50 protein-coding genes and 1 other RNA gene (2 of these 51 only partly in view) are annotated in these 57,545 nt (G+C 61.0%); 31 read left to right on the top strand and 20 right to left on the bottom strand.

The window, feature by feature from the left end; genetic code table 11:
• Together BFC21_RS01545 and BFC21_RS01540 are read left to right on the top strand one after the other, a co-directional pair.
• A protein-coding gene (locus BFC21_RS01545) for a metal ABC transporter permease (protein ID WP_086796244.1) crosses the window boundary here: on the top strand, positions 1–180 show its 3' portion. 720 nt of this gene lie to the left of the window's left edge; only the last 180 of its 900 coding nucleotides appear in the window; its start codon lies beyond the left edge, outside the window; the stop codon is at positions 178–180.
• Positions 181–1,068, top strand: a complete 888-nt coding sequence (locus BFC21_RS01540) for a metal ABC transporter solute-binding protein, Zn/Mn family (RefSeq protein ID WP_088377012.1) — start codon at positions 181–183, stop codon at positions 1,066–1,068.
• 114 nt (positions 1,069–1,182) lie between these two features.
• On the opposite strand, the gene lipA is transcribed toward BFC21_RS01540, so the two are convergent.
• The 7 genes from lipA to BFC21_RS01495 all read right to left on the bottom strand — a co-directional run bounded on the left by lipA (position 1,183) and on the right by BFC21_RS01495 (position 9,609).
• Positions 1,183–2,160: a lipoyl synthase gene (lipA, locus tag BFC21_RS01530; protein ID WP_088377011.1), complete on the bottom strand. Its 978-nt coding sequence runs from the start codon at positions 2,158–2,160 to the stop codon at positions 1,183–1,185.
• 25 nt (positions 2,161–2,185) lie between these two features.
• The gene (gene glyA, locus BFC21_RS01525) at positions 2,186–3,439 is read right to left on the bottom strand and encodes a serine hydroxymethyltransferase (RefSeq protein ID WP_088377010.1); all 1,254 of its coding nucleotides are present in this window, start codon (positions 3,437–3,439) and stop codon (positions 2,186–2,188) included.
• 48 nt (positions 3,440–3,487) lie between these two features.
• Complete coding sequence (gene gcvH / locus BFC21_RS01520; protein ID WP_088377009.1) at positions 3,488–3,865, bottom strand: glycine cleavage system protein GcvH; 378 nt, start codon at positions 3,863–3,865, stop codon at positions 3,488–3,490.
• A gap of 321 nt (positions 3,866–4,186) precedes the next feature.
• Positions 4,187–5,716, bottom strand: a complete 1,530-nt coding sequence (locus BFC21_RS01515; protein ID WP_088377008.1) for a sigma-54-dependent transcriptional regulator — start codon at positions 5,714–5,716, stop codon at positions 4,187–4,189.
• An 84-nt stretch (positions 5,717–5,800) separates the two neighbouring features.
• Positions 5,801–7,210 (bottom strand): D-serine/D-alanine/glycine transporter, encoded by a 1,410-nt coding sequence (cycA, locus tag BFC21_RS01510; RefSeq protein ID WP_016780330.1) that lies wholly within the window; start codon positions 7,208–7,210, stop codon positions 5,801–5,803.
• A gap of 393 nt (positions 7,211–7,603) precedes the next feature.
• A complete protein-coding gene (locus BFC21_RS01500; RefSeq protein WP_095004088.1) occupies positions 7,604–8,929 on the bottom strand; it encodes an ATP-binding protein in 1,326 nt (441 codons plus the stop codon).
• Positions 8,929–9,609, bottom strand: a complete 681-nt coding sequence (locus BFC21_RS01495) for a response regulator (RefSeq protein ID WP_086796237.1) — start codon at positions 9,607–9,609, stop codon at positions 8,929–8,931. Before BFC21_RS01495 ends, BFC21_RS01500 begins: the two co-directional genes overlap by 1 nt.
• Positions 9,610–10,007: 398 nt before the next feature.
• Here BFC21_RS01495 and dsbD point away from each other — a divergent pair, with 398 nt between their 5' ends.
• The 4 genes from dsbD to BFC21_RS01475 all read left to right on the top strand — a co-directional run bounded on the left by dsbD (position 10,008) and on the right by BFC21_RS01475 (position 14,128).
• Positions 10,008–11,750 carry a protein-disulfide reductase DsbD gene (gene dsbD / locus BFC21_RS01490; RefSeq protein WP_088377006.1) on the top strand — a complete coding sequence of 581 codons (1,743 nt, stop codon included), beginning with the start codon at positions 10,008–10,010 and terminating at the stop codon, positions 11,748–11,750.
• Complete coding sequence (locus BFC21_RS01485) at positions 11,751–12,623, top strand: TlpA disulfide reductase family protein (RefSeq protein ID WP_095004091.1); 873 nt, start codon at positions 11,751–11,753, stop codon at positions 12,621–12,623. It abuts the gene before it with no gap.
• Entirely contained in the window at positions 12,602–13,375 is a 774-nt protein-coding gene (gene dsbG / locus BFC21_RS01480) for a thiol:disulfide interchange protein DsbG (RefSeq protein ID WP_088377004.1), read from the top strand. The genes BFC21_RS01485 and dsbG overlap by 22 nt, the downstream gene beginning before the upstream one ends.
• A gap of 204 nt (positions 13,376–13,579) precedes the next feature.
• Complete coding sequence (locus BFC21_RS01475) at positions 13,580–14,128, top strand: RNA polymerase factor sigma-70 (RefSeq protein WP_016780323.1); 549 nt, start codon at positions 13,580–13,582, stop codon at positions 14,126–14,128.
• Between the two features lie 86 nt (positions 14,129–14,214).
• On the opposite strand, the gene BFC21_RS01470 is transcribed toward BFC21_RS01475, so the two are convergent.
• Entirely contained in the window at positions 14,215–15,006 is a 792-nt protein-coding gene (locus tag BFC21_RS01470) for an ABC transporter substrate-binding protein (protein ID WP_088377003.1), read from the bottom strand.
• A 188-nt stretch (positions 15,007–15,194) separates the two neighbouring features.
• On the opposite strand from BFC21_RS01470, the gene BFC21_RS01465 reads away from it, so the two are divergent.
• Both BFC21_RS01465 and BFC21_RS01460 read left to right on the top strand, forming a co-directional pair.
• Positions 15,195–15,737 (top strand): exonuclease domain-containing protein, encoded by a 543-nt coding sequence (locus BFC21_RS01465; protein ID WP_088377002.1) that lies wholly within the window; start codon positions 15,195–15,197, stop codon positions 15,735–15,737.
• 78 nt (positions 15,738–15,815) lie between these two features.
• Positions 15,816–16,097 carry a pyrimidine/purine nucleoside phosphorylase gene (locus BFC21_RS01460; protein ID WP_016780320.1) on the top strand — a complete coding sequence of 94 codons (282 nt, stop codon included), beginning with the start codon at positions 15,816–15,818 and terminating at the stop codon, positions 16,095–16,097.
• A 98-nt stretch (positions 16,098–16,195) separates the two neighbouring features.
• On the opposite strand, the gene BFC21_RS01455 is transcribed toward BFC21_RS01460, so the two are convergent.
• Entirely contained in the window at positions 16,196–17,959 is a 1,764-nt protein-coding gene (locus BFC21_RS01455; RefSeq protein WP_162939376.1) for an ABC transporter transmembrane domain-containing protein, read from the bottom strand.
• Between the two features lie 245 nt (positions 17,960–18,204).
• Between BFC21_RS01455 and BFC21_RS27090 the strand changes: the two genes are divergently transcribed.
• The gene (locus BFC21_RS27090) at positions 18,205–18,381 is read left to right on the top strand and encodes a PA1571 family protein (protein ID WP_016780318.1); all 177 of its coding nucleotides are present in this window, start codon (positions 18,205–18,207) and stop codon (positions 18,379–18,381) included.
• A 73-nt stretch (positions 18,382–18,454) separates the two neighbouring features.
• Here the strand turns inward: BFC21_RS27090 and pdxB are convergent, their stop codons facing one another.
• Complete coding sequence (gene pdxB / locus BFC21_RS01450) at positions 18,455–19,597, bottom strand: 4-phosphoerythronate dehydrogenase PdxB (protein WP_088377000.1); 1,143 nt, start codon at positions 19,595–19,597, stop codon at positions 18,455–18,457.
• Between the two features lie 174 nt (positions 19,598–19,771).
• Here pdxB and BFC21_RS01445 point away from each other — a divergent pair, with 174 nt between their 5' ends.
• Positions 19,772–21,172, top strand: coding sequence for an MATE family efflux transporter (locus BFC21_RS01445; RefSeq protein WP_088376999.1), 1,401 nt, complete (start codon positions 19,772–19,774; stop codon positions 21,170–21,172).
• Positions 21,173–21,520: 348 nt separating this feature from the next.
• Here BFC21_RS01445 and tusA read toward each other — a convergent pair whose 3' ends face one another.
• Together tusA and rlmM are read right to left on the bottom strand one after the other, a co-directional pair.
• Positions 21,521–21,769, bottom strand: a complete 249-nt coding sequence (gene tusA / locus BFC21_RS01435) for a sulfurtransferase TusA (protein WP_088376998.1) — start codon at positions 21,767–21,769, stop codon at positions 21,521–21,523.
• A gap of 14 nt (positions 21,770–21,783) precedes the next feature.
• Positions 21,784–22,863: a 23S rRNA (cytidine(2498)-2'-O)-methyltransferase RlmM gene (rlmM, locus tag BFC21_RS01430; RefSeq protein ID WP_120265538.1), complete on the bottom strand. Its 1,080-nt coding sequence runs from the start codon at positions 22,861–22,863 to the stop codon at positions 21,784–21,786.
• Between the two features lie 204 nt (positions 22,864–23,067).
• On the opposite strand from rlmM, the gene acnA reads away from it, so the two are divergent.
• The 3 genes from acnA (at position 23,068) to BFC21_RS01415 (ending at position 29,003) form a co-directional block, all read left to right on the top strand.
• Complete coding sequence (acnA, locus tag BFC21_RS01425) at positions 23,068–25,812, top strand: aconitate hydratase AcnA (RefSeq protein ID WP_120265537.1); 2,745 nt, start codon at positions 23,068–23,070, stop codon at positions 25,810–25,812.
• Positions 25,813–26,565: 753 nt separating this feature from the next.
• Positions 26,566–27,357: a CPBP family intramembrane glutamic endopeptidase gene (locus tag BFC21_RS01420; protein ID WP_088376996.1), complete on the top strand. Its 792-nt coding sequence runs from the start codon at positions 26,566–26,568 to the stop codon at positions 27,355–27,357.
• Positions 27,358–27,437: 80 nt separating this feature from the next.
• Entirely contained in the window at positions 27,438–29,003 is a 1,566-nt protein-coding gene (locus BFC21_RS01415) for a PAS domain-containing methyl-accepting chemotaxis protein (protein ID WP_016780312.1), read from the top strand.
• Between the two features lie 154 nt (positions 29,004–29,157).
• On the opposite strand, the gene BFC21_RS01410 is transcribed toward BFC21_RS01415, so the two are convergent.
• On the bottom strand, positions 29,158–29,844 hold the full coding sequence (locus BFC21_RS01410; protein ID WP_120265536.1) for an alpha/beta family hydrolase: 687 nt from the start codon (positions 29,842–29,844) through the stop codon (positions 29,158–29,160).
• A gap of 73 nt (positions 29,845–29,917) precedes the next feature.
• On the opposite strand from BFC21_RS01410, the gene ccoN (BFC21_RS01405) reads away from it, so the two are divergent.
• From ccoN (BFC21_RS01405) to BFC21_RS01320, 18 genes are all read left to right on the top strand, one after another.
• A complete protein-coding gene (ccoN, locus tag BFC21_RS01405) occupies positions 29,918–31,342 on the top strand; it encodes a cytochrome-c oxidase, cbb3-type subunit I (protein ID WP_120265535.1) in 1,425 nt (474 codons plus the stop codon).
• Between the two features lie 10 nt (positions 31,343–31,352).
• Positions 31,353–31,961 carry a cytochrome-c oxidase, cbb3-type subunit II gene (gene ccoO, locus BFC21_RS01400; protein ID WP_083369456.1) on the top strand — a complete coding sequence of 203 codons (609 nt, stop codon included), beginning with the start codon at positions 31,353–31,355 and terminating at the stop codon, positions 31,959–31,961.
• Between the two features lie 15 nt (positions 31,962–31,976).
• Entirely contained in the window at positions 31,977–32,168 is a 192-nt protein-coding gene (locus tag BFC21_RS01395) for a cbb3-type cytochrome c oxidase subunit 3 (RefSeq protein ID WP_029611342.1), read from the top strand.
• Positions 32,165–33,103 carry a cytochrome-c oxidase, cbb3-type subunit III gene (ccoP, locus tag BFC21_RS01390; RefSeq protein ID WP_095004101.1) on the top strand — a complete coding sequence of 313 codons (939 nt, stop codon included), beginning with the start codon at positions 32,165–32,167 and terminating at the stop codon, positions 33,101–33,103. The genes BFC21_RS01395 and ccoP (BFC21_RS01390) overlap by 4 nt, the downstream gene beginning before the upstream one ends.
• Before the next feature lie 468 nt (positions 33,104–33,571).
• The gene (gene ccoN / locus BFC21_RS01385; RefSeq protein WP_016780306.1) at positions 33,572–35,014 is read left to right on the top strand and encodes a cytochrome-c oxidase, cbb3-type subunit I; all 1,443 of its coding nucleotides are present in this window, start codon (positions 33,572–33,574) and stop codon (positions 35,012–35,014) included.
• Entirely contained in the window at positions 35,014–35,625 is a 612-nt protein-coding gene (gene ccoO, locus BFC21_RS01380; protein WP_016780305.1) for a cytochrome-c oxidase, cbb3-type subunit II, read from the top strand. The genes ccoN (BFC21_RS01385) and ccoO (BFC21_RS01380) overlap by 1 nt, the downstream gene beginning before the upstream one ends.
• Positions 35,626–35,630: 5 nt before the next feature.
• On the top strand, positions 35,631–35,822 hold the full coding sequence (locus BFC21_RS01375; protein WP_003447209.1) for a CcoQ/FixQ family Cbb3-type cytochrome c oxidase assembly chaperone: 192 nt from the start codon (positions 35,631–35,633) through the stop codon (positions 35,820–35,822).
• A complete protein-coding gene (ccoP, locus tag BFC21_RS01370; protein ID WP_016780303.1) occupies positions 35,819–36,796 on the top strand; it encodes a cytochrome-c oxidase, cbb3-type subunit III in 978 nt (325 codons plus the stop codon). Before BFC21_RS01375 ends, ccoP (BFC21_RS01370) begins: the two co-directional genes overlap by 4 nt.
• Before the next feature lie 144 nt (positions 36,797–36,940).
• Entirely contained in the window at positions 36,941–37,192 is a 252-nt protein-coding gene (locus BFC21_RS01365) for a type II toxin-antitoxin system Phd/YefM family antitoxin (RefSeq protein ID WP_016780302.1), read from the top strand.
• Positions 37,192–37,635: a type II toxin-antitoxin system VapC family toxin gene (locus BFC21_RS01360; RefSeq protein WP_095004104.1), complete on the top strand. Its 444-nt coding sequence runs from the start codon at positions 37,192–37,194 to the stop codon at positions 37,633–37,635. The genes BFC21_RS01365 and BFC21_RS01360 overlap by 1 nt, the downstream gene beginning before the upstream one ends.
• A 182-nt stretch (positions 37,636–37,817) precedes the next feature.
• Positions 37,818–39,233, top strand: a complete 1,416-nt coding sequence (gene ccoG / locus BFC21_RS01355; protein WP_016780300.1) for a cytochrome c oxidase accessory protein CcoG — start codon at positions 37,818–37,820, stop codon at positions 39,231–39,233.
• A gap of 11 nt (positions 39,234–39,244) precedes the next feature.
• A complete protein-coding gene (locus BFC21_RS01350) occupies positions 39,245–39,787 on the top strand; it encodes a FixH family protein (protein ID WP_083369455.1) in 543 nt (180 codons plus the stop codon).
• A gap of 106 nt (positions 39,788–39,893) precedes the next feature.
• The gene (locus BFC21_RS01345) at positions 39,894–42,344 is read left to right on the top strand and encodes a heavy metal translocating P-type ATPase (protein ID WP_120265534.1); all 2,451 of its coding nucleotides are present in this window, start codon (positions 39,894–39,896) and stop codon (positions 42,342–42,344) included.
• Positions 42,345–42,364: 20 nt separating this feature from the next.
• Positions 42,365–42,595, top strand: a complete 231-nt coding sequence (gene ccoS, locus BFC21_RS01340; protein ID WP_088379458.1) for a cbb3-type cytochrome oxidase assembly protein CcoS — start codon at positions 42,365–42,367, stop codon at positions 42,593–42,595.
• Positions 42,588–43,271: a sulfite exporter TauE/SafE family protein gene (locus tag BFC21_RS01335; RefSeq protein ID WP_016780296.1), complete on the top strand. Its 684-nt coding sequence runs from the start codon at positions 42,588–42,590 to the stop codon at positions 43,269–43,271. Before ccoS ends, BFC21_RS01335 begins: the two co-directional genes overlap by 8 nt.
• Positions 43,272–43,466: 195 nt before the next feature.
• Positions 43,467–44,849, top strand: coding sequence for an oxygen-independent coproporphyrinogen III oxidase (gene hemN / locus BFC21_RS01330; RefSeq protein ID WP_120265533.1), 1,383 nt, complete (start codon positions 43,467–43,469; stop codon positions 44,847–44,849).
• Between the two features lie 120 nt (positions 44,850–44,969).
• The gene (fnr, locus tag BFC21_RS01325) at positions 44,970–45,704 is read left to right on the top strand and encodes a fumarate/nitrate reduction transcriptional regulator Fnr (protein ID WP_088379456.1); all 735 of its coding nucleotides are present in this window, start codon (positions 44,970–44,972) and stop codon (positions 45,702–45,704) included.
• A gap of 53 nt (positions 45,705–45,757) precedes the next feature.
• Positions 45,758–46,303, top strand: coding sequence for an adenine phosphoribosyltransferase (locus BFC21_RS01320; protein ID WP_016780293.1), 546 nt, complete (start codon positions 45,758–45,760; stop codon positions 46,301–46,303).
• Between the two features lie 1,307 nt (positions 46,304–47,610).
• On the opposite strand, the gene recR is transcribed toward BFC21_RS01320, so the two are convergent.
• From recR to smc, 7 genes are all read right to left on the bottom strand, one after another.
• Positions 47,611–48,213 (bottom strand): recombination mediator RecR, encoded by a 603-nt coding sequence (gene recR, locus BFC21_RS01300; protein WP_016780292.1) that lies wholly within the window; start codon positions 48,211–48,213, stop codon positions 47,611–47,613.
• A gap of 117 nt (positions 48,214–48,330) precedes the next feature.
• A complete protein-coding gene (locus BFC21_RS01295; RefSeq protein ID WP_016780291.1) occupies positions 48,331–48,669 on the bottom strand; it encodes a YbaB/EbfC family nucleoid-associated protein in 339 nt (112 codons plus the stop codon).
• A gap of 77 nt (positions 48,670–48,746) precedes the next feature.
• Positions 48,747–50,798, bottom strand: coding sequence for a DNA polymerase III subunit gamma/tau (gene dnaX, locus BFC21_RS01290; RefSeq protein ID WP_088379455.1), 2,052 nt, complete (start codon positions 50,796–50,798; stop codon positions 48,747–48,749).
• 225 nt (positions 50,799–51,023) lie between these two features.
• Positions 51,024–51,120: signal recognition particle sRNA small type (gene ffs, locus BFC21_RS01285), an RNA gene on the bottom strand.
• Between the two features lie 245 nt (positions 51,121–51,365).
• The gene (gene ligA, locus BFC21_RS01280) at positions 51,366–53,726 is read right to left on the bottom strand and encodes an NAD-dependent DNA ligase LigA (RefSeq protein ID WP_088379454.1); all 2,361 of its coding nucleotides are present in this window, start codon (positions 53,724–53,726) and stop codon (positions 51,366–51,368) included.
• A gap of 96 nt (positions 53,727–53,822) precedes the next feature.
• A complete protein-coding gene (zipA, locus tag BFC21_RS01275; protein ID WP_088379453.1) occupies positions 53,823–54,707 on the bottom strand; it encodes a cell division protein ZipA in 885 nt (294 codons plus the stop codon).
• A gap of 258 nt (positions 54,708–54,965) precedes the next feature.
• Positions 54,966–57,545 carry the 3' portion of a chromosome segregation protein SMC gene (gene smc, locus BFC21_RS01270; RefSeq protein ID WP_120265531.1) on the bottom strand. 909 nt of this gene lie beyond the right edge of the window, so only the last 2,580 of its 3,489 coding nucleotides appear in the window; its start codon lies off the right edge, out of view; it ends in the stop codon at positions 54,966–54,968.

The following is a 57,545-nucleotide window of genomic DNA, read 5'->3' as shown; positions in this document are numbered from 1 at the left end:
TTTTTCTGGATCTCAGTGCTGATCGCCACCGTCAGCACCCTGTGCGGCATCCTGCTGCCCATCGTGTTTGACCTGCCGATCCCGTCCGGTGCCGCGATCATTCTGATGGCCGGCATCGCCTTCGCCCTCGCCGCCATCGCCCGGGGCGTGGTGCCCAGCCTGAAAGGGAATATTGGATAAATGTTCACTCTGCGCAAATTGACCCTCGCCCTGGCCCTCACCGGCCTGTTGAGCACTCCTGTACTGGCCGAAACCACCGTACTGGCCAGCCTGCCGATTACCTTTGGCTTGAGCGAACTGCTGCTCAAGGACAGCGGCGTGAAACTGCAACGGGCAGCCCCGGCCAACCTGCCGGGCAGCCGCCAAAGCGCCTACTTCAGCGGCCGCGGCGCCCCGGCCCTGCACACGCTGGCCACCGGGGCCGACGCGGTGATCGGCCTGCGCTCGCTGTGGAGCGACGACCCGCTGTACCCGATGGCACGGCGCAGCAACATCCGCATTGTAGAAGTGGACGCGGCGCGCCCGGTGGACGGCAGCCTGCCGGGCATTGCCGTGCAGCCGGGTGCCCACGGCGATGCCCTGAACAGCCAGCCGTGGCTGACCAGCAACAATATGGGGCGCATGGCGGATGTGATCGCGGCTGACCTGGTGCGGTTGGCACCGGATGCCAAACCCCGAATCGAAGCCAACCTGGCGAGCCTCAAACAGCGTTTGCTCAAGCTCAGCGCCGACAGCGAAGCGCAACTGGCCAAGGCAGACAACTTGACTGTGGTGAGCTTGTCCGACCGGCTCGATTACCTGATTGGCGGCTTGAATCTGGAACGGGTTGAGGTGGACCACAAAGGCGACGAGGCCTGGACGCCTGAGGCGTTGCAAGCGCTGAGCCAAACCTTGAAAGACCAGGGTGTGGCGCTGGTGCTGGACCACCGCGAGCCTTCAGCCGAGGTGAAAAAAGCTATTGCCGAGGGCGGCAGCGCGCTGGTGGTGATCGGTGCCGATGGCACCGACCCCGTGGCCGAGTTGCAGGGCAATATGGCTGAGATCATCAAGGCACTGGGTCAAAAGTAAACCCTGTACCTGTGGGAGCGGGCTTGCCCGCGATGGCAGCACCGCGGTGTGACTGGCTGACCGCGCCGTCTGCATCGCGAGCAAGCCCGCTCCCACAGGGATTGTGGCGCCCCGTTAAGCCGATATGCCCCCTTGCACCTGCTTGTCCGCATGATAGGACGAGCGCACCAACGGCCCCGCCGCGACGTTTTTAAAGCCCATGCGCAACCCTTCTTCGGCAAGCCAGGCAAAGCTGTCCGGGTGCACAAACCGTTGCACCGCCAGGTGGCTGCGCGAGGGTTGCAGGTACTGCCCCAGCGTCAGCATGTCGACCTCATGCTCGCGCAGGCGCCGCATGACTTCGAGCACCTCTTCATCCGTCTCACCCAACCCCAGCATCAACCCCGACTTGGTCGGCACATGGGGCACCCGGTGCTTGAAGTGTTGCAGCAAGTCCAATGACCACTCGAAATCCGATCCCGGCCGCGCGGCTTTATACAGCCGGGGCACGGTTTCCAGGTTGTGGTTGAACACATCGGGTGGCTCCTGCGCGGTGATCGCCAGGGCCACGTCCATACGCCCGCGATAATCAGGCACCAGGGTTTCCAGTTGCACACCGGGCGATAGCTTGCGGATTTCGCGCAGGCAGTCGACAAAGTGCTGCGCGCCACCGTCGCGCAAGTCATCACGGTCCACCGAAGTGATCACCACATACTTGAGGCCCAGGTCGGCAATGGCGATGGCGAGGTTTTTCGGTTCGTCCATATCCAGCGGTTTCGGCCGCCCGTGCCCCACGTCGCAGAACGGGCAACGCCGGGTGCAGATATCGCCCATGATCATAAAGGTCGCAGTACCGCCCGAAAAACACTCGCCCAGGTTCGGGCAGGCCGCTTCCTCGCACACGCTGTGCAGCTTGTGTTTGCGCAGCAGCGCCTTGACCCGTGCCACCTCGGGTGAGGTGGCAAGGGGCACGCGGATCCACTCGGGTTTGCGCGGGATATCTTCGGTGGGCAGGATCTTCACCGGGATACGCGCCACCTTCTCGGCACCGCGCAATTTGACCCCGGCCTGCAGGGGCTGCGGGCGGCTGGCTACGGGCTGTTGTGCATTCATGGCGTGGCTCCACACAGGTCTGCAATCAAGCCGAATACACCGGAAACAGGGCGCACAGCTCGCCGACCTGGCGGGCAACCCGGGCCTCAATGGCGGCATCGCCAGGGTGGTCCAGGATGTCGCAGATCCAGGTGGCCAGCGCACGGCACTCGGGGATCTGCAAGCCGCGAGTGGTCACCGCCGGGGTGCCGATACGCAGGCCCGAGGTCACGAACGGCGACTGCGGGTCATTGGGCACGGCGTTCTTGTTGACGGTGATATGGGCACGACCCAACGCTGCGTCGGCGTCCTTGCCGGTAATGCCCTGGCGGATCAGGCTGACCAGAAACAGGTGGTTGTCGGTTCCACCCGAAACCACGTCATAGCCACGCTGCTTGAACACTTCGGCCATCGCCTGGGCGTTCTTGATCACCTGGAACTGGTAGTCCTTGAAGCCCGGCTCCAGCGCTTCCTTGAAGCACACCGCCTTGGCCGCGATCACATGCATCAGCGGCCCGCCCTGCCCACCGGGGAACACCGCAGAGTTGAGCTTTTTTTCCAGGTCGGGGTCGGCCTTGGCCAATATCAGCCCACCCCGAGGGCCGCGCAGGGTCTTGTGGGTAGTGGTGGTGACGACATCGGCGTAAGGCAGCGGGTTGGGATACAAGCCAACCGCCACCAGCCCGGCGACATGGGCCATGTCCACAAACAGATAGGCCCCGACCTTGTCGGCAATGGCACGAAAACGCGGGAAATCCAGGGTCTTGGAGTAGGCCGAGAACCCGGCCACGATCATTTTTGGCCGGTGCTCCAGGGCCAGGCGCTCGACCTCGTCATAGTCGATCAGGCCATTGGCATCGATGCCGTATTGCACCGCGTTGTACAGCTTGCCCGAGGAGCTGACCCTGGCGCCGTGGGTCAGGTGGCCGCCGTGGGCCAGGCTCATGCCCAGAAGGGTGTCGCCCGCTTGCAGCAATGCCAGATACACCGCAGCGTTGGCCTGTGAACCGGAGTGCGGCTGAACGTTGGCATAGCCTGCGCCGAACAGCTCCTTGGCGCGATCGATGGCCAGTTGCTCGACCACATCAACATGCTCGCAGCCACCGTAATAGCGCTTGCCCGGGTAGCCTTCGGCGTACTTGTTGGTCAGCTGGGTGCCCTGGGCCTGCATCACTTGCGGGCTGGTGTAGTTCTCCGAGGCGATCAGCTCGATATGCTCTTCCTGGCGTTGCGCCTCGCGGGTGATGGCATCGAACAGGGCCGGGTCGAAATCGGACAGGGTCAGGCTTTTATGGAACATGGGGGTTTCCTTTTTATTAGAGGTTCAAGCAATGCCTGCGGGGCGATATCAGCTGTTTGCGGCGACGAAAGCGTCATAGGCCTGCGGGTCCAGCAGGTCGTTGAAAGCCGACATGTCTTCGATGCGAATACGGAAAAACCAGCCTTCGCCCAGCGGCGAGGCATTGACCCGTGCGGGGTCATCGAGCAGCGCCGCGTTAACGGCCACCACCTCGCCGGTCAGGGGCATGGCGATCGTGCTGGCTGCCTTTACGGACTCCACGACCGCCACTTCATGACCGGCGTTGAAAGCCCCCAAGTCGGGTAGCTGCACAAACACCACATCGCCCAATGCCTGCTGGGCAAAGTCAGTAATACCGACCGTCAACTCGCCAGACGCCTCCAGGCGCAGCCATTCGTGTTCAGGGGTAAAGCGCAGAGTGCTCATGGACGTTTCTCTTGTTATCAGTGTGTCCTGATGCAGGACGGACAGGCGCAACTGACAGGACAAGAGCAAGGGCAATGCCAACTTTTAAAAATCTCTTAATATCAATTACTTAAACAAAAAAGAAACCCTTGTAATGAAGGCAGTGGAGCGAAACTGCTCCAGCCCTGGAGAAGATCTGGCAGGTTGATCCCGCCAGGGCGGGGTCAGGGCGGGCACGGAGCGAAATCATTCCGCTGGAGCAGAATCACACCACTGGAACCAGCGCAAACTACCCGAACTGAATGTAGCCGCTGCCCAGCGGCTACAGTTCAGCAGTGCGGGTTACGAGCGCGAGGCGATCCCGTACTTGCGCAACCGCTGGCCTATAGCGGTATGCGACGTCTGCAAGCGCGAGGCCAACTGCCGGGTCGACGGATAGGCCGTGTAGTAACGCTCCAGCAAGGCTTTTTCAAACCCCTGCATCGCCTCCTCCAGGCTGGTCACTTCTGCGCTGGCGGACTTGTGCGCAGTCAGCTCGGTGCCCGCCAGTTCCAGATCACCGCAATCAATCACGTTGCCCTCGCTGGTGGCTGCCGCGCGGAAGATCACGTTCTGCAGTTGCCGCACATTGCCCGCCCAGCGATTGCCCAGCAGCAGCGGATGGGTCGCCACAGCCAGTTGACAGGGTGAGCGGTGGATCTGCTCGCAGGCCTGGCGCAAAAAGTGCTCGGCCAGCAGCAGGATATCCATGCCACGCTCGCGCAAAGGCGGCACCAGCAGGTTGAGGACGTTGAGGCGGTAATACAGATCCTCGCGGAAGGTGCCTTCGCGCACCATGCGTTCCAGGTCGCGGTGGGTCGCGCAGAGCACCCGTACATTGACCCGCACTTCGCGTTCGCCGCCAATCCGCCGAAAGCAGCCGTCACTGAGAAACCGCAGCAGCTTGGCTTGCAGGTACGGTGACATCTCCCCCACTTCATCGAGAAACACCGTGCCACGGTCTGCCAACTCCAGCAGCCCCGGCTTGCCGCCACGCTGGGCACCGGTAAAGGCCCCGGCGGCGTAACCGAACAGCTCGCTTTCGGCCAGGCTCTCGGGCAGCGCAGCACAGTTCAAGGCCAGGAACGACGCATCGCGGCGGGCACTCATGGCATGGCAGGCATGGGCCACCAGCTCTTTGCCCGTGCCGGTTTCACCCTGGATCAGCAGCGGCGCATCCAGGCTCGCCACTTTGTGCAACCGGGTCTTGAGCTCTTCCAGCACCGCCGACTTGCCCAGCAAGGCATCCAGCCCTTCAGCCGGGTCGCGCAACAAGGACGCCAACCGCTCGCCGATACGGCTCGGCGGGTACAGGGTCAGCAGGCCGCCCACCAGAACCTCCGCGCCGCCGCTGATGGGCGTGGCATCGAGCAGCAGGTCGCGCCCCTTGAAGCTCACTTCGCACATGGGCAGGCGAAAGCCTTTATCGATCAGGGTGCGGGCCAGGTCAGGGGCTGCGAACAGATTCGACAGCGGCTCACCGGTGGGGTCGCTGCCATAAAGGTCCGTCAGCCCGGGGTTGGCCAGCAGTACGCAGCCATCGGGATCCACCGCCATCACCGGGTCGCTCATGGCGGCCAGCAGGGCCTCCAGCTGCAGGCGGCGGCGCTGCCCGGGGAGGATGTCCACCAGATCAACAGCCTGCACCCCTGTTACCCCCAGCAAAGCGTGGTGGAGTTCGTCCAGCACCTTTTGCGACAGGGTGGGGGCATCGATATAGACATTCGGCGGGCTCATCTCCACCGCGTCCAGGTTGAGATTGCGCGCGCCCAGCAGCATCAGGATTTCCTGGGTAATGCCGACGCGGTCTTTGAACGTAACGTGAATTCGCATGGCTATCGCTCCCTGACAACAAACAACGAGGGGCGGCACACCTTGTGCCGCCCCCCGGGCAAAATCAATGTCGTGAAGCGGCCATCAGTCGGTCTGGCAAGCCAGGTCCGCAGCCTCCTGCTTGTTGCGCAGCACCGAGCGATAGCCCAGGCCCAGCACCACGAACCACAGCGGCACCATGTACAGCGCCTGGCGAGTGTCATCTTCCAGGGCCAACAAGGTCAGGATAAACACGAAGAAGGTCAGGCACACCCAGACCATGACCTTGCCGCCGGGCATCTTGTACTTCGAGGCACGGTGCAGGTGATCGCGCTTTTTGCGATAGGCCAGGTAGGACAGCAGGATCATGGTCCACACGAACATGAACAAGGTGGCCGATACCGTGGTGATCAGGGTGAAGGCCTCCATCAGGTTGGGCACCACATAAATCACCAGCGCCCCGGCCAGCAGGCAGATACAGGAGAAGATCAGGCCATTGGACGGCACTGCACGGCGCGACAGGTTCTTGAACTTGCTCGGGGCATCGCCGTCCATTGCCAGGCCGAACAGCATGCGGCTGGTGGAGAACACGCCGCTGTTGGCCGAAGACGCCGCCGAGGTCAGCACCACGAAGTTGATGATACCGGCGGCGGCGGGCAGACCGGCGAGCATGAACAGTTCCACGAACGGGCTCTTGTCAGCCACCACATCACGCCACGGGGTGACCGCCAGGATCGCAATCAACGCAAACACATAGAACATGATGATGCGCAGCGGAATCGAGTTGATCGCCCGTGGCAGGTTGCGCTCCGGGTTTTTGGTCTCAGCGGCGGTGGTGCCCACCAGCTCAATGCCCACGAACGCAAATACGGCAATCTGGAAACCGGCGAAGAAGCCCATCAGGCCGTGGGGGAACATGCCGCCGTCATTCCACAGGTTGGCCATAGAGGCCGAGTTACCGGTGGGCGACTGGAACGCCGTGGTCACCATATACAGCCCGGTGCAGACCAGCGCGCAGATGGCCACGATCTTGATCATGGCGAACCAGAACTCCAGCTCGCCGAACATCTTCACCGTGATCAGGTTCAGTGACAGCAAAAGCGCGACGCAGCCGATGGCAGGCAGCCAAAGCGGGATGTCGGGGAACCAGAAGTGGGTGTAGCCGGAGATGGCAATCACATCGGCGATACCGGTCACGATCCAGCAGAACCAGTAGGTCCAGCCAGTGAAGTAACCGGCCATCGGGCCCAGCAGGTCTGCGGAAAAGTCGATAAAGGATTTGTACTTGAGGTTGGATAGCAGCAGCTCGCCCATGGCGCGCATCACGAAAAACAACATGAAACCGATAATCATGTAGACGAAGATGATCGAAGGACCTGCGAGGCTGATGGTCTTGCCCGAGCCCATGAACAGACCGGTACCGATGGCACCGCCAATGGCAATCAGCTGGATATGACGGTTGGACAGGCTGCGTTGCAGTTCCGGTTCTGGGGTATCAGGTCGGTGATTTTGCATGAATCATCCTCTTTTATTGTTCTTGTACGGGGTCCCTGGACCCGATAAACATCATGTTTACCAGGAGCGGACCAAGGGACATGAGCACGTTCTGTGCCAGCCTCGTACAAGCGGTCAAGCGGGCCGTTTATGCGCCGTGGAGTCTGTGTTTGTGTGTAAAGGAATCACTCCACCAAATACCGTTTATGGATGATTCGCTGGAGCGCGGGTACTGTAAACCATGCTCCAACTGAAGTTGTAACGAAATCAGTCCATTGGAGCGTATTCGTACCGTTGCCGGCCTGAGGGGCTTTTTTGCGGGAGCGGGCTTGCTCGCGATGGCATGGCCTCGACCGACCTGCAAGACCGCGTTGCCTGTATCGCGAGCAAGCCCGCTCCCACAGATGATACGCCTCACGCGCTCCTTTTCAGCGGCATGCGCAATTCAACCCGCAAGCCATCGGGCTGGCTGTCGAAGCTCAGTTCACAGCGACAACGCTCGACAATCGCCTGCACGATCGCCAGGCCAAGGCCGCATCCATTGCTGTTGCCATTGCGCCAGAAGCGCTGGGTCATGTGCTGCAGGGTTTCGGCAGGGATGCCGGGGCCGTGGTCACGCACCTGGTATTTGACCTGCGGGCCGTCCACGCTCACCGTCAATTCCACCTGGGTACCCGCCGGGGTGTGGCGCAAGGCGTTGTCCAGCAAGTTGCGCAGCGCAGCGATGGCCAGTACCGAAGGCACCTCAAGCGCCGTAGCCGGCAGATCGGGCGGCAGGTGCAGGCGGATCCGCTCACCCTCGCCCGCCGCCGCATCGTGGACCGCGAAATGCGCCACTTGCCCGGCCGAGCAATTGACCCCGTCATCAAACGACAGGCTACCCTCGACCCGCGCCAGCAGCAGCAATTGCTCCAGGGTGCGGTGCAGGCGGTCGGCACCCGCCTCGGCATGGGCCAGCGACTGTTCACGGGCCTCCCCGTCAGTCATGCGCGCCACTTGCAGGTGGGTCTTGATCGCGGTCAGCGGGCTACGCAGTTCGTGGGCGGCATCCCCGGTGAGGCGGCGCTCGCGCTCGATGGTCCTGGCGATACGGGCAAACAGCTGGTTCTGGGAATCGAGCAACGGTTTCAGTTCGCTGGGCAGCGGTGAAATGTGCAACGGCTGCAAGGAGTCGGCATCGCGGCGCATCAGGGCATCACGCATGCGGCTGAGCGGCGCCAGCCCCTGGCCGATCCCCAGCCACAGCAGCAGCAAGCAGACAATCAGCGCCATGCCCACTGGCACCGAGGCCGCCAGCAGCACCGACAGGTTCAAGGCCTCGCGCTCGACCTGGCGGTCAGCCGTGGTGATGCGCACATCACCGCGGTCCAGGGTGAAGGTGCGCCAGGTGGCGCCGTCGATGACCTGATCATGAAAACCCGCCGCCTGGGACTGCATCGGCTGGTCCGGGTTGTTGTGGCTGCGGGCCAGGATCTCGCCGCGCAAGGAGCTGACCTGGCACGCCATGCCGCCGGGGATGGTCAGTTGCTCGGCACTGAAATGGGTGCCCTCGCCTTTAACCGGCAATTGCGGCAACTGCTCCAGCAACCCGGCGACCATGCGTGCCGAAGCCACCAGGCGCTGGTCGAGGGAAAACATCATCTGCTGACGCAGGTCGCTGAGCATCCAGGCTGCCGCCAGGGCCCAGACCAGCACAAACGCCGAACCGATGGTCAGGCTCAACCGCAGGCGCAGGCTCATCACGCTTGGGGCTCTGCGCCATCGGCAGGGCCCAGGCGATAGCCCAGGCCGCGCACGGTTTCGACAATGCCGTTGCCCAACTTGCGCCGCAGGTGATGGATATGCACGTTCAGGGCATTGCTCTCCAGTTCATCACCAAAGCCGTAGATGCTGTCCTTGAGCTGTTCGCTGGACAAGACCCGGCCACGGTTGTGCAACAGCGCCTGGAGCAGCGCCTGTTCGCGGCGGGACAAGTCCACCGGCTGGCCCGCCAGCAAGGTCACGCGGCTGCTGGGGTCGTAGCTCAGGGGGCCATGCTCGATCAGGTTGACGCTGCGCCCGGCCACCCGGCGCAGCAAGGTGTGCAGGCGGGCAGCCAGTTCGCGCAGGTCAAATGGCTTGAGCAGGTAGTCGTCGGCCCCGGCCTGCAGGCCGTCCACACGGTCAGTGACCGAATCACGGGCGGTCAGGATCAGCACCGGCAACTCAAGGCCCTGCTGACGCAGCTGTTGCAGCAACTTGAGGCCATCTTCATCGGGCAGGCCCAGGTCGAGCACCATCACATCGAACTCGGCGGCCTTGAGCATGGCCCGTGCGGCACCGGCACTGGCCACATGTTCCACCGTCAGGCCCTGGGCCGTCAGCCCGGCCTTGATGCCGCTGGCAATCAGTTCGTCGTCTTCGCAAACCAGTACATGCATGCTGATACCCGCGTAAATGAGCCGATTAAAAGGTCGTGGGATTAAGGGCGGATTATGCCGTGGAGCCACACATCATGCCCCCTGACGGCGCCACCCGGCGTTATATATGTAGTGCACAGCACTTCAAATCCAGCCCTACCCTGAACGCCAGTCCATCTCCACTCAAAAGGAATTTGTATGCTGGTATTCACTGATGAATTTTCCTGACCCCTCGAAGGGCTGCCCACCTACACCCTGCTTCATGAAAAAGGCATGCGCCTTTATAACCTCGGGGCTTTGAAGCATGCCGAACAGTTTTTGCAGTTGACCCGGCAAACATTGAAGCGGGCAAGTATTAACACTCGGTTAATCGACACCCCCCAAGGTGGGCTCTATTCGTAAACACCAAGGTCTGGCGCATGTCTCGTTTGTTTGTTTTTTTCTTGTTGATGTTCACGGGTTTTAGCCAGGCATACGCCAGTGAAGACCCGTTTGCACAACAAGCTGACTTTTTGCCGGTAGGCAAGGCGTTTGTATTCAGCAGCGAGCACCTGCCCTCCGGCGAGACCCGCCTGCAGTGGAAGATTGCCGACACCTACTATCTGTATAAAAAACGTTTCAGATTTGACGGGCTTGACGCCGCGCACACGCCTGTATTGCCGCAAGGGCTGGAACACAGCGATGAGTTTTTTGGCGCCACCCAAGTGTATCGCGACAGCGTTGCAATCGTGATCCCGGCGGGAGCCAGCGGTCAGGTCAAGGTCAGTTGGCAAGGCTGCGCCGATGCCGGCCTGTGCTACCCACCACAAAGCCAGACCGTCGATTTGGGCGGCACCTTGGCAACCAGCGTGCAGGGTCAGGCCCAGGACCAGTCACTGGCGACCACATTGCAACAGCGCTCATTAGGCTGGAGCCTGCTGCTGTTCTTCGGTTTGGGCCTGCTGCTGGCCTTTACGCCGTGCTCGCTGCCCATGCTGCCGATTCTAGCCGGGCTGGTAGTGGGCAGTGGCGCCACGGCCGGGCGCGGTTTTGCCGTGGCCGGCAGCTATGTGATCAGCATGGCAATGGTCTATGCCGGGCTGGGTGTACTGGCGGCGCTGCTGGGCGCCAACTTGCAGGCCCTGCTGCAACAACCCTGGCTGCTGGGCAGTTTCGCCGCGCTGTTCGTGATACTGGCGCTGCCGATGTTCGGCTTTTTCGAGCTGCAATTGCCCGCCGCCCTGCGCGACCGCCTGGAAACTGCCGGGCGCGGCCGCAAAGGCGGCAGCTTGTTGGGTGCAGGTATTTTGGGGGCCCTCTCGGGCTTGCTGGTAGGCCCCTGCATGACCGCGCCGCTGGCAGGTGCCCTGCTGTATATCGCGCAAAGCGGCAATGCGGTTGAAGGCGGCTTGGTGCTGTTTGTAATGGGCCTGGGCATCGGTGTGCCGCTGTTGTTGCTGGTGACCGTGGGCAGCCGCTTCCTGCCCAAGCCAGGTGCGTGGATGAACCTGATGAAGGGCCTGTTCGGTTTCCTGTTCCTGGGCACCGCGTTGTTGCTGGTGCGCCCGGTGCTCGCCGAGTCGTTGTGGCTGGGCCTGTGGGGCGTGCTGCTGATCGTGCTGGCCTGCAGCCTGTGGCAACAGGCGCAGGTATTCCTGCGCGCCAGACCACTGTTCAGCCCGCTCAGCCTGCTGGCAGGCTTGTGGGGCAGCCTGTTGCTGGTGGGCGCCGCCGGGGGCGCTACCGAGCTGTGGCAACCCCTGCAGGTGTATACCGCCAAAACCGTGGCAGGCGCTTCGGCCAGTACCGCCCATGACACCTTTATCACCCTCAAGGACCCGGCCAGCCTCGACCGCGAGCTGGCCAGCGCCAAGGCCCAGGGCCAATGGGTAATGCTCGATTACTACGCCGACTGGTGCGTGTCGTGCAAGGTCATGGAAAAACAGGTATTTGCCAAACCCCAGGTGATGGATGCCCTGCAAGGCGTGCGCTTGTTGCGTCTTGACGTGACCGCCGATAATGTCGCCAGCCGCGAGCTGCTCAGCCGTTATAAAGTACCCGGCCCGCCCAGTTTCGTCTGGATCGGCCCCAATGGTGTTGAGCGTCGTGGGCAGCGCATCACTGGCGAAGTCAACGCCCAGACCTTTTTGAATAACTGGAACGCCACTCGGGAACTCCTCTAAATGCTCACCCTGACCATCGGTTCGTTTGCGTTGGCCATCAATCACTTGCTGCTGATCCTGGCCCTTGCCCTGGCGACACTGGTGGGCTGGCGGGTGGCCAAGCGCGGTGGCGAAAACCCCGAGTCGGTGTTGTTCAGCCTGTTTCTGCTGGGCCTGCTGGCCGCACGGGTTGGTTTTGTACTCAGCTACTGGCGCTACTTCAAGGACGACCCGCTGCAAATTCTCGACCTGCGCGATGGTGGTTTTTTGCTGTGGCCAGGGCTGTTGGCAGTGCTGGGCGGTGCCCTGGTGTGGGGCTGGCGGCGCGTCGGGTTGCGCCGTCCCCTGGGCTGGGGGCTGGCCAGCGGACTGGCGTTCTGGCTGCTGGCCAGCCTTTCAAGCAACCTCTACGAAAAAGGCACGCGCCTGCCGGAGCTGGTGTTGCGCAATGCCAATGGCGAGTCGGTGCAGTTGAGCAGTTACCAGGGCGGCCCGCTGGTGATCAACCTGTGGGCCACCTGGTGCCCGCCGTGCCGCCGGGAAATGCCGGTGCTGCAAAACGCCCAGCACGAGCATCAGAACGTGACGTTCCTGTTCGTCAATCAGGGTGAAAGCATGCAGAGCGTCAGCACTTTTCTGGAAACCCAAGGCTTGAACCTGAGCAACGTGCTGTTCGACAGCGGCGGCCAATTGGCACAAAAGGTCGGTTCGATGGCCCTGCCGACTACGCTGTTCTATAGCGCGGATGGCCGGCTGCTGGGCAGCCATTTGGGCGAGCTGTCAAAAGCCAGCCTGGCCCGGGCGATGGAGCCTTTTAACCTGAACACTTCAATGTCGGCCCAACAGGCCGACCCTGCCAGGAATCAGCACACATGTTTAACCGCAAACTGCTAACCCTGAGCATGGCTACCCTGCTGGGTGCCGCGCTCCTGCAATCGCCTGCGCTGCAAGCCGAAGAGCTGCCGCCGGCAATCAAGAAGATTGAAGCCAAGGGCGCCAAGATCATCGGCAGTTTCGATGCCCCCGGCGGCTTGCGTGGTTACGCCGCCCAGTACCAGAACCGCGGCATGGCGCTGTACCTGACCCCCGACGGCAACGTTCTGGTGGGTAACCTGTATGACGCCGACGGCAAGGACTTGAGCCTGGCCCCCCTGCAAAAGCTGGTGTACGAGCCAATGGCCAAGCAGGTATGGGCCGAGATGGAAAAGAGTAACTGGATTGCTGACGGCAAGGCCGATGCACCGCGTATCGTGTACCTGTTCAGCGACCCGAACTGCCCGTATTGCAACATGTTCTGGGAGCAGGCCCGCCCCTGGGTCGACTCGGGCAAGGTGCAATTGCGCCATATCATGGTGGGCATCATCCGCGAAGACAGCCCGGCCAAATCCGCCGCTCTGCTGGCCGCCAAGGACCCGCAGCAAGCCCTGCACGAGCACGAAAAAGCCGGCAAGGCCAGCACCCTCAAGCCCCTGGCCAAAATCCCGGCAGACGTACAGGCCAAGCTCGATGCCAACGCGCAGTTGATGGAGCAACTGGATGTGGCGGCCACCCCGGCCATTTTCTATCTCGACGAAAAAGGCAACCTGCAACAGCAGCAAGGCGCGCCGTCGCCGGACAAGCTGGTGCAGATCCTCGGGCCCAAGTAAAACCCGCAGGCTGCGATCCCCGGGGCACGGGATCGCAGCCTCCCCAGCGCCGGCGTGAGCCAGGTCTCAGTTCGCCCTTTTAAGGTGCGATTAATTCTGTTTCTCAATTGACAATCATTATCATTAAGCCTAGCTTGTGAACAGCTGTGTAGGACGCCTCCCACGAAGAGGTCCTCACTCACTCATTCGCAGCAGGTGATCTCCATGACGGAACCCATGTCCACAGGCAAGTGCGACTCACCCCTACTTCAAGCCTTTGTCGATAACCGGCTGGTGCTGGTCAAAATTGCAGCCCGCATCACCGGCTGCCGCTACAGGGCTGAAGATGTGGTGCAGGATGCCTTCTTCCGTTTGCAGTCCGCACCGCAGATCACCTCCTCCTTCAAGGCCCAGCTCAGTTACCTGTTCCAGATCGTGCGCAACCTGGCGATCGACCACTACCGCAAGCAGGCGCTGGAGCAAAAATACTCGGGCACCGAAGAAGAAGGCCTCAATGTGGTGATCCACGGCGCTTCGCCGGAAGCCTCGCTGATCAATTTCTCGACCCTGGAACATATCGCGGTGGCGCTCACTGAGTTGCCGAGCCGCACCCGCTATGCCTTCGAGATGTATCGCCTGCACGGCGTGCAGCAAAAGGACATCGCCAAGGAACTGGGCGTGTCGCCGACCCTGGTCAACTTCATGATTCGCGATGCCTTGATCCATTGCCGCGAAGTGTCGGGCACCCACGCCGATACCTACGCGCGGCGTTGATACTGCTGCGCCAACAAAGGCTGGCATAACCTGTAGCCGCTGCCGAAGGCTGCGATCGGCGGCGAAGCAGGCGCAAAATTCCCTCCCTACATCCCCACCACGGCAATCTTGTAAGGCGCAAAAATGGCTTGCAGCTGGCCGTTGTCACGCAGCTTTTGCATCATCTGGGCAAAATTGCGGCTCTGGATTGGCGCTCCTGGCCGCAGCAAGGCGTAATGACGATAGGTCTGGTCGACCCGCTCGGACACCATCACCCGCGAACGGGTCTCAGGGTCGCTGCGCAACATCTCGATCAGGTTGGAGCGGGTCATCAAGGCAATATCCGCACGACCACGCAACACCATCAACAGATTGCTTTCGTGGGAATAGGTCAGGGTTGCCGCAAACGTTTCGGCAAGGTACTTGGGTGCCGAGTTGAACCCAGCAAAGGCGTAGTGATAGCCGCTGAACAGCGCAAGGCGCTTGCCACTCAAATCATCAAAATAGCTTTGCTGACGATCAGGCTGCTGGCGGGCAACAAACACTTCAGCGTCTTCCAGCCCCATATCAACGGCAACGTAAGAGAACGCCTGCCAGCCCCAGGCCGGGTTCTCGAACATCAGCATGTCCACCCGCCCCCGCTCGAAATCGCGCACACGTCGCGGCACAGAACTGGGTACCAGGACAAATCGGTAGTCGTCCTGCAACTGGTTGAGGGCATCGAGCAGTTGCGACAGCAAGCCGGTGTCGACGCCGCGTTCGGGGCGTACGGTATACGGCGGAAAATGCGCAGCACCCACCCGTACTTCCTGGGCGCACCACACCGGTGTCAGCCAGACCATACCGAGGGTCAGCAACAGGCTGTGGGCCAACTGTAGCGGCGAACACTTCAAAACCATACGCACCTGACGCCGCCCCGGGCTGGAACTTATTGATCGACACGCGACCTGAGATCGGGCACGCACATCATTAAAGCGCATATAGACTAGCAAGCAAGCGCCCTGCCGGCCCACTACAAAATAAGCGCCTGGCCCCGGGTTTTAGCTACGCTCCCACTTCACGCCGATGCTGTTAAAGGAAGCTGCACATGCCTCACTGGCTGGTAATTGACCTGGAAGCCACTACCGATGATGGCGGCTGGCCCCTGGAGGAAATGGAAGTGATTGAAATCGGCGCCAGCGTGGTGACCCGCGCAGGCCGCGAAGTGGATCATTTCCAGCGCTTCATTCGCCCGCAACGGCGCCCTCTGTTGACGCCATTTTGCCGCCAACTGACCCGCATCACCCAGGCCAATATTGATACGGGGGCACCGATGGCGCAGGTGTGGGAACAGTTCGAACGCTGGCTGGGCCAGCACCTGCCCAAACTGGAAGGCTGGGCCAGCTGGGGCGAATACGACCGCAAGCAACTGGAGCAGGAATGGCGCCAGCAACACCTGCACAGCGCCCTGCAGCAATTGCCGCACATGAACCTCAAGCAGCAATTTGCCAGGGCCCGCCAGTTAAAGCAGCCGCTGGGCCTTAACAGCGCCCTGCAACTGGCCGGGATGCAGTTCAGTGGCCAGCAGCACCGGGCGCTGGAAGACGCGCGTAATACCGCGCGTTTATTGCCGCTGGTGCTCAAGGGCTAGGGCCACAAAAGGGCGTGACGGGATAAAACCGCTTCTGCATACTGGCCAGCCCTTTTTAGCCCATTCCGAGGAATCGCCATGTTTAAAGTCAACGAATACTTCGACGGCACCGTCAAGTCGATTGCCTTCGCCCAAACCGAAGGCAAGGCCACCATTGGCGTCATGGCTGCGGGCGAATACGAGTTCGGTACTGCCGAACGTGAAATCATGCATGTGGTCTCGGGCGAGCTGAGCGTCAAGCTGCCGGGCAGTAGCGAGTATGAAACCTTCAAGACCGGCAGCCAGTTCAATGTGCCGGCCAACAGCAAGTTCCAGCTCAAGGTCGCAGTGGATACCGCTTACCTGTGTGAGTACCGCTAAGGCCAAACCCCTGTGGGAGCGGGCTTGCTCGCGATGGCAGCACCGCGATTTCACTGATAGACCGCGTTGCCTGCCTCGCAGGCAAGCCTGCTCCCACACTAAACCGTCGCATTGAACTGCAACGCCGCCAGCCGCGCATACAGCGGGTTACTGGCGATCAATTGGGCGTGGGTGCCGATGGCAACCAGTTTGCCCTGGTCCATCACCGCGATACGGTCAGCATTCTGCACAGTGGCCAGACGATGGGCGATCACCAGCGTTGTACGCCCCCGCATCAGGCTGGGCAACGCCTGCTGGATCAAATGCTCGCTCTGGGCATCGAGCGCACTGGTAGCCTCGTCCAGCAACAGGATCGGCGCATCCACCAGCAACGCCCGGGCAATTGCCAGACGCTGGCGTTGCCCGCCCGACAACCCCAGGCCGCCATCTCCCAAATGGGTTTTATAACCCTCGGGCATCTGCAGGATAAAGTCGTGGGCATGGGCAATGCGGGCCGCCGCCTGGACTTGCTCGTCACTGGCCCCGGCATTGCCGTAGCGAATGTTGTCTTCAATGCTGCCAAAAAACAGCGCCGGGGTTTGCGACACCAGGGCAAAGCAGCGACGCAAGTCCTGCGGGTCAAGCTGGGTGATCGATTGACCTTCCAGCAGAATCCGGCCTTGCTGGGGGTCGTAAAAGCGCAGCAACAAGTCAAACAATGTCGATTTGCCTGCCCCCGAAGGCCCGACCAGCGCCAGGGTTTCTCCCGCATTGACCGTCAGGCTCAGGCCGTCAATGGCATGGCTTTCTGGCCGTGAGGGGTAGGAAAAGCGCAGGTTTTCAAGCTCAAGGTTGCCCTCCACCCGCGCGGGCAACACGCGTAAATCCGTGCTCGGCGCCAGGATCAGGCTTTTTGCCTGCAGCAGTTCGGCGATCCGCTCAGCCGCCCCCGCCGCCTGTTGCAGCTCGCCAATCACCTCGCTCAAGGTGCCGAACGCACTGCCAACCACCAGGCTGTAAAACACAAAGGCGGCCAGCTCGCCGCCGGTGATGCGCCCGGCGATCACGTCCATGCCGCCCACCCACAGCATCACCCCTACAGCTCCCAGCACCAGCAGGATCACCAGGGTAATCAACCAGGCTCGTTGCAGGATGCGTTTGCGGGCAGTGGCAAACGCATGCTCGACGGTGCTGGCAAAACGCTGCTGGTCTTGCTGTTGATGGTTGTAGGCCTGCACCGTCTTGATCTGGCCCAGGGCCTCGGCCACATAACTGCCGACATCGGCGATCCGGTCCTGGCTCTGGCGCGACAGGCTGCGCACCCGACGGCCAAAAAACAGAATCGGGACCAGTACCAGCGGCAAAGCGACCACCACGATACTGGTGAGCTTGGGGTTGGTGACAAACAACAGGATCACGCCGCCGATCACCATCAGGCTGTTGCGCAGGAACAACGACAGTGAAGAACCGATCACCGATTGCAGCAGCGTGGTATCGGTCGTCAGGCGGGACTGGATTTCCGAGCTGCGGTTGTTCTCGTAGAACCCCGGGTGCAAGCCGATCAGATGATTGAACACCTGGCGCCGGATATCGGCGACCACCCGCTCGCCGATCCATGACACCAGATAAAAGCGCACAAAGGTACCCACAGACAAACCCAGCACCAGTACCAGGAAAAATCCGATGCTCTGGTTGAGCAGGTGCGGTGACTGGGTCATAAACCCCTTGTCGACCAGCAGCCGGATACCCTGCCCCATCGACAAGGTGATGCCTGCCGTGACAATCAGAGCCAATAGCGCACCAAAGGCTTGCCAACGATAGGGCGCAATAAAATGGGTGGCCAGACGAATGGCGCGGCGGTGACGGGAAGACAGCATCGGCAGGTATCCAGAGAGTGGACAAGCGTAAAAAGCCTGCACAGCCTACAACGAAGTTCGCCCCGGGCCGGTAAACCTTTCTCACTCGTTTTGAATATGACCCGCAACCACAAAGCCTAGACGGTAATGTTCTAAAGTCGGGCTGGAAGTTTCAGGATATTTCTGTTGGACTGGGGTGGTCGCCAAGTTTGTCACAGCTTGGTCATTAAACGGATCTACAGTAGCGCTACACCCTGATGAGGAGACAGGCCATGGATTTGCAACAGAACGCTCAAGCCGTACCGGTTATTCGCACCCAGCCACAGCAATCTCTGGGGTGCGCGTTTATCGACGAAAATGGTCAGGAAGTGCTGATCACTGAAGCGATGATCCAGGACGCCTGCCACGAGCTGGAGCAACGTCTGGTCAAGCCTTCACGCAAAGACTGATCCCAAGATCACACAGCATTCGTTTCACTGACCGGCCTGGTTACCCAAGGCCGGTTTTTTTATGCCCGCAGGCTCAGACCGTTACTGCACCCAAGGCCTTTACCAGTTGTTTCAAGGCCACTGACTCGCCCTCGATATGCACCTGCAAACCTTCGATTTCACGGCGAATCGGGTAGTGCTTGCGCAGGCCGTCGAAGGCCAGCTTCTGCTCTTGCACAGTACCGATCAGGCTGCGGCGAAAATCGGCATCGTCACGACGCGGGTCATACACGCCACGGCACAGCATGGCCAGGGCCCAGGCCGGGTCGCTGCTGGCGCTCAGCTCGACCTTGGCCAGCCAGGGTGCAGGCAACAGGTCGGCCAGCTTGACCTGTGGGCTATGGCCGAGGAAATCACACAGCGCCTGATAAATCTGCGCCGTGCCGCGCTGTTTGCCGTCCAGGCTGTAGCCGGCAATATGCGGGGTCGCCAGCACACACAAGTCCGCCAGTTCGACGTCCACTTGCGGCTCGCCTTCCCACACGTCCAGCACTGCTTGCAGGTCATCGCGCCGGGTCAGTACTTCACGCAGCGCGGCATTGTCCACCACCGGGCCGCGACTGGCGTTGATCAGCCAGGTGCCAGGTTTCAGCTGCTCCAGGCGCTGCTGATCGAGCAAGTGCCAGGTCGGGTAATCGCCGCCCTTGTCCAGGGGCGTATGCAGGCTGAGCACATCGCACTGCTCGATAATCTGTTCAAGACTGACGTAGTCACCGCCTTCAGCGGCCTGGCGCACCGGGTCGCACACCAGCACATTGAAGCCCAATGCACGCAGGACGTTGACCAGCCGGCCGCCCACTTCGCCGGCACCAACTACGCCATAGGTGCGCTGGGTCAAGTCGGCGCCTTCGATTTCAGCCAGGGTCAGCAGGCTACCCAGCACATAGTCCACTACGCCACGCGCATTGCAGCCAGGGGCGCTGGACCACTGGATACCGGCTTGCTGAAAGTAGTCCAGCGCCAAGTGATCGGTGCCGATGGTGCAAGTGCCGACAAACCGCACCGCGCTGCCTTCGAGCAACTCGCGGTCCACTTTGGTCACCGAGCGCACCAGCAAAACATCGGCATCATGGACGTCGGCGCGGTTGATCTGGCGCCCCGGCAGGCGGCGTATTTCACCGAAGTCAGCAAAAAATTCTTCAATCAGCGGAATATTTTCGTCAGCAACAATCAACATGGCAGGCTCCTTTCGCGGAGTGGCAGTGTAGGCGTTGTTACGCGCAATGGGCCAGCCGGGTGTGCAGGTACTTGCCGGCACGCTTACAAAGCGCCTACAACTCGGTGTTAACTGACCGTTTGGTCAGGCGTACAATCCCCGGCTTTGCGCGTTTAACCCTGTGGATACAAGCCTGTGAACTCTGTGACCCAACCCTCCTCTTCCATTGCTGTCAGCCGCCCGGCCCGGGTGCGCACCGAAGTACGCGCGCTGTTGGCGCTGGCGTTCCCCATCATCATTTCGCAAATCGCCACCACGGCCATGGGCTTTGTCGATGCGGTGATGGCCGGGCGCGTCGGCCCGCGTGACCTGGCCGCCGTAGCGCTGGGCAACTCGATCTGGGTGCCGGTGTTTTTGCTGATGTCGGGCATTTTGCTGGCGACCACGCCCAAGGTCGCCCAGCGCTTTGGCGCCAATACCCACGGTGAAATAGGCCCGATCGTACGCCAGGCCTTGTGGCTGGCCCTGATGACCGGCTTGTGCGCGGCGCTGATCCTGATCGGCGCAGAACCGTTGCTGCACCTGATGAAGGTCGATCCTGAGCTGATTGCACCCAGCATGGGGTACTTGCACGGGATCGCCAGCGGCATGCCCGCCGTGGGCCTGTATTGCGTGTTGCGCAATTTCAGTGATGGCCTGGGCAAAACCCGGCCAAGCATGATCCTGGGGCTTAGTGCCCTGGCCCTGAATATCCCGCTCAACTACATCTTTATCTATGGCCACTTTGGCGTCCCGGCAATGGGCGGCGTGGGCTGCGGCTGGGCCACGGCCATTGTGATGTGGTTTATGGCGCTGGGCATGGTGGCCTGGACTTATCGAGGCGCCATCTACCAGTCGAGCAAGGTCTACAGCCATTTTGAATGGCCAAAATGGCCGATCCTCAAGCGCCTGCTCAGCGTCGGCCTGCCGATTGGCATCGCGGTCTTTGCCGAGTCGAGCATATTTGCGGTGATTGCGCTGTTGATTGGCAGCCTGGGTGCCACCGTAGTGGCAGGGCATCAGATAGCCCTGAACTTCAGCTCGCTGGTGTTCATGATCCCGTACTCCCTGGGCATGGCGATCACCGTGCGCGTGGGTCAGGCCCTGGGCCGTGAACAGCCGCGCGAAGCCCGTTTTGTGGCGGGTGTGGGCATGGGCACCGCACTGGTGTGGGCGGCGATTTCCGCCAGTCTGATCCTGCTGCTGCGCCAACAGATTGCCACCGTCTATACCGCCGACCCGCTGGTGATCGAGGTAGCGACTATGCTGCTGATGTTTGCTGCGTTGTATCAGTTCTCGGACGTGATCCAGGTAACTGCTGCCGGTGCCCTGCGCGGTTATCAGGACACGCGGGTGACGATGATCCTGACCTTGTTTGCTTATTGGGGGATTGGCTTGCCGGTGGGCTACGCGCTGGGGCTGACCGACTGGTTCGGCCCGGCCAACGGCCCGAGCGGGCTGTGGCAGGGCTTGATCGTGGGCCTGACTTGCGCTGCGCTGATGCTGGGCGTGCGGTTGGCGCGCAGTGCGAAAAGGCATATCCGCCGTAGTAAATAAATGATTGTGGGAACGGCGCAATTCCTGTGGGAGCCGGGCTTGCCCGCGATGGCTTCACCGCGGTTTGCCTGACAGACCGCGGCACCTGCATCGCGGGCAAGCCCGCTCCCACAAGAGCGGCGCAATGTCTGTGGGAGCCGGGCTTGCCCGCGATGGCTTCACCGCGGTTTGCCTTACAGACCGCGGCACCTGCATCGCGAGCAAGCCCGCTCCCACAAGTGCGGCGCAATGTCTGTGGGAGCCGGGCTTGCCCGCGATGGCTTCCATGCGGTTTGCCTGACAGACCGTGGCGTCTGCATCGCGAGCAAGCCCGCTCCTAGAAGTGCGGCGTGATGTCTGTGGGAGCTGTCAATCCTGCTTCTTGCGAATCCAGTACAGGTACTTGCCCCCCTCTTCCTGCTGCCCCACCAGTTCATGGTCCAGAAACACGCAGAACTTGGGGATGTCGCGGCGGGTCGAGGGGTCGGTGGCGATGACTTTCAGCAAGCCACCCGGCGCCAGGTCGCGAATGTGTTGATGCAACATCATCACCGGCTCCGGGCAGTTCAGGCCGGTGGCGTCCAGGATGCCGTCAACTGGCAGGTCGGTAAAACTCATCTGTTACTCCCCGATCAGCGAGATTTAGGTTTTTTAACGTCGATTCGACGCAAATGGCAGGTCACTTCTTCACGGTCGTGGTACAGCTGCTTACAGCCGATTTCAACCTGGATGCCCCGGGCCTTGAAGCCGTCGGCAATGCGGTCGAGCAGCCGGCGCACTTCGGCGTAGCGCTGCTTCATCGGCAGTTTCAGGTTGACCACCGCTTCGCGGCAATGGCCTTCGCCAATCCACTCTTCGAGCATCGCCGCATTACGCGCCGGTTTCTCCACGATATCGCAGACCATCCAGTCCACGGGCTGCTTGGGCTTGAAGGTGAAACCGTCAGCCATCAAATGTTGCACCAGGCCAGTGTCCATCAGGCTCTCAGCCATCGGGCCATTGTCGATGGCGGTCACGATCATGCCGCGATTGACCAACTGCCAGGTCCAGCCACCCGGCGCAGCGCCAAGGTCGACGCCGGTCATGTCGCTGTGCAGGCGCTCATTCCACTGGTCGCGGGGAATAAAGTGGTGCCAGGCTTCTTCCAGTTTAAGGGTCGAACGGCTCGGCGCCTCACGGGGGAACTTCAGGCGCGGAATACCCATCGGCCACATGGCGGAGTTGTTGGCCGCAGCCAGGCCGAGGAACACTTCACGGCCACTTTTAAAGGTCAGCAACAGGCGCGGCTTGCTGGCGTCCTCTTCTTCCGTCAGCTTGCCGGCCTTGATCAAGGCCTTGCGCAGATGGCCGTCAAACTTTTTACAAAAGTTGGACAGTTCCTTGCCGTCGTTGGTGTCGACCAATTCCAGCCACAGGCTGCCACACACCGGGAAGTCGGCCATGTGCTCGAGAATAACGCTGATCCGGTCGGTTTCCGGCAGGTCGACGAAGCCGCCACGGGCCCATTGGCGCGGGAAGATCAGCTCGGCGAAACGCAGACTGTTCATCAGGCGCTCGGCGCCGCCTGCTTCGGTACACACAAACTCGGCGCAGGCAGTGCCCGGCTTGGCCTTGGCGTAGCCAGACACATTGAGGCGGGCGGCATGCTCGGCAATTTCCGAGCAAACTTCACCTTCAAACCCGGGCCGGCAGTGCATAAAAACGGTGTTCATTGAATTACTCCTGGGCAGCGGGCAGGAATTGGCCGGCTGCGCATCCTTGATTTGGCGCAAGGACTGTCACGAAAAGGTCGGCATGATAGCCGAGTTCGGAACCTTGAACCCGCATAGACAGTCCAGTTATTAGCCACAGCCCCTAATCAGAGCTAGGTTAGAAGCTCTGCTTGTGCCACGCGATCCGTCTAAAGGAGTCATTTCATGTCCTCCCTCGATAGCCTGAATACCCTCGCCACACTAAAAGTCGACGATAAGACTTATCACTATTTCAGCCTTGCCCTCGCCGCCCAATCACTGGGCGATTTGAGCAAGCTGCCCATGTCACTCAAAGTGCTGCTGGAGAACCTGCTGCGCTGGGAAGACGGCAAGACCGTTACCGAACCCGACCTCAAGGCCCTGACCGCCTGGCTCAAAGAGCGGCGCAGCGACCGGGAAATCCAGTACCGCCCTGCCCGGGTACTGATGCAGGACTTCACCGGCGTGCCCGCCGTGGTCGACCTGGCCGCCATGCGCGCCGCGATGGCCAAGGCCGGCGGCGATCCGCAGCGCATCAACCCGCTGTCCCCGGTGGACCTGGTGATCGACCACTCGGTGATGGTCGACCGGTTTGCCAGCGCCAGCGCCTTCGAGCAAAACGTCGATATCGAGATGCAGCGCAACGGCGAACGCTATGCGTTTTTGCGCTGGGGGCAAAATGCCTTCGATAATTTCAGCGTGGTCCCGCCCGGCACCGGGATTTGCCACCAGGTAAACCTCGAATATCTGGGCCGTACCGTGTGGACCAAGGACGAAGATGGTCGCACTTACGCCTTCCCCGACACGCTGGTCGGCACCGATTCCCATACCACCATGATCAATGGCCTCGGCGTGCTGGGCTGGGGCGTGGGCGGCATTGAGGCCGAAGCGGCGATGCTTGGCCAGCCGGTGTCGATGCTGATCCCGGAAGTGGTGGGTTTCAAGCTCAGCGGCAAGCTCAAGGAAGGCATCACCGCCACAGACCTGGTGCTGACCGTCACGCAAATGCTGCGCAGCAAGGGCGTGGTCGGCAAATTCGTCGAATTTTATGGCGATGGCCTCGCGGACCTGCCCCTGGCCGACCGTGCCACCATTGCCAATATGGCCCCTGAATACGGCGCCACCTGCGGGTTTTTCCCGGTGGATGAAATCACCCTGGACTATCTGCGCCTCTCAGGTCGCCCTGAAGCCACGGTCAAACTGGTGGAGGCTTACTGCAAGGCCCAGGGACTGTGGCGGGTCGCTGGCCAGGAGCCAATTTTCAGCGAAACCCTGGCCCTGGACATGGGCACTGTAGAAGCCAGCCTGGCCGGGCCAAAACGCCCGCAAGACCGGGTTGCGCTGCCCAATGTCGGGCAAGCATTCGACGACTTCCTCAGCCTGCAATTCAAACCGGCCACGAAAAAAGATGAAGGCCGCCTGGAAAGTGAAGGCGGTGGCGGTGTAGCCGTAGGCAATGCGGATCTGATCGGCGAAGCGGACTACAGCTATGAAGGCCAAACTTACCGTCTGAAAAATGGTGCGGTGGTGATTGCTGCCATCACCTCTTGCACCAACACCTCCAACCCCAGCGTGATGATGGCCGCAGGCCTGGTGGCGAAAAAAGCCGTGGAGAAAGGCCTGACCCGCCAACCGTGGGTCAAGACCTCCCTGGCACCAGGCTCCAAGGTGGTCACCGACTATTACAAAGCCGCCGGCCTGACGCCCTACCTCGACCAGTTGGGCTTTGCCCTGGTGGGCTATGGCTGCACCACCTGTATCGGCAACTCCGGGCCACTGCCCGAGCCGATTGAAAAAGCCATTACCCAGTCCGACCTCACCGTAGCCTCGGTCCTGTCCGGTAACCGCAACTTTGAAGGGCGCGTTCACCCGCTGGTGAAAACCAACTGGCTGGCCTCGCCACCGCTGGTTGTCGCTTATGCCCTGGCAGGCACTGTACGAATAGACATCAGCCGTGACCCGCTGGGCACCGGCAAAGATGGCCAGCCTGTGTACCTGCGCGATATCTGGCCCAGCCAGAAAGAAATCGCCGATGCCGTGGCCCAGGTCAGCACCGGCATGTTCCACAAGGAATACGCCGAAGTATTTGCCGGTGACGAGCAGTGGCAAGCCATCGAGGTGCCGCAAGCCGCGACCTATGTGTGGCAAGCAGACTCCACTTATATCCAGCACCCGCCGTTCTTTGACGAAATCAGCGGGCCATTGCCGGTGATCAGTGACGTCGAGGGCGCCAATATTCTCGCGCTGCTGGGGGATTCGGTCACCACTGACCATATCTCCCCGGCCGGCAATATCAAGGCCGACAGCCCCGCAGGGCGCTACTTGCGCGACAAGGGCGTGGAGCCACGGGACTTCAACTCCTACGGCTCGCGGCGCGGCAACCATGAAGTGATGATGCGCGGCACCTTTGCCAATATCCGCATACGCAACGAAATGCTCGGCGGCGAAGAAGGTGGCAACACGATCTATATTCCCACCGGTGAGAAACTGCCGATCTACGACGCGGCCATGCGCTATCAGGCTTCAGGCACGCCACTGGTGGTGATCGCCGGCCAGGAATACGGCACCGGCTCAAGCCGTGACTGGGCCGCCAAGGGCACCAACCTGCTGGGGGTCAAGGCGGTGATTGCCGAGAGCTTCGAGCGTATCCACCGCTCCAACCTGGTGGGCATGGGCGTATTGCCCTTGCAGTTCAAGCTTGACCAGAACCGCAAGAGCCTCAAGCTGACGGGCAAGGAAACCCTGGATATCCTCGGCTTGACCGGCAGCGAGCTGCAACCGCGAATGAACCTGAGCCTGGTAATCACCCGCGAAGATGGCAGCCAGGAAAAGGTCGAGGTGCTGTGCAGGATCGATACGCTTAACGAGGTGGAATACTTCAAGGCTGGAGGGATATTGCACTACGTGCTACGCCAGCTGATTGCTTCATAAACGCACCTCCCCCCTGTGGGAGCGGGCTTGCTCGCGATGGCAGCGACGCGGTTTGCCTGAACGGACTGCGTCGCCTGCATCGCTGGCAAGCCAGCTCCCACAGGGAGTGCTGTGCCACATTAAACGGCGGCATGCAGGCCCCCTGTGGGAGCGGGCTTGCTCGCGATGGCAGCGACGCGGTTTGCCTGAACGGACTGCGCCGTCTGCATCGCTGGCAAGCCAGCTCCCACAGGGAGTGCTGTGCCACATTAAACGGCGGCATGCAGGCCCCCTGTGGGAGCGGGCTTGCTCGCGATGGCAGCGACGCGGTTTGCCTGAACGGACTGCGCCGTCTGCATCGCTGGCAAGCCAGCTCCCACAGGGAGTGCTGTGCCGCATTAAACGGCGGCATGCAGCCCCCCTGTGGGAGCGGGCTTGCTCGCGATGGCAGCGACGCGGTCTACCTGAACGGACTGCGCCTTCTGCATCGCTGGCAAGCCAGCTCCCACAGGGAGTGCTGTGCCGCATTAAACGGCGGCATGCAGCCCCCCTGTGGGAGCGGGCTTGCTCGCGATGGCAGCGACGCGGTCTACCTGAACGGACTGCGCCGTCTGCATCGCTGGCAAGCCAGCTCCCACAGGGAGTGCTGTGCCGCATTAAGCTGCGGCGTGCAGGATCATTGTGGCAGCAGCCCGCTCCCCAGGGCCACGAATCGTTATACTTGCGCACCCCGGACTGGATCCGGGGTGTTTTTTAACGATTGCAAGGATTCACATGATCGCTTTGCCCTGGCCTTACCTGGCCCTTCTAACCCTGGGCTACGGCCTTGCCCTGAGCTACGGGCAACTGGGTGTTCAAACCTTGATCGCGCTGGCCCTGCTGACTGTCAGCGGGCTTGCCGTTCTGCAGCGCAAAAGCCATTACCTGCGCTATGCCGGGCACGCCTTGTTTGTGCTGCTGGCGCTGGCGCTGGCCTTGCACTGGCTGCCTGGCTTCCATAACGGCCGCGCCATCGCCCCCACGCGCCTGACTCCGGATGCCGTACCCTTCTCGATGTACTTCAACCTGGACAAGCCGCTGATTGGCTTCTGGCTGCTGCTGGTATGCCCGTGGATTGCGCCACGGTTTGCCTGGCGCGTGTCTTTGCGCGCCACCGCGATGGGCCTGGCCCTGGCGGCCATTGCCGCGCTGGGCGGAGCGATGCTGCTGGGCATGGTGGCATGGGCACCAAAATGGCCACATCAGGGCACCCTCTGGCTGTTGAATAATCTGCTGCTGGTCACTCTGGTCGAGGAGGCGCTGTTTCGCGGTTATATCCAGGGCGGGTTAAGCCGCAAGCTCAAGTTGCTGCCCTATGGCCAGACTGTAGCGCTTGTCGTGGCCTCGGTGCTGTTTGGCCTGGCACATGCGCCAGCAGGCTGGCAATGGATGTTGCTGGCAGGGCTGGCAGGCATTGGCTATGGCCTGGCCTACCGCTTTGGCGGGCTGAGTGCTGCGATCACCACGCACTTTGGGCTTAACGTGCTGCACTTCGTGTTTTTTACTTACCCGATGCTCACGCCCTGAAGGCCCGGCGCCTGAAATATAAATTAAACAATTCCTGCCCCATGCCGACAGCCTGTCAAAGTCTTGCGGATTGAAACGACATGCGTAATAACCAGCCCATCACTCAACGCGAACGCACATTTCCCGCGCAGCAACGGTTGATTTCCACGACCGATGCCAAAGGCGTCATCACCTACTGCAACGATGCGTTCAGGGAAATCAGCGGATTTTCGCGTGAGGAGCTGATACGTGCGCCGCACAATCTGGTGCGCCACCCTGATGTGCCGCCCGCAGTCTTCGAACATATGTGGAGCACCCTGAAAAAGGGTTCTCCGTGGATGGGCATCGTCAAGAACCGTTGCAAGAACGGCGACCACTATTGGGTCAACGCTTATGTCACCCCGGTGTTCGAAAACGAGCGTGTGGTGGGTTACGAGTCGGTGCGGGTCAAGCCGACGGCCGAGCAGATCCGCCGCGCTGAAGCCCTGTACTTGCGCCTCAATCGCGGCAAGTCGGCGGTGCCCCAGCGCGACAAGTGGCTGCCGGTGCTGCAGGACTGGCTGCCGTTTATTCTGGTCAGCCAGTTGAGTTTCATGATTGGCGCCACGCTCAATTCCAGCTGGGGTTTTGCCCTGGCGGCCCTGCTGTCGATTCCGCTGGGCCTGCTGGGCCTGAGCTGGCAACAACGCGGGGTCAAGCGCCTGCTGCGCCTGGCCGAGCAAACCACCTCAGATCCGTTGATTGCGCAGATGTACACCGACAGCCGCGGCCCGCAAGCGCGTCTGGAAATGTCCATCCTGAGCCAGGAAGCACGCCTGAAGACCTGCCTGACACGTTTGCAGGACACCGCCGAGCACCTCAGCGGCCAGGCGCGCCAGTCCGACATCCTCGCGCACAAAAGCTCCACAGGCCTGGAGCGCCAGCGCGTCGAGACCGAGCAAGTGGCCACGGCCGTCAACCAGATGGCCGCTACCACCCAGGAAGTGGCCAGCCATGTGCAGCGCACCGCCGACGCCACCCAGGAAGCCAACCGCCTGACCAGCCGCGGCCGCGATATTGCCGGGGAAACCCGCGAAGCGATCCAGCGCCTGTCGGTGGTGGTAGGCGAAACCGGCGCCACGGTGACGCAGCTGGCCAAGGACAGTGACGAGATTGGTGGCGTTGTTGACGTGATCAAGGGCATCGCCGACCAGACCAACCTGCTGGCCCTGAACGCCGCCATCGAAGCGGCGCGGGCCGGGGAAATGGGCCGGGGCTTTGCCGTGGTAGCTGACGAAGTGCGCCAACTGGCGCAACGCACCAGCGCCTCCACCGGGCAGATCCACAGCCTGATTGCCAAGCTGCAACAAACCGCCGCCACGGCGGTGCAAACCATGGACGCCGGTCACCGTCAGGCCGAAGAAGGTGTGGCGCGGGTACTGGAAGCCGACCAGGCACTGGTGGGCATCAGCGAAGCGGTGGCCAATATCACCGACATGACCACCCAGATCGCGGCGGCGACCGAGGAACAAAGTGCCGTGGCCGAGGAAATCAGCCGCAACATCAGCACCATTGCTGACCTGGCTGACCAGACTTCCGAACAGGCGCAGCATTCGGCGCTGTTGAGCGAGGAGCTGACCCAGACCGTGAATACCCAGTATTCGTTGGTGGAGCGGTTTAACCGCTAAGGGAATCGAATACCCTACCCCGTAGCAGCTGCCGAAGGCTGCGTTCGGCTGCGCAGCAGTCGTAAAACCTGATATCCCGGTCTTTCAGTTAAAACGTGGATTCAGGTTTACGACCGCTTCGCGCTCGAACGCAGCCTCGTTCCTTCGGCAGCTGCTACGGGGCTTTGAGCAACCACCCCGCAATCCTGTCCGCCGCCGCATCCAGATGCTGTTCATGGGTAAACCCTGAAGCCTTCAATGGCTTGAGGTCATGATCAGCCGCCACCAGCCACATCAACTCAATACCCGGCGCCAGTGTGTAGGCCTCGACCGCCCCACGGTTGCCCAACGCATCACGTTCGCCCTGCACGATCAGGGTCGGGGTTTTCAATTGCGCCAGGTGCGCCACCCGCGGTTTTTCCGGCTTGCCTGCGGCATAGAACGGATAACCCAGGCACACCAGTGCGTCGACGTTGAGCTCATCCGCCAGCAGGCTGGCCATGCGCCCGCCCATTGACTTGCCGCCAATGGCCAACGGCCCAGCGACATGCCGTCGCACCTCGGTAAAAACTTCTCGCCAGCTTTCGAGCAATTTGACCTGCTGATTAGGCGGCCTTTTGCCACCATCGAGACGGCGTTGAGCCATATATGGGAATTCAAAGCGCAATACGCTCACCCCGCGCGCAGCAAGGCGTTCAGCCATGCCGTCCATCCAGTGACTGTCCATCGGCGCACCCGCACCGTGGGCCAGGATCAGGGTCGCGAATGCGCCCCCGCCAGCGCCATTCCACAACCAGCCCCGTTCCCGCGCGCACAGCGCCCATTGATCCCCGTCAATACCGGCCTTGCCCGCTACGACCATGCTTGCCTCGCTTTTAGTCTGCTTATAACTCCAGGCGTGCGTTTGAACGCGCCTGAACCGTGGATGGGGAACCATGAACACTTCTACAAGTACCGCCTACAACTACAAGGTGGTCCGCCAATTTGCCATTATGACGGTGGTTTGGGGCATCGTCGGTATGGGGCTCGGCGTTTTTCTCGCCGCGCAGTTGGTTTGGCCAGAACTCAACTTCAATTTGCCTTGGACCAGTTTCGGGCGCCTGCGCCCATTGCACACCAACGCCGTGATTTTCGCCTTCGGCGGCTGCGCCCTGTTCGCCGCCTCGTTCTACTCGGTGCAACGCACCTGCCAGGCCACCCTGTTCTCGCCGAAAATCGCGGCGTTTACCTTTTGGGGCTGGCAGCTGGTGATTGTGCTCGCGGCCATCAGCCTGCCGCTGGGCTACACCAGCTCCAAGGAATACGCCGAGCTGGAATGGCCGATCGACATTTTGATCACCATCGTCTGGGTCGCTTACGCCATCGTGTTTTTCGGCACGATCATGAAGCGCAAGACCAAGCACATTTATGTGGGTAACTGGTTTTTCGGCGCGTTTATCGTGACCGTGGCGATTTTGCATATCGTCAACAACCTGGAAATCCCGGTCAGTTTCACCAAGTCCTACTCGCTCTACGGTGGCGCCACTGACGCTATGGTGCAGTGGTGGTATGGCCACAACGCAGTGGGCTTTTTCCTGACTGCTGGCTTTTTGGGGATGATGTACTACTTCGTACCCAAGCAGGCCGAGCGTCCGATCTACTCCTATCGCCTGTCCATCGTGCATTTCTGGGCGCTGATCACCCTGTACATCTGGGCCGGCCCCCACCACTTGCACTACACCGCGCTGCCGGACTGGGCACAGTCGCTGGGCATGGTGATGTCACTGATTCTGCTGGCACCCAGCTGGGGCGGCATGATCAACGGCATGATGACCCTCTCGGGCGCCTGGTATAAGCTGCGCAGTGACCCGATCCTGCGCTTCCTGGTGGTGTCCCTGGCCTTCTACGGCATGTCGACCTTCGAAGGCCCGATGATGGCAATCAAGACCGTCAACGCCCTCTCCCACTACACCGACTGGACCATCGGCCACGTACACGCTGGCGCTCTGGGCTGGGTGGCGATGATTTCGATTGGCGCGCTGTATCACATGATCCCGAAAATCTTCGGCCGCCCGCAGATGTACAGCCTGGGCCTGATCAACGCGCACTTCTGGCTGGCCACTATCGGCACCGTGCTCTACATCGCTTCGATGTGGGTCAACGGCATCGCCCAGGGCCTGATGTGGCGCGCAGTCAACGAAGACGGCACGCTGACTTACTCCTTCGTCGAAACCCTGGTGGCCAGCCACCCCGGCTTTGTCGTGCGACTGGTCGGCGGGGCGATCTTCTTCAGCGGCATGTTGCTGATGGCTTACAACACTTGGCGCACCGTGCGTAACGCCGAGCCCGCTGAAGTCGTAGCCGCCGCGCAGATGGCCTGAGGAGTTGGCAATGAAACACGAAGTCGTTGAAAAAAATATCGGCCTGATGCTGTTGCTGATGATCCTGTGCGTAAGCGTGGGCGGCCTGACGCAAATCGTCCCGCTGTTCTTTGAGGACGTGACCAACACCCCGGTGGAGGGCATGAAGCCTTACACCGCACTGCAACTGGAAGGTCGCGATATCTACATCCGTGAAGGCTGTGTGCAGTGCCACTCGCAGATGATTCGCCCGTTCCGGGCCGAGACCGAGCGTTATGGTCACTACTCGGTAGCCGGTGAAAGCGTGTGGGACCACCCGTTCCTGTGGGGCTCCAAGCGCACAGGGCCGGACCTGGCCCGCGTCGGCGGCCGCTACTCGGATGACTGGCACCGCGCGCACTTGTACAACCCGCGCAACGTCGTGCCCGAGTCAAAAATGCCCGCCTACCCGTGGCTGGTCGCCGCGCCGGTGGACAGCAGCCATACCGAGAAAAAACTCGAAGTAATGCGCACCCTGGGCGTGCCTTACACCGACGAAGACATCGCCAATGCCAAGCAGTCCGTGCAGGGCAAGACCGAGATGGACGCTCTGGTCGCCTACCTGCAAGTGCTGGGCACTGCCATCAAGAGCAAGAGGTGAGTCATGGTCTTGGAGATGAGTAGTGGAATGATTCGCGGCCTGGGCACCGTGGTGGTGGCCGTGGCGTTTATCGGTCTGGCGCTGTGGGTGTTCAGCCCGCGGCGCAAATCGGAGTTTGAAGACGCGACCTTACTGCCATTCAAGGACGATCCAGAGGCGATTCAACACGTCGAGAAAGAACAAGCGTCTAGGAGTAACAAAGCATGACCACCTTCTGGAGTCTGTACATATGCGTGCTGACTATCGGCACGCTGATCGGCCTGACCTGGCTGCTGGTCAGTACGCGCAAGGGCGAAACCAAAAGCGATACCGTCGAAACCATGGGCCACAGCTTTGACGGCATCGAGGAGTACGACAACCCGCTGCCACAATGGTGGTTCATGTTGTTCGTGGGCACCCTGGTGTTTTCGGTGGGTTACCTGATCCTCTACCCGGGCCTGGGCAACTGGAAAGGCCTGCTGCCCGGCTATGAAAACGGCTGGACCGGTGTTCATGAGTGGGAAAAGGAGATGGACAAGGCGGACGCCAAATTCGGTCCCATCTACGCCAAATATGCCTCCATGCCCGTTGAGCAAGTGGCGCAGGACCCGGCGGCGCTGAAAATGGGCGGGCGCCTGTTTGCCTCCAACTGCTCGGTGTGCCACGGCTCGGATGCCAAGGGCGCGTTCGGTTTCCCTAACCTGGCCGACAGCACCTGGCGCTGGGGCGGCGATGCCGACACGATCAAGACCACCATCATGGGTGGGCGCATCGCTGCCATGCCGGCCTGGGGTGAAGTACTGGGTGAAGACGGGGTGAAAAACGTCGCCGCCTATGTACGCCACGACCTGGCAGGCCTGCCGCTGCCTGAAGGCGCCACTGTCGACCTGGCGGCCGGCAAGCAGGCGTTTGATACCACTTGCGTGGCCTGCCACGGGGCTGAAGGCAAAGGCATGCCGATGATGGGCGCGCCCGACCTGACCCAACCGGCCGGTTTTATCTACGGCACCAGCCTGGCGCAATTGCAGCAAACCATTCGCCACGGCCGCCAGGGCCATATGCCGGCGCAAAACGAGTTGCTGGGCAACGACAAGGTGCAGTTGCTGGCGGCTTATGTATTCAGCTTGTCACACGGTAATCAAGAGGAAAAAGCTGCCGAATAATTACCGGACATTTCCTGCCGCATCATTTTGGTGCGGCAGTTCCCGCCTCAAAGCGCGACCAAGTGTCGCACCTCTTTCAGCCCCGCCATTGCTCTCCCGCCATTCAAGACTAAGCTCAACGCTTGTGTGAGCCGGATCTGTGCAGCGCCACGTCAAGTGAAACTAACCGGTAAGTTGAAGGGCAGCGTTACGGGCCACAATGGTGGGTTTGCACCGGCTATCGTGCATTACGATGTTTGCCGCGCCTTGCCCCCACCTCAACCCGCCCGCCTCGACCCCTTCACTTTTGCCCTGCATGCAGCGTTTTTGGCGAGGTCACTTTGACCTTACTCCCCGCATGGAAAGGCCGCAGAACAAGCCTTGGAAAGCATTGACCGGGGTCATGGTTCGTTGCAATAGCCCTACGCTTTATACATACTTGCGACCGATTTTTATCCTAATAAAATACTTAAACCGTGGAACCTTAGAATGAGCACAGCAATCAGCCCGACTGCTTATAACTATAAGGTAGTCCGCCAGTTCGCCATCATGACGGTGGTCTGGGGGATCCTTGGCATGGGGCTCGGGGTTTTCATCGCGTCACAGCTTGTGTGGCCTGAATTGAACCTTGGCCTCGAGTGGACGACCTTCGGCCGTCTGCGTCCCCTGCATACCAACCTTGTGATTTTTGCCTTTGGTGGCTGTGCATTGTTTGGCACCTCCTACTACGTCGTGCAGCGAACCTGCCAGACACGACTGATCTCCGATTCGCTGGCCTCGTTTACCTTCTGGGGTTGGCAGGCGGTTATCGTCGGCGCGATCATCACCCTGCCACTGGGTTACACCACAACCAAAGAATACGCCGAGCTGGAATGGCCACTGGCTATTTTGCTGGCGATAGTCTGGGTGACCTACGGCATTGTGTTCTTCGGCACCATTACCAAGCGCAAAACCAAGCACATCTATGTCGGTAACTGGTTCTACGGTGCGTTCATTGTCGTGACGGCAATGCTGCATATCGTCAACCACGCGTCACTGCCGGTGAGCTTCTTCAAGTCCTACTCGGCTTACGCCGGTGCGACTGACGCCATGATCCAGTGGTGGTATGGCCACAACGCCGTAGGTTTCTTCCTGACTACAGGCTTTTTGGGGATGATGTACTACTTCGTACCCAAGCAGGCCGAGCGTCCGATCTACTCGTACCGCCTGTCCATCGTGCACTTCTGGGCGCTGATCACCCTGTATATCTGGGCCGGCCCTCACCACCTGCACTACACCGCACTGCCGGACTGGGCCCAGTCTTTGGGCATGGCGATGTCGATCATCCTGCTTGCACCAAGCTGGGGCGGCATGATCAACGGCATGATGACCCTCTCGGGCGCCTGGCATAAGCTGCGCACCGACCCGATCCTGCGTTTCCTCGTGGTGTCCCTGGCCTTCTACGGCATGTCGACCTTCGAAGGCCCGATGATGGCCATCAAGACCGTCAACGCGCTGTCGCACTACACCGACTGGACCATCGGCCACGTACACGCCGGCGCTCTGGGTTGGGTGGCGATGATCTCGATCGGTGCCATGTACCACATGATCCCCAAAGTCTACGGCCAGAAGCAGATGTACAGCACCGGCCTGATCAACGTGCACTTCTGGCTGGCGACTATCGGTACCGTGCTTTACATCGCTTCGATGTGGGTCAACGGCATCACCCAGGGCCTGATGTGGCGTGCGATCAACGACGACGGCACGCTGACCTACTCGTTCGTGGAAGCGCTGCAAGCCAGCCACCCGGGCTTTATCGTTCGCGCCCTTGGCGGTGCCATTTTCGCCAGCGGCATGCTGTTCATGGCCTACAACGTGTTCCGTACCGTTCGTGCCTCGAACCCGGTAGAAGCTGAAGCGGCGAGCAAGATCGCTGTAGTTGGAGCCCACTGATGATCAAGCACGAAACAATCGAGAAGAACATCGGCCTGATGGCCTTCTTCATGGTCATTGCCGTGAGCATTGGCGGCCTGACGCAAATCGTTCCGCTGTTCTTCCAGGACGTGACCAACACCCCGGTCGAGGGCATGAAGCCGCGCAGCGCGCTGGAGCTTGAAGGCCGCGATATCTACATCGCCAACGGCTGTGTCGGTTGCCACTCGCAGATGATCCGTCCGTTCCGCGCCGAAACCGAACGTTATGGCCACTACTCGGTGGCCGGTGAAAGCGTATGGGACCACCCGTTCCTGTGGGGTTCCAAGCGCACCGGCCCGGACCTGGCCCGTGTTGGCGGTCGTTACTCCGATGACTGGCAACGTGCGCACTTGTACAACCCGCGCAACGTCGTGCCCGAGTCGATCATGCCGGCGTACCCGTTCCTCGTTGAGCGCAAGCTGGACGGCAAGGACACCGCGAAAAAAATGGAAGTCTTGCGCACGCTCGGCGTCCCTTACACCGACGAAGACATCGCCGGCGCCAAGGATGCAGTGAAGGGCAAAACCGAAATGGACGCACTGGTGGCTTACCTCCAGGGCTTGGGCACCATCATCAAAAGCAAACGGTGATCTGAATGGATATCGGGATGATTCGTGGCCTGGGCACTGTCGTCGTGATGGTGGCTTTTATCGGTTTGGCATTGTGGGTATTCAGCCCGCGCCGCAAGTCAGAATTTGACGACGCGACCCTGTTGCCGTTCAAGGATGATCCCGAAGCCATCAAGCACGTCGAGCAAGAGCAAGCTTCTAGGAGTAACAAAGAATGACTACGTTCTGGAGTCTGTACGTTACAGTCCTCACTCTGGGTACCATCTTCGCCCTGACCTGGCTGTTGCTGGCCACCCGCAAGGGCCAGCGCAGCGAGCAGACCGACGAGAAAGTCGGCCACGCGTTCGACGGCATCGAAGAGTACGACAACCCAATGCCGAAATGGTGGTTCATGCTGTTTGTGGGCACCGTGATTTTCGCCCTCGGCTACCTCGTGCTGTACCCGGGCCTGGGCAACTGGAAAGGCCTGCTGCCGGGCTACCAGTACCTGGACACCAAAGAGCAGACGCCGTTTGCCAATGGCCAGACCGGCTGGACCGGGGTGCATGAGTGGGAAAAGGAAATGGCCAAGTCGGACGCCAAGTTTGGGCCGATCTTCGCCAAATTCGCAGCCATGCCCATTGAAGAAGTGGCCAAGGACCCGCAAGCACTGAAAATGGGTGGCCGCCTGTTCGCCTCCAACTGCTCGGTGTGCCACGGTTCCGACGCCAAGGGCGCCTACGGCTTTCCTAACCTGACCGACGCCGACTGGCGCTGGGGCGGTACGCCGGCCGACATCAAGACCACCATCATGGCCGGCCGTCATGCGGTCATGCCGGGCTGGTCGGAAGTGATCGGCGAGCAAGGCGTCAGCGACGTGGCCGCCTATGTGCTGACCAGCCTCGACGGGCGCAAGCTGCCGGAAGGCGCGAAAGCCGACCCTGCCAAAGGCAAGGAAATCTACGCGACCAACTGTGCGGTTTGCCACGGGCCTGAAGGCAAGGGTAACCCGCTGATGGGCGCGCCCAACCTGACTCACCCCGGGGCGTTTATCTACGGTTCGAGCTTTGCTCAACTGCAGCAGACCATCCGTTACGGCCGTCAGGGCCAGATGCCTGCCCAGGCTGACCTGCAAGGCAACGACAAGGTTCACTTGCTGGCTGCCTATGTTTACAGCCTGTCCCATGGCGATGAGGCCAAGGCAGACGAGTAACGCGGTAGTTTGAACGCTGCAAAAAATGGCCCCGCCAACGAAAGTTGCCGGGGCCATTTTGTTTCAGGGCTGCAGCCGCTATTGCCGTAATCACCCGTAAGGTAGTAACGTTTCTACATTGTAGTTTTTGGGGAGGATCAGCCCATGACCATCACCACCATTTCCAGCCGCGAATTCAACCAGGACACAAGCGGTGCCAAAAAAGCATCGCAACAAGGGCCTGTTTACATTACTGACCGTGGTCGCCCCGCCCATGTACTGCTATGCATGGAGGAGTACCAACGGCTAACCGGCCTGGACACCAGCATTGTCGACCTGCTGGTGATGCCCGACACAACGCCGGTTGAATTCGAACCCGAACGCGCAGTCATCACACCGCGCCCAGTGGATTTCTAATGTTCCTGCTCGATACCAACGTCATCTCCGAGCTTCGCAAGCCCCAGGCCGACCCGAACGTGGTCGCCTGGGCCAACAGCGTTCCGGCCTACAGGCTGTATATTTCGGCCATTACCCTGCTTGAAATCGAAACCGGCATCCTGCGTCTGGAACGGCGCGACCCGGTGCAGGCCTTGCCGCTGCGTATCTGGCTCGACAGCCATGTAACCCCCGCCTTTGCCGGGCGCGTGCTGTCGGTCGACGCTAGTGTTGCCCGTCGCTGCGCCCACCTGCACGTCCCCGACCGCAGCAATGAGTGCGACGCCCTGATCGCCGCCACCGCACTGGTGCACGACATGACCCTCGTCACGCGCAACGCCCGGGATTTCACCTTTGCAGGTATCACCGTGATCAACCCCTGGGAGCCCGTATCGAGGCTTCGCGCAACCTACGCGCAGCCTTAAGTCAATTGATCCATGTCATGACTTGTTACAACTCCTATACCAACTTGCCATTTTCCGGAACGCGACCAAAGGTCGCACCCTTGAGCTAGAGTCACAGGGGTATCATTACGCTATCGCAACACCTTCTGACCGCGGTCGGCACGTACTGACCGAGGCATTTTCCACTGCCGTGGGACGCACTAATGAGCAATCAGATTCCTGTACACAACGTCACTCCGCCTGCCAAGAAACCCGCTGAAAGCACCGATCTGTACGCGGCCCGGGAAAAGATCTACACCCGCGCCTTTACCGGACTTTTCCGCAACCTGCGTATCGGCGGCGGGGCGATATTGTTCCTGCTGTATTTTGGTACGGTGTGGCTCAACTGGGGCGGTCACCAGGCTGTGTGGTGGAACCTGCCCGAGCGTAAATTCTTTATTTTTGGTGCCACCTTCTGGCCACAGGATTTCATCCTGCTGTCAGGGCTGCTGATCGTCGCAGCCTTTGGCCTGTTCTTTATTACCGTGTACGCCGGGCGCGTGTGGTGTGGCTATACCTGCCCGCAAAGCGTGTGGACCTGGGTGTTCATGTGGTGCGAAAAGGTCACTGAAGGCGACCGCAACCAGCGCATCAAGCTGGACAAGGCACCGATGAGTGCCAACAAGTTTGTGCGCAAGTTCAGCAAACACACGCTCTGGTTGTTGATCGGCTTTGTCACCGGCATGACCTTTGTCGGCTACTTTTCGCCCATCCGCGAACTGGTGATCGACTTTTTCACCGGCCAGGCCGATGGCTGGGCGTATTTCTGGGTCGGTTTCTTCACCCTCGCCACCTACGGCAACGCCGGCTGGCTGCGCGAGCAAGTATGCATCTACATGTGCCCGTATGCGCGCTTCCAGAGCGTGATGTTCGACAAGGACACCCTGATCGTTTCCTACGATCCGCGCCGCGGCGAAGTCCGTGGCCCGCGCAAAAAAGACGCCGACTACAAGGCTATGGGCCTGGGCGACTGCATCGACTGCACCATGTGCGTGCAGGTATGCCCCACCGGCATTGATATCCGCGACGGCCTGCAAATCGAATGCATCGGCTGCGCCGCCTGCATCGATGCCTGCGACAGCATCATGGACAAGATGAACTACCCCCGCGGCCTGATCAGCTACACCACCGAGCACAACCTCTCAGGCCAGAAAACCCACAAGCTGCGCCCGCGCCTGATCGGTTATGCACTGGTCTTGCTGACCATGATGGGCCTGCTGGCCGCTGCGTTCTTTACCCGTACGCTGGTGGGCTTCGATGTCAGCAAGGACCGCGTGCTCTACCGCGAAAACGCCGAAGGGCGGATCGAAAACGTCTACAGCCTGAAGATCATGAACAAGGACCAGCACGACCACACGTATGTGCTGGAGGCCACCGGCCTGCCGGACCTCAAGCTGCAGGGCAAGCGCGAGATCAAGGTCGCGGCCGGCGATATCGTCAGCCTGCCGGTCGAGCTGTCGATTGCTCCCGAGAAACTGCCGTCAAGCACCAACGAGGTGTTCTTTATCCTCAAGGACGCTGACAACAACGACGTCAACGTTAAAGCCAAGAGCCGATTCATCGGCCCACAAATCAGATAAGAGAATTCGACATGCCCGCAGCAAACGCTTCCAGCCCCTGGTACAAGCACATTTGGCCCTGGATCATCATTGCCATCCTGGCTTGCTCGGTAACCCTGACCCTGTCGATGGTCACCATTGCCGTGAACAACCCGGACAACCTGGTCAACGACAATTACTACGAGGCAGGCAAAGGCATCAACCGTGCACTGGACCGCGAACTGCTGGGCCAGACCCTGCAACTCAAAGCCAAGCTGCGCCTGGACGAAATGACCGGTGAAGTCGTGCTGCTGCTGGAAGGCAACAGCAAACCACAGGTGCTGGAGCTGAACCTGATCTCTCCGACCCAGCCGGAAAAAGACCGCAAGATCAGCCTAAGCCAGAGCGCATCAGAACCGGGGCGCTATATCGGCCAACTGGATGACAAGATCGAAGGCCGCCGTTTTGTCGAGCTGCTGGGAGTCGAAGACGGCAAGACCTGGCGCCTGTTTGAAGAAGAGCTGGTCGGCCACGACAAGGACCTGCTGTTGGGCGACGAGCCCATTCAGGGCGCTGAAGACCACACGTCGAAATAACCCCATCGCGGGCAAGCCCGCTCCCACAGGGATGCGCGAACCCTGTGGGAGCGGGCTTGCCCGCGATGAGGTATTTTCCGGCGACACCATATCGCGATAGAACGCCATGACCACTCCCGTTCCCTGCTATCACTGCGCCCTGCCCGTCCCGCCCGGCAGCCGGTTTACCGCCGTTGTCCTGGGCGAAGTGCGCGAGTTCTGCTGCCCGGGCTGCCAGGCTGTGGCCGAAGCCATCGTCGCCGGCGGCCTGGAAAGCTACTACCAGCACCGCAGTGAAGCCTCTGCTAACCCCGAAGCGTTGCCTGTGCAACTGGTCGAAGAGTTGGCGCTGTATGACCGCCCCGACGTGCAAAAGCCCTTTGTCCGACATGAGGGCGAGCAAGCCGAAACCACCCTGCTGATCGAAGGCATCAGCTGCGCAGCCTGTGGCTGGCTGATCGAAAAGCACCTGCGCCATCTACCTGCGGTCAGCGAAGCCCGGCTCAACCTGTCCAACCACCGCCTGCATGTGCGCTGGGATGACAGCCAGTTGCCATTGAGTGAAGTGCTCAGCGAACTGCGCCATATCGGCTATGCCGCGCACCCCTACCAGGCCGACCGCGCCACCGAACAACTGGCCAGCGAAAACCGCCTGGCCTTGCGCCAGCTAGGCGTCGCCGGGCTGCTGTGGTTCCAGGCCATGATGGCCACTATGGCCACCTGGCCCGAATTCAATATCGACCTCAGCCCCGAGATGCATACCATCCTGCGCTGGGTGGCGTTGTTTCTGACAACGCCTATCGTGTTTTACAGTTGCGCACCGTTTTTCAAAGGCGCCATGCGCGACCTGCGCACCCGTCACCTGACGATGGATGTGTCGGTGTCCCTGGCCATCGGCGGGGCCTATATCGCCGGAATCTGGACGGCCATCACCGGTGTTGGCGAACTGTATTTCGATGCTGTGGGCATGTTTGCCTTGTTCTTGCTGGCCGGGCGCTATCTGGAGCGCCGCGCCCGGGAGCGCACTGCCGCCGCCACTGCGCAACTGGTCAACCTGCTACCCGCCTCGTGCCTGCGCCTGAGCGCTGATGGCCAGAGCGAGCGTATCCTGCTGACCGAATTGAAGGTCGGCGACCGCGTACTGGTACACCCCGGGGCAATCCTGCCGGCCGACGGCAAGATCCTCGATGGCCAGTCCAGCATCGACGAGTCCCTGCTGACCGGCGAGTACCTGCCGCAGCCGCGCCGGATTGGCGATGCTGTCACTGCGGGCACCCTGAATGTGGAAGGCGCGCTGACCGTGGAAGTCATGGCCCTGGGCCAGGACACGCGCCTGTCCGCCATCGTGCGCCTGCTCGATCGCGCGCAAAGCGAAAAACCACGCCTGGCAGAAATTGCCGACAAGGCGGCGCAATGGTTCCTGCTGTTTTCGTTGATCGCCGCTGCCGGGATCGGCCTGCTGTGGTGGCAACTGGATCCATCACGGGCCTTCTGGATTGTCCTGGCGATGCTGGTAGCCACCTGCCCGTGCGCATTGTCGCTGGCGACGCCGACTGCCCTCACCGCCGCCACCGGCACCCTGCACAAGCTGGGCTTGCTGATGACTCGCGGCCATGTGATCGAAGGCCTGAACCAGATTGATACAGTGATTTTCGACAAGACCGGCACCCTGACCGAAGGCCGTCTGGCCCTGCGCGCCATCCGCCCCTTGCGCGACCTGGACAGCGACCAGTGCCTGGCCCTGGCCGCCGCCCTCGAAAACCGCTCCGAGCACCCCATCGCCCGCGCCTTTGGCCGTGCCCCGCAAGCGGCCGATGAAGTGCACAGCACCCCGGGGCTGGGCCTTGAAGGGCGGGTCGGCGAACAGCGCTTGCGCATTGGCCAGCCGGGTTTTGTCTGCGCGCTGAGCCAGTGCCAGGCCCCAGACATGCCGGATGAGCCCGGCCAATGGCTGCTGCTGGGCGACAGCGAGGGCGTACTGGCCTGGTTTGTCCTGGACGACCGCCTGCGCGACGACGCCCCGGCATTGCTGGCGGCGTGCAAGGCCCGCGGCTGGCACACATTGCTGCTCTCGGGGGACAGTTCGCCGATGGTCGCCAGCGTGGCCGCCGAACTGGGAATTGATCAAGCGCAGGGCGGCTTGCGCCCGGATGACAAGCTGCAGGTCTTGCAGCAGTTGCACGCCCAGGGGCGCAAGGTGCTGATGCTGGGGGACGGCGTCAACGATGTGCCGGTGCTGGCCGCTGCCGATATCAGCGTGGCGATGGGCTCGGCCACGGACCTGGCAAAAACCAGTGCCGATGCGGTACTGCTGTCCAACCGCCTCGACGCGCTGGTGCAGGCCTTCAGCCTGGCGCGACGGACCCGGCGGGTGATCATCGAGAATCTGCTGTGGGCCGGCCTCTACAATGGCCTGATGCTGCCATTTGCCGCGCTGGGCTGGATTACCCCGATCTGGGCCGCCATCGGCATGTCGCTCAGCTCATTGACCGTGGTGCTCAACGCCTTGCGCCTGACGCGCATGCCCGCGGTGGCGCATACTCGCGCCATGCCACACAACCGCCCGCTACCGGCCTGAACCGGTCGCCTGGAGCCCTTATGCCAGCGCTTTACATTATGATTCCGGCGGCATTGCTGATTGTCGCCATCTGCATTTTCATCTTCTTCTGGGCGGTCGACAGCGGCCAGTACGACGACCTGGACAGCCCGGCCCACAGCATCCTGTTCGACGATCAGGACCCGCAGCACACCGCTGCCGTCGAAGAAGCCAAAAACCTGCACCCGGAATCGACCACCGACACCGACAGCAAGTCGCCACCCCATGCTTGAACTGGCGCCCCTGCTGGTCTCGGCCGTGATTCTGGGCCTGCTCGGCGGCGGCCACTGCCTGGGCATGTGCGGCGGCCTGATGGGCGCGCTGACCCTGGCCATCCCCAAGGAACAACGCAGCCGACGCTTCAGGCTACTGTTGGCCTACAACCTGGGTCGAATTCTCAGCTATGCCACGGCGGGATTACTGCTGGGGCTGGCAGGCTGGGCGGTGGCCAACAGTCCAGCGGCCATGTTTATGCGCATCCTCGCCGGCCTGTTGCTGATTTGCATGGGCCTGTACCTGGCTGGCTGGTGGAGTGGCCTGACCCGCATCGAAAGCCTGGGCCGCGGCCTGTGGCGGCATATCCAGCCCGTGGCCACCCGCTTGCTGCCGGTATCCAGCCTGCCCCGCGCCCTGCTGCTGGGCGCACTGTGGGGCTGGCTGCCCTGCGGATTGGTGTACAGCACACTGATCTGGTCGGCCAGCCAGGGCAGCGCAATCGACAGTGCCTTGCTGATGCTGGCATTTGGTTTAGGTACCTGGCCCGTGTTGCTGGCCACCGGCCTGGCCGCCGAACGGGTCACTGCGCTGCTGCGCAAACGCAGTGTGCGCATGGCTGGCGGCCTGCTGGTGATCCTGTTCGGTATCTGGACCCTGCCCGGCCCGCACCAGCACTGGCTGATGGGGCACTAGACAGCCCCTGTGGGAGCGGGCTTGCTCGCGATGGCATCACTGCGATTTTCCTGGCAGTCCGCGTCGCTGGTATCGCGAGCAAGCCCGCTCCCACAGAAACCTTGCCAATCACAGCCGTTGATGCAAATCAAGATGCTACAACGCCCCACCCCCTAGACTCCTGAGCATTGCCAGCCATCCCAGGGGAATGCCCGCATGCTCGACGCCATTCGTTGGGACCCAGAATTGATCCGCCGCTACGACCTGGCCGGACCGCGCTACACGTCGTATCCCACCGCCATGCAGTTCAACAGCCAGGTCAGCCCGTTCGACTTGCTCCACGCCCTGCGCGAGAGCCGCAAGGCGCTGCGCCCGCTGTCGCTGTATGTGCATGTGCCGTTCTGCGCGAACATTTGCTATTACTGCGCCTGCAACAAGGTCATCACCAAGGACCGTGGCCGGGCCCAGCCCTACCTGCAAAAGCTCGAGCAGGAAATCCAGATGATCGCCTGCCACCTCGACCCCAAACAGAAGGTCGAACAATTGCACTTTGGCGGCGGTACCCCGACGTTTCTCAGCCACGACGAATTGCGTCAACTGATGGCCAAGCTGCGCCAGCAATTCAATTTGCTGGACGACGATTCCGGTGACTACGGTATCGAAATAGACCCACGGGAAGCCGACTGGTCGACCATGGGCCTGTTGCGCGAACTGGGCTTCAACCGTGTCAGCATCGGCCTGCAAGACCTCGATCCAGAGGTGCAGCGGGCGGTCAATCGCCTGCAAAGCCTGGAAGAGACCCGCGCCGTGATCGATGCCGCGCGCACCCTGCAATTTCGCTCGATCAACATCGACCTGATCTACGGCCTGCCCAAGCAGACGCCCGAAGCCTTTGCCCGCACCGTCGAGGAAGTGATCAGCCTGCAGCCCGATCGCCTGTCGGTGTTCAACTACGCGCACTTGCCTGAACGCTTTATGCCGCAGCGCCGCATCAACACCAGCGACCTGCCCTCACCTGCCGCCAAACTGCAGATGCTGGAGCGCACCATCGAGCAACTGACCGGCGCCGGCTATCGCTATATCGGCATGGACCACTTCGCCCTGCCCGACGACGAACTGGCCATCGCCCAGGAAGAATCAACCCTGCAACGCAACTTCCAGGGCTACACCACCCACGGCCATTGCGACCTGATCGGGCTGGGCGTTTCGGCCATCAGCCAGATCGGCGACCTGTATTGCCAGAACGACAGTGACCTGGCGAGCTACCAGCGCACCCTGGCCAGCGACCAGCTCGCCACCAGCCGCGGCCTGCTGTGCAATCAGGACGATCGTATCCGCCGCGAAGTCATCCAGCAGATCATCTGCAATCTGCAGTTGCCCTTTGCCCATGTAGAGCAGATGTTCAACATCGACTTTCGCGGTTATTTTGCGCCGCAATGGCCGACGCTCAAGACCATGGCCAATGACGGGCTGATCGCCCTGGACGACGAACATTTGACCGTACTGCCTGCCGGGCGGCTGCTGGTGCGCTCGGTGTGCATGGTGTTCGACGCCTACCTTGAGCAACAAACCCGCCAGCGCTATTCGCGGGTGATTTAAGGCCTCGAACACGGCCTCTACAGCATGAGATGAGTGCACTGGCGTGGTGCGGCTGGCCTACCCCCCCCACGCTGGGGTACCCTTGCATCTTATGTGTGTTTTCCTACAAGGATTTAAGAAATGTCCGAGCCAGTAAAAGTGCGAGCTCATAATCAGGCCCAGTGCAAGGATTGCAGTCTGGCCCCTCTCTGCTTGCCACTTTCGTTGAACCTGGAAGACATGGATGCGCTGGAAGAAATCGTCAAGCGCGGCCGCCCACTGAAAAAAGGCGAATTCCTGTTCCGCCAGGGCGACACCTTTGGCTCGGTTTACGCCGTACGTTCTGGCGCACTGAAAACCTTCAGCCTGAGCGACAACGGTGAGGAGCAAATTACCGGCTTCCACCTGCCCAGCGAACTGGTCGGCCTCTCCGGCATGGACACTGAAACCTACCCGGTATCGGCCCAGGCCCTGGAAACCACGCCGGTGTGCGAAATTCCTTTTGAGCGTCTCGATGAACTCTCGGTACAACTGCCACAGCTGCGTCGCCAGCTGATGCGGGTCATGAGCCGCGAAATCCGCGACGATCAGCAAATGATGCTGCTGCTGTCGAAAAAAACCGCTGACGAGCGTATCGCCACCTTTCTGGTCAACCTGTCAGCACGTTTCCGTGCTCGCGGCTTCTCGGCCAATCAGTTCCGCCTGAGCATGTCGCGCAACGAAATCGGCAACTACCTGGGCCTGGCCGTAGAAACCGTGTCCCGCGTATTCACCCGCTTGCAGGAAAACCAGCTGATTACCGCCGAAGGCAAAGAAGTGCATATTCTTGACCCGATCAAGCTGTGCGCCCTGGCCGGTGGTTCGCTGGAGGTCTGAGACGGCTTGACGGGTTATACTGGCGCGCTTAACGCTCCCCAGGACAGCCCGATATGGTCTCCGACGATTTTTGCCTCAAAACCCTGATCCGCCCGGTTGTTGATTTCCCCAAGCCGGGCGTCATCTTTCGTGATATCACTCCGCTGTACCAGTCGCCGCGTGCCATGCGCGTGATTGCCGACCGTTTTATCGAGCGCTACGTCGAGGCTGATTTCAGCCATATCGGCGCAATGGACGCCCGGGGCTTCCTGATCGGTTCGGTACTGGCCCACCAGCTCAACAAACCGCTGATCCTGTTTCGCAAACAAGGCAAATTGCCCGCTGACGTATTGGCCGAAGGCTATCAGACGGAATATGGCGAAGCGTTTCTGGAAGTTCACGCCGACAGCCTGTGTGAAGGTGACTCGTTGCTGATCGTCGATGACTTGATTGCTACAGGCGGCACGCTGATTGCGGCAGCCAACCTGGTGCGACGCATGGGTGCGCAGGTGTTTGAAGCAGCAGCCATCATCGACCTGCCCGAGCTGGGCGGTTCGCAGCGCCTGCAGGATTTGGGCGTGCCGACTTTTTGCCTAACGGAATTTTCGTTAACCGAATAAACCGAAAGCCCCCCCCTGTGGGAGCGGGCCTGCTCGCGATGGCATCGCTACGGTGTACCTGCCAGTCCGCGCCGTCTGCATCGCAGGCAAGCCAGCTCCCACAGGTAATGCATGACCAACTGAATTCGTGGCTTGCCAGGAACCTTTGTGGGAGCGGGCTTGCTCGCGATGGCATCGCTGCGGTGCACCTGCCAGTCCGCGCCGCCTGCATCGCAGGCAAGCCTGCTCCCACAGGTAATGCATTACCAACTGAATTCGCGGCTTGCCAGCCCCCCACCTGTGGGAGCGGGCTTGCTCGCGATGGCATCGCTGCGGTGTACCTGCCAGTCCGCGCCGCCTGCATCGCAGGCAAGCCAGCTCCCACAGGTAATGCATGACCAACTGAATTCGCGGCGTGCCAGGCCCCCACCTGTGGGAGCGGGCTTGCTCGCGATGGCATCGCTGCGGTGTACCTGCCAGTCCGCGCCGTCTGCATCGCAGGCAAGCCAGCTCCCACAGGTAATGCATGACCAGCAGAATTCGCGGCTTGCCAGAATCCCTTGTGCGAGCGGGCTTGCTCGCGATGGCATCGCTGCGGTGTACTTGCCAGTCCGCGCCGTCTGCATCGCAGGCAAGCCTGCTCCCACAGGTAATGCATGACCAACTGAATTCGCGGCTTGCCAGCCCGCCCCTGTGGGAGCGGGCTTGCTCGCGATGGCATCGCTGCGGTGCACCTGCCAGTCCGCGCCGCCTGCATCGCAGGCAAGCCAGCTCCCGCAGGTAATGCATGACCAACTGAATTCGCGGCTTGCCAGCCCCCCCCTGTGGGAGCGGGCTTGCTCGCGATGGCATCGCTGCGGTGTACCTGCCAGTCCGCGCCGTCTGCATCGCAGGCAAGCCAGCTCCCACAGGTAATGCATGACAAACTGAATTCGTGGCTTGCCAGCCCCCCCCCTGTGGGAGCGGGCTTGCTCGCGATGGCATCGCTGCGGTGTACTTGCCAGTCCGCGCCGTCTGCATCGCAGGCAAGCCAGCTCCCACAGGTAATGCATGACCAACTGAATTCGCGGCTTGCCAGCCCCCCCCCTGTGGGAGCGGGCTTGCTCGCGATGGCATCGCTGCGGTGTACCTGCCAGTCCGCTCCGCCTGCATCGCAGGCAAGCCAGCTCCCACAGGTAATGCATGACCAACTGAATTCGCGGCTTGCCAGCCCCCCCCTGTGGGAGCGGGCTTGCTCGCGATGGCATCGCTGCGGTGTACCTGCCAGTCCGCGCCGTCTGCATCGCAGGCAAGCCTGCTCCCACAGGAGCCCCTCCCGGCAATCGCAGTCAGAGCGTGATCGGACGACGCCCCGAGAACGAATGGGCCAGCGTGCCACCGTCCACCAGCTCCAGCTCTCCACCCAATGGCACGCCATGGGCAATACGCGACGCAATCAGGCCTTTATTGCTCAGCAACTGGGCGATGTAATGCGCAGTGGCTTCACCCTCGACCGTAGGGTTGGTCGCCAGGATCACTTCCGCAAACGTGCCCTGCTCGGCAATACGCGCCATCAATTGCGGAATGCCAATCGCCTCCGGCCCCAGGCCATCCAGCGGCGACAAGTGGCCCTTGAGCACGAAGTAACGTCCGCGATAACCGGTCTGCTCGACGGCATACACATCCATCGGCCCCTCGACCACGCACAGCAAGGTATCGTCACGGCGCACGTCGGCACACTGCGGGCACAAATCGTCCTCGGTAAGGGTCCTGCACAGACGGCAGTGCCCCACGCCTTCCATTGCCTGGGTCAGGGCCAGCGCCAGACGCGAGCCGCCACTGCGATCACGCTCCAGCAATTGCAGAGCCATGCGCTGCGCGGTCTTTTGACCGACGCCCGGCAGGGTACGCAAGGCATCGATCAGTTGGCGAATCAGGGGGCTAAAGCTCATAGGGAAGGTCCGACAAAACAACGAGACGCGGTTTATACCCGCGGTGTGGGCCAGCGTCAAATACCCGTCATACAGGCAAAAAAATGCCAGGCTCATGGCCTGGCATTTCAGCGCGCCTTAGAACGGCAGCTTCATGCCCGGCGGCAGTTGCATGCCGGCGGTCACGCCAGACATTTTGTCCTGGCTGTTGGCTTCAATCTTGCGCACGGCATCGTTCACCGCTGCAGCGAACAGGTCTTCCAGCACTTCGCGGTCGTCTTCGCTCACGCCTTCCAGCAACGTCGGGTCAATGCTCACCCGCTTGACGTCATGACGGCCGGTCATGACCACAGTGACCATATCGCCACCCGCCTTGCCGGTGACTTCAGCATTGGCCAGTTCTTCCTGCATCTTGGCCATTTTTTCCTGCATCTGCTGCGCCTGCTTCATCAGGCCGGCCATGCCACCTTTCATCATGGGAATCACCTCAAACGTTATTTGGACAATGCTCCCGCAATCAAAACGACTGCGGGCTGTAAGTTTATGCTCTGGCGTTACGACGCTTGAGCCTGCGCAACCTCTACAGGTTGAATCGTATCTTCGCGCACGACCGCACCGAACTGCTCAACCATCTGCTGCACCAGCGGATCGGCATAAATCGACTCTTCAGCCAGGCGCTGACGCTCAGCACGAAAACGCGCGGCAGCCTGGGCCGGGGTTTCCTGTTCCGGCTTGACCAGTTCAATGGTGACTTTGAGTGTACGCTGAGTGAACTGGTTCAGTGCATCGTTGAGCCGGCGCTGCTGGGTCAGGTTGAACAACGCACTGTGAGCCGGATCCAGATGCAACAACCAGTCATCACCGTCAACGGCAATCAGGGTGCAGTTGGCACCAATGCTGGCAGTCATGCCCGACACCGGTAATTTGGGGAACATCTCCAGCCATTCAAGGGCCAGACCGGTTGCCGGCATGGCCGCAGGCAAAGGCTCGGGCTCAGGAGCAGGTTCGGCGGCGTGCTCACTGGCCAGCTCATCCAGGTAGCTGTAGGCAGCCGAATCCATGTCCGGCTCGATATAGTCTTCGTCCAGCGGCGGCTCGTCGTCGCGATCCATACCCGACACTGCTGCATCCACCTGTTCGGCGGTCGGCTCGGGAATCGCTGCTGCGATCCACTCTGGCGCATCCGGCACCACACTGTCTGGCGTCGGCAGCGGCATCGGCGGCAACTCAGGCGGCTCGCCAGCGGTATCCAGCACCGACTCGGGCGCTGCCTCGATGTCGACCACAGGGGTGGATGGCGCGTTCCAGGGCAAGTCCTTTTCCGGCACTGGCGGGGCCTTTGGGGCCTGCACAGGTTCGGCAACCACCTCGACCACTGGTACAACGGGTTGCGCAACAACCGCTGCCGGCGCGGCAACGGCTGGCGCAACAGGGGTCGTACCCGCCACGGCTTGGGCGGAATCAACTGTGGCCTGGCTGATCCCCACTGGCTTTAGCGGCTGACTCGGCACGTTGCCGGTATCTGCCGGGCGGAACGCCAGCATTCGCAGCAGGACCATCTCAAAGCCACCACGCGGGTCTGGCGCCAGCGGCAAATCGCGCCGGCCAATCAGGCCCATCTGGTAATAAAACTGCACGTCTTCGGCAGGCAGCGCCTGAGCCAGGGCCAACACGCGGTCGCGGTCGCCATGACCGTTGTCGACACCGTCCGGCAGCGCCTGAGCAATGGCCACGCGATGCAAGACGTTGAGAATCTCGGACAGCACGCCGTTCCAGTCCGGGCCCTGCTCGGACAGATGGCGCACAGCCTCAAGCATGGCCTTGGCATCGCCTTCGATCAAGGCGTGCAGCAGATCGAATACCTGACCGTGATCCAGCGTGCCAAGCATCGCCCGCACATCACCTGCCAGTACCTTGCCTTCGCCGAAGGCAATCGCCTGGTCGGTGAGGCTCATGGCATCGCGCATAGAACCGTCGGCAGCGCGGCCTAGCAGCCACAGCGCGTCGTCTTCGAACGGCACGTTCTCGACACTGAGCACATGGCTCAAATGCTCGACCACGCGCTCCGGCGTCATGTTTTTCAGCGAGAACTGCAGGCAGCGCGACAGGATCGTGGCCGGCAATTTCTGCGGATCGGTGGTCGCGAGGATGAACTTGACGTAGGGCGGCGGTTCTTCAAGGGTCTTGAGCAGCGCATTGAACGAATGGCTGGAGAGCATGTGCACTTCGTCGATCAGATAGACCTTGAAGCGCCCGCGACTCGGTGCGTACTGCACGTTGTCGAGCAGCTCACGGGTGTCCTCGACCTTGGTGCGGCTGGCGGCGTCGATCTCGATCAGGTCGACAAAGCGGCCCTCGTCGATTTCACGGCACACCGAGCACTCACCGCACGGCGTCGAGGTGATACCTGTCTCACAGTTCAGGCATTTGGCGATGATCCGCGCAATGGTGGTCTTGCCCACGCCACGGGTACCGGTGAAAAGGTAGGCGTGGTGCAGGCGCTGACTGTCCAGGGCATTGATCAGAGCCTTGAGCACATGGGTCTGGCCGACCATTTCGCGGAACGAGCGCGGACGCCATTTACGTGCAAGAACCTGATAACTCATTGATAACCGTCGCGTCTGAAAAGCGGAGGGGGCTAATGCTAGCGGAGCAAGGCCGAAATTGCATCCGATGCGCACGTTTAACTGCTTGCAGCCAGTGCAGACAGGGTTTTACCCGCGCACAAGAACACATCGCCCGTTCTTTTGAACGTCGACAAGGGCTTTTTTGAGAAGAGAGTTGGATTTTGATTAAACCCGGCACAATTGCGGGTTTTAAAATGGAGGCAACCCCACCAGCCACACCCCGGCACACAATGTTCCCGCTGTGGCTGCTTCCTTCCGGATCTGACCAGGTTCACGGGTAATCGTTGCGGGGGGACCGATAGGGTCACCATAACAACATCCGCCTAGCAGCGAACGGCGCCATTGTACCTGTCTGAGAAAAACTTACAACCGCTGTGGCAAGAATAAAAAAATGAATGGGCTCAAGTACTTGGATTCGGGTTGAAACACCGCCTCGCAACCCGGCACCGCTCGTTTGTGGGAGCGGGCTTGCTCGCGATGGCTTCTGCGCGGTTCAACTGAGACACCGTGACGCCTGCATCGCGAGCAAGCCCGCTCCCACAACCATTACTGGATCGAAATGCCCTGCCCGGCCAAAAACGCGACAAAGGCTTCTTCATCCAGCACCTTGAGCCCCAGCTCGTTGGCCTTGACCAGCTTGGAGCCCGCCCCCGGCCCCGCCACCACGCAGTGGGTCTTGCCGGACACCGAACCCGAGACCTTGGCCCCCAGGCTTTCCAGCTTGTCCTTGGCAACGTCGCGGCTCATCAATTCCAGCGAACCGGTCAGCACCCAAGTCTGCCCGGCCAGCGGCAAGCCTTCTACAGCCTTTTTCTCGCTGTGCCAGTGCATGCCGAAATCACGCAGCTGCGCTTCGATTTCCAGCGCCATGCGCGCATTTTCAGGATTATCGAAAAACTCGCGAACCGCCTTGGCCTGTTTTTCCGGCAGGGCCTGGCGCATGTCGAGCCAGTCGGCACTGATCACCCCTTCCAGCGAGCCGAATTTCTCAGCCAGCTTCTGTGCCCCGCCCGGCCCGACCGAGGGGATATGCAGCTTGTCGATCAACCCGCCCAGTGTGGCACTGGCGGCAAACTCGGCGCCCAGTTCGCCCTGATCCTGCAGCTCCAGGCCGCGCTCCAGCAACTGGGCAATCACCTGCTGGTTGTGGCCATCACTGAAGAAGCTGTGAATCTCGTGCGCCACTTCCAGCCCCACATCCGGCAGGTAGGTCAGCACTTGCGGCAAGGCCTTCTGTACACGCTCCAGAGAGGCCAGAGAACGCGCCAGCACTTTGGCAGTCTCTTCTCCTACATCAGGAATGCCCAATGCATAAATAAAACGCGCCAGGGTCGGACGCTTGCTGTCGGCAATGGCCTGCAGCAGGTTTTTGCTCGACAACTCGGCGAAGCCTTCGAGATCGACGATCTGCTCGAACTGCAGGGTATAGAGGTCTGCCGGCGAACTCACCAGCCCCTCGTCGACCAATTGTTCGACGCTCTTTTCGCCCAGGCCTTCAATATCCATTGCCCGGCGCGAGACAAAATGAATGATCGCCTGTTTAAGCTGGGCACCACACGCCAACCGGCCGACACAGCGATACACCGCGCCTTCGCTGACGGTTTCGCGACCCTTGCTGCGCTTGATCAACTGCGTGCGTTCGACATGGGAGCCGCACACCGGGCAGTGTTCAGGAATCTGCACCGGGCGGGCATTTTCAGGGCGGCGCTCGAGCACCACCTGAACGACCTGCGGGATGACATCGCCAGCACGGCGAATAATCACGGTGTCGCCAATCATCAGCCCCAGCCGCGCCACTTCATCCATGTTGTGCAGGGTGGCGTTGGACACGGTGACACCCGCCACCTTGACCGGCTTGAGACGCGCCACCGGGGTTACCGCACCGGTGCGCCCGACCTGAAACTCCACATCCAGCAGCTCGGTCAGCTCTTCCATCGCCGGAAACTTGTGGGCGATGGCCCAGCGCGGCTCCCGCGCCCGAAAGCCCAACTCGCGCTGCGACGCCAGGTTGTTGACCTTGAACACCACGCCATCGATTTCATAGGGCAGCGAAGCCCGGCGCTCGCCAATGTCGCGGTAGTAATCCAGGCACTCGGCAATACCATGAGCCAGCTTCAGTTCGTGGCTGATAGGCATGCCCCATTGCTGCAACTGCTTGAGATTGCCGATATGGGTATCAGAGAATTCTTCAGAGACCTGCCCCAGGCCGTAGCAGCAGAATTCCAGCGGGCGGCTGGCAGTGATCTTCGAATCCAGCTGACGCAAGCTGCCCGCCGCCGCGTTACGCGGGTTGGCGAAGGTCTTGCCGCCAGCGGCGAGCTGGGTTTCATTGAGCCGGTCAAAACCGGCCTTGGACATAAACACTTCGCCGCGCACTTCCAGCACTGCGGGCCAGCCACTGCCATGCAGCTTGAGCGGGATATTGCGCACGGTGCGCACATTGACACTGATGTCTTCACCGGTGGTGCCATCACCCCGGGTGGCACCGCGCACCAAGTTGCCATCGCGGTACAGCAAACTCACCGCCAGCCCGTCCAGCTTGGGTTCGCAGCTGTATTCAACTTCAGCGCCCCCACCAAACAGGTCGCCTGCGGGCAGATCCAACCCTTCACTGACCCGGCGATCAAATTCACGCATATCGGTTTCATCAAACGCATTGCCCAGGCTCAGCATGGGCACTTCGTGACGCACCTGAGTAAAGGCGGACAACGCTGCGCTGCCTACCCGCTGGGTTGGCGAGTCGGCAGTAACCAGCTCGGGATGCTCGGCTTCCAGCGCCTTCAACTCACGGAACAGACGGTCGTACTCGGCGTCCGGGATGCTCGGCTCGTCGAGCACATGGTAACGGTAGTTATGCTGATCCAGTTCAGCGCGCAGCTCTAGAATGCGGGTATTGGCGGCGGTCATGGGGTGTTCTCTCACAAAGCAAAAGAGCAGCCGAGGCTGCTCCTTGTCGTATTCATGGTGCATGCGGGGGGAGCAGGCAAGCCGGCCCCCACATGTTCAGCGTTTTTGAGTCAGGGCACGGCGCTCGAATTCAACGATGCGCTGGCGGTAATGCTCGATGGTCTGGGCCGTCAGAACACTGCGCTGGTCGTCCTTGAGCTCGCCATTGAGCTCCTGGGACAACTTGCGTGCAGCGGCAACCATCACATCAAAAGCCTGCTTGGGATGACGCGGCCCCGGCAAACCAAGGAAAAAGCTGACAGCCGGCGTGCTGAACAGGTCGATATCATCCAGATCGAAAACACCCGGCTTGACTGCGTTAGCCATCGAAAACAGCACTTCGCCATTACCGGCCATGCTTTCATGGCGATGGAAAATATCCATTTCGCCAAAACGCAAACCGCTTTCCAGAATGTTCTGCAACAGTGCAGGGCCTTTGAAACCCGCCGGGTCACGGCTGATCACGCTGATCACCAGCACTTCTTCGGCCGCTGGCTGCGCAGCAGCAGGCTCCTTGACTTCAACTTCCGCCACACTCGGTTTGGCACGACCGCGTGCAGGTTTGACCGGCGCGACATGATCATCATCACGGGCACTGATGCCCGGGCCTTCATCCAGTTCCAGATCAAGGTTCAGGTCACCCTGGCTCGGCTCACCGCCACGCTTGCCGCGCTTGGCGCCTTTGTCCCGCGCAGGCATGCTGACCGATGGCAAATCGTGCTCATCCAGCTGCGGCTCTTTATGGGTAGGCGTATCCAGAACCCGTGCCGGGCCGAGCAATTCAGGGCTGTGCTCGTCGTCCGGGGCGTTGGAAAAACTGCGATCAAGCCGGAACTTGAGCTTGCCTTTGCCACCGCGCATGCGGCGCCAGCCATCAAAAAGAATACCGGCGATTACCACTATGCCGATGACTATCAGCCATTCGCGCAGACCGATTTCCATGTAATCCCTTGCCCCTAAAAAATGATTCTATGAAGAAGAGCCTAAAGCCCTTTAAAACGTGGCGCCAACTCTATGTTCTGAATGGCGTTTTACCCACGTACAAAAAAATTAGACATTAAATTAACACGACCAAAGATAACTTTACACCGTCTGTCGCATTGAGCTAGGCCCCTGTAGCCTTCGACCTTCACGTCGCATCGGTCAAATCGCAGATAAATTTCCTACAAGAAGAAAAAAATCGTCCTACATGCTTATAGCTCAAGCGTCGACCATTGCCATTGCCTCCTCAACATCAACCGCTACCAGACGCGAACAACCCGGCTCATGCATCGTCACCCCCATCAACTGATCGGCCATTTCCATGGCGATTTTGTTGTGGGTGATGTAGATGAATTGCACCGTCTGCGACATCTCTTTGACCAGGCGTGCATAGCGACCTACGTTGGCATCGTCCAGCGGTGCATCAACCTCATCGAGCATGCAAAACGGCGCCGGGTTGAGCTTGAAAATGGCAAAAACCAGGGCCAGGGCAGTCAAGGCTTTCTCGCCACCGGACAGCAAATGGATCGTGCTGTTCTTCTTGCCCGGCGGGCGCGCCATGATTGTCACCCCTGTATCGAGTAAATCTTCGCCCGTCAGTTCCAAATAAGCGCTGCCGCCACCGAAAACTTTTGGGAAAAGCGCCTGTAATCCACCATTTATCTGATCAAAGGTGTCTTTGAAGCGACTGCGGGTCTCTTTGTCGATCTTGCGGATGACGTTTTCGAGGGTGTCGAGTGCTTCGACCAGATCGGCATCCTGGGCATCGAGGTAGCGCTTGCGCTCCGACTGCTGCTGGTACTCATCGATGGCCGCGAGGTTGATCGCGCCCAGACGCTGAATGCGTGCAGCAATGCGTTCCAGTTCTTCTTCGGCCTGCTGCTCATTGACCTCGGCATCAAGCGTGGCGAGCACCCCGTGCAAGTCATAGCCATCTGCCAGCAACTGATCCTGTAACGCCGTACGTCGTACGCTCAGGGCTTGCCACTCCATGCGCTGCTGTTCCAGCTGGCCACGAATCAGCTGCGACTGCTGCTCAGCCTGGTTGCGGCGCTTTTCGGCGTCACGCAATTCACGGTCGGCGTCTTCAAGGGCGGTCTGCGCAATCTTGAGTTCTTCATCCACGCTCAGGCGCTTGTCGAGCAACTCTTCAAGTTTCAGGCGCAGCTCTTCCAGAGGCGCTTCACCCTCCTCCAGATTGAGGTTGAGCTGCTCGCGCTTTTCAGCCAGGCGTTCGGACTGCATTTGCAGACGCTCAAGGGCCTGGCGCGTGGAGTCATGCTGCGCCTTGAGCGAACCCAGTCGAACCGCCAACTGGTGTGCATGATCCTTGTGCTGACGGGCATCTTGACGCACCCGGTCGAGCTGCTCGCGCAGGCTGTCACGCCGCGCCAGCAACAACTCGCGCTGTTCGGTGTCGGTGGCCATTGCATCGAGGGCTTCCTGCAACAACAGGCGCGCTTCGCCCACTTGCTCGTGCTCAAGCGCGCGCTGCTCACCCAGCTCGGCCAGTTCTTCGTCCAGACGACGACGGCGCAGGGTCAATTGCTCGACCTTGGCTTTGCTCGCCGATAGCTTGGCCTTGATCTCACCCTGCTGGCGTGCTTCGTCCTGCAAGCGACGGCGAACCTGCTCACGGGAATCCTCTTGCACCAACTGCTGCTCACGCAGGCTTTGCAGCTGTTCTTCAAGGGTCGCGAGGGTGGCTTCGCGCTCTTCGCGCTCAAGCCCCAGACGCTGAATTTCCTGGCCCCGGGCCAAAACGCCACTTTCGGCTTCGCTGGCACGGCGCACCCGCAGGAAATTACGCCCCACCCAATAACCATCACGGCTGATCAGGCTCTGGCCATCGACCAATTGCGCGCGCAGCGCCAGCGCCTGCTCAAGGGACTCGACCGGCCTGACCTGAGCCAGCCACGGCGCCAGATCAAAATCGGCGTCTACCTTGTCGAGCAGGCTGCCCGCCAAACGGGAGGCCTGACCTGCGCCACTGACCAGGCGCAAATCGCCCTGGGCAAAACCCGCCAGATCCAGCCGGGCAAAATCCTCAACCAGCACGGCCTGCAAGTCGGCCCCCAGCACGGTCTCGACCGCCAGTTCCCAGCCCGGCTCTACCCGCAAGCCTTCGGCCAGCCGCGGTTGCTCGGCCAACTGCTGATCGCGCAACCACTCACTGGTGCCGGTGCCCGGGTCAAGGGCCGCCTGCTGCAGGGCCTCAAGCGAAGCCAGGCGGCCGTCGAGCCGCTGTAGCTCACCCTGAGCCTGCTGCTGGTTCTGCGTGGCCTGTTGCAAGTCATGCCGCACTTGCTCAAGCCGCTCCACCAGTTGCTCTTCGCTGGCCTGCAGTTCTTCGTGGGTCAGCTCGCTGGTGGCCAGTTGCTCACTCAGCTCAAGAATCGCTGCGTCTTCAGGGTCCGCTGCCAGCAAGGCGCGCTCTTCAGCCAAGCGGCGCTGACGCTCCGCCACACGTTCCATGCTGGTTTCCAGCTGCTGGATGCGCGCTTGCAGCACTTCGGACTGGCGCTGGGGCTCGGCCGAGCGCAAGTTGAAGCTGTCCCACTGCTCTTGCCAGCCGTGCATGGTCTGTTCGGCCACTTCCAGCGTGGCGGCGGCCTCTTCGGCGGCGGCACTGGTAAGTTCCTGCTCGGGCTCAAGCATGTGCAGCTCTTCACCCAGGGTCGCCAGCAGGGTGCGGTCATGCCCCAGGTGAGACTCGGTCTCCAGGCGCGAGCGTTCGGCTTCGCGCAGGTCATCCTGCAACTGGCGCAAACGTTGCTGGCCATGCTGAATGCTCTGCTC

The sequence above is a fragment of the Pseudomonas sp. TMW 2.1634 genome (assembly GCF_001703595.1).
In the GTDB taxonomy this organism is placed as follows: domain Bacteria; phylum Pseudomonadota; class Gammaproteobacteria; order Pseudomonadales; family Pseudomonadaceae; genus Aquipseudomonas; species Aquipseudomonas fragi.
The sequence above is the reverse complement of the archived record's forward strand: the minus strand, read 5'-3'. Positions and strand labels throughout refer to the sequence as shown.

Excerpts from the sequence above, each read along its gene's own strand:
- BFC21_RS01540 (WP_088377012.1), top strand. The coding sequence starts at position 181 with ATGTTCACTCTGCGCAAATTGACCCTCGCCCTGGCCCTCACCGGCCTG.
- lipA (WP_088377011.1), bottom strand. The coding sequence starts at position 2,160 with ATGAATGCACAACAGCCCGTAGCCAGCCGCCCGCAGCCCCTGCAGGCC.
- glyA (WP_088377010.1), bottom strand. The coding sequence starts at position 3,439 with ATGTTCCATAAAAGCCTGACCCTGTCCGATTTCGACCCGGCCCTGTTC.
- gcvH (WP_088377009.1), bottom strand. The coding sequence starts at position 3,865 with ATGAGCACTCTGCGCTTTACCCCTGAACACGAATGGCTGCGCCTGGAG.
- BFC21_RS01515 (WP_088377008.1), bottom strand. The coding sequence starts at position 5,716 with ATGCGAATTCACGTTACGTTCAAAGACCGCGTCGGCATTACCCAGGAA.
- cycA (WP_016780330.1), bottom strand. The coding sequence starts at position 7,210 with ATGCAAAATCACCGACCTGATACCCCAGAACCGGAACTGCAACGCAGC.
- BFC21_RS01500 (WP_095004088.1), bottom strand. The coding sequence starts at position 8,929 with ATGAGCCTGCGCCTGCGGTTGAGCCTGACCATCGGTTCGGCGTTTGTG.
- BFC21_RS01495 (WP_086796237.1), bottom strand. The coding sequence starts at position 9,609 with ATGCATGTACTGGTTTGCGAAGACGACGAACTGATTGCCAGCGGCATC.
- dsbD (WP_088377006.1), top strand. The coding sequence starts at position 10,008 with ATGTCTCGTTTGTTTGTTTTTTTCTTGTTGATGTTCACGGGTTTTAGC.
- BFC21_RS01485 (WP_095004091.1), top strand. The coding sequence starts at position 11,751 with ATGCTCACCCTGACCATCGGTTCGTTTGCGTTGGCCATCAATCACTTG.
- dsbG (WP_088377004.1), top strand. The coding sequence starts at position 12,602 with ATGTTTAACCGCAAACTGCTAACCCTGAGCATGGCTACCCTGCTGGGT.
- BFC21_RS01475 (WP_016780323.1), top strand. The coding sequence starts at position 13,580 with ATGACGGAACCCATGTCCACAGGCAAGTGCGACTCACCCCTACTTCAA.
- BFC21_RS01470 (WP_088377003.1), bottom strand. The coding sequence starts at position 15,006 with ATGGTTTTGAAGTGTTCGCCGCTACAGTTGGCCCACAGCCTGTTGCTG.
- BFC21_RS01465 (WP_088377002.1), top strand. The coding sequence starts at position 15,195 with ATGCCTCACTGGCTGGTAATTGACCTGGAAGCCACTACCGATGATGGC.
- BFC21_RS01460 (WP_016780320.1), top strand. The coding sequence starts at position 15,816 with ATGTTTAAAGTCAACGAATACTTCGACGGCACCGTCAAGTCGATTGCC.
- BFC21_RS27090 (WP_016780318.1), top strand. The coding sequence starts at position 18,205 with ATGGATTTGCAACAGAACGCTCAAGCCGTACCGGTTATTCGCACCCAG.
- pdxB (WP_088377000.1), bottom strand. The coding sequence starts at position 19,597 with ATGTTGATTGTTGCTGACGAAAATATTCCGCTGATTGAAGAATTTTTT.
- tusA (WP_088376998.1), bottom strand. The coding sequence starts at position 21,769 with ATGAGTTTTACCGACCTGCCAGTTGACGGCATCCTGGACGCCACCGGC.
- rlmM (WP_120265538.1), bottom strand. The coding sequence starts at position 22,863 with ATGAACACCGTTTTTATGCACTGCCGGCCCGGGTTTGAAGGTGAAGTT.
- acnA (WP_120265537.1), top strand. The coding sequence starts at position 23,068 with ATGTCCTCCCTCGATAGCCTGAATACCCTCGCCACACTAAAAGTCGAC.
- BFC21_RS01420 (WP_088376996.1), top strand. The coding sequence starts at position 26,566 with ATGATCGCTTTGCCCTGGCCTTACCTGGCCCTTCTAACCCTGGGCTAC.
- BFC21_RS01415 (WP_016780312.1), top strand. The coding sequence starts at position 27,438 with ATGCGTAATAACCAGCCCATCACTCAACGCGAACGCACATTTCCCGCG.
- BFC21_RS01410 (WP_120265536.1), bottom strand. The coding sequence starts at position 29,844 with ATGGTCGTAGCGGGCAAGGCCGGTATTGACGGGGATCAATGGGCGCTG.
- ccoN (WP_120265535.1), top strand. The coding sequence starts at position 29,918 with ATGAACACTTCTACAAGTACCGCCTACAACTACAAGGTGGTCCGCCAA.
- ccoO (WP_083369456.1), top strand. The coding sequence starts at position 31,353 with ATGAAACACGAAGTCGTTGAAAAAAATATCGGCCTGATGCTGTTGCTG.
- BFC21_RS01395 (WP_029611342.1), top strand. The coding sequence starts at position 31,977 with ATGAGTAGTGGAATGATTCGCGGCCTGGGCACCGTGGTGGTGGCCGTG.
- ccoP (WP_095004101.1), top strand. The coding sequence starts at position 32,165 with ATGACCACCTTCTGGAGTCTGTACATATGCGTGCTGACTATCGGCACG.
- ccoN (WP_016780306.1), top strand. The coding sequence starts at position 33,572 with ATGAGCACAGCAATCAGCCCGACTGCTTATAACTATAAGGTAGTCCGC.
- ccoO (WP_016780305.1), top strand. The coding sequence starts at position 35,014 with ATGATCAAGCACGAAACAATCGAGAAGAACATCGGCCTGATGGCCTTC.
- BFC21_RS01375 (WP_003447209.1), top strand. The coding sequence starts at position 35,631 with ATGGATATCGGGATGATTCGTGGCCTGGGCACTGTCGTCGTGATGGTG.
- ccoP (WP_016780303.1), top strand. The coding sequence starts at position 35,819 with ATGACTACGTTCTGGAGTCTGTACGTTACAGTCCTCACTCTGGGTACC.
- BFC21_RS01365 (WP_016780302.1), top strand. The coding sequence starts at position 36,941 with ATGACCATCACCACCATTTCCAGCCGCGAATTCAACCAGGACACAAGC.
- BFC21_RS01360 (WP_095004104.1), top strand. The coding sequence starts at position 37,192 with ATGTTCCTGCTCGATACCAACGTCATCTCCGAGCTTCGCAAGCCCCAG.
- ccoG (WP_016780300.1), top strand. The coding sequence starts at position 37,818 with ATGAGCAATCAGATTCCTGTACACAACGTCACTCCGCCTGCCAAGAAA.
- BFC21_RS01350 (WP_083369455.1), top strand. The coding sequence starts at position 39,245 with ATGCCCGCAGCAAACGCTTCCAGCCCCTGGTACAAGCACATTTGGCCC.
- BFC21_RS01345 (WP_120265534.1), top strand. The coding sequence starts at position 39,894 with ATGACCACTCCCGTTCCCTGCTATCACTGCGCCCTGCCCGTCCCGCCC.
- ccoS (WP_088379458.1), top strand. The coding sequence starts at position 42,365 with ATGCCAGCGCTTTACATTATGATTCCGGCGGCATTGCTGATTGTCGCC.
- BFC21_RS01335 (WP_016780296.1), top strand. The coding sequence starts at position 42,588 with ATGCTTGAACTGGCGCCCCTGCTGGTCTCGGCCGTGATTCTGGGCCTG.
- hemN (WP_120265533.1), top strand. The coding sequence starts at position 43,467 with ATGCTCGACGCCATTCGTTGGGACCCAGAATTGATCCGCCGCTACGAC.
- fnr (WP_088379456.1), top strand. The coding sequence starts at position 44,970 with ATGTCCGAGCCAGTAAAAGTGCGAGCTCATAATCAGGCCCAGTGCAAG.
- BFC21_RS01320 (WP_016780293.1), top strand. The coding sequence starts at position 45,758 with ATGGTCTCCGACGATTTTTGCCTCAAAACCCTGATCCGCCCGGTTGTT.
- recR (WP_016780292.1), bottom strand. The coding sequence starts at position 48,213 with ATGAGCTTTAGCCCCCTGATTCGCCAACTGATCGATGCCTTGCGTACC.
- BFC21_RS01295 (WP_016780291.1), bottom strand. The coding sequence starts at position 48,669 with ATGATGAAAGGTGGCATGGCCGGCCTGATGAAGCAGGCGCAGCAGATG.
- dnaX (WP_088379455.1), bottom strand. The coding sequence starts at position 50,798 with ATGAGTTATCAGGTTCTTGCACGTAAATGGCGTCCGCGCTCGTTCCGC.
- ligA (WP_088379454.1), bottom strand. The coding sequence starts at position 53,726 with ATGACCGCCGCCAATACCCGCATTCTAGAGCTGCGCGCTGAACTGGAT.
- zipA (WP_088379453.1), bottom strand. The coding sequence starts at position 54,707 with ATGGAAATCGGTCTGCGCGAATGGCTGATAGTCATCGGCATAGTGGTA.